56 protein-coding genes, 1 tRNA gene and 1 pseudogene (1 of these 58 cut by a window edge) are annotated in these 56256 nt (G+C 70.8%); 36 read left to right on the top strand and 22 right to left on the bottom strand.

The annotated features are described in order from the left end of the window. The 4 genes from AC07DS_RS27055 to AC07DS_RS27040 form a co-directional block, all read right to left on the bottom strand. A protein-coding gene (locus AC07DS_RS27055) for an ABC transporter permease (RefSeq protein ID WP_479149294.1) crosses the window boundary here: on the bottom strand, window positions 1–276 show its beginning. 606 nt of this gene lie to the left of the window's left edge; only the first 276 of its 882 coding nucleotides appear in the window; the start codon lies at window positions 274–276; its stop codon lies off the left edge, out of view. After that, window positions 273–1163, bottom strand: coding sequence for an ABC transporter permease (locus AC07DS_RS27050; RefSeq protein WP_479149292.1), 891 nt, complete (start codon window positions 1161–1163; stop codon window positions 273–275). Before AC07DS_RS27050 ends, AC07DS_RS27055 begins: the two co-directional genes overlap by 4 nt. 3 nt (window positions 1164–1166) lie before the next feature. Next, window positions 1167–2291 carry a polyamine ABC transporter substrate-binding protein gene (locus AC07DS_RS27045; RefSeq protein ID WP_479149290.1) on the bottom strand — a complete coding sequence of 375 codons (1125 nt, stop codon included), beginning with the start codon at window positions 2289–2291 and terminating at the stop codon, window positions 1167–1169. A gap of 168 nt (window positions 2292–2459) precedes the next feature. After that, a complete protein-coding gene (locus AC07DS_RS27040; RefSeq protein WP_479149288.1) occupies window positions 2460–3638 on the bottom strand; it encodes an aromatic ring-hydroxylating oxygenase subunit alpha in 1179 nt (392 codons plus the stop codon). 405 nt (window positions 3639–4043) lie between these two features. Between AC07DS_RS27040 and AC07DS_RS27035 the strand changes: the two genes are divergently transcribed. The 8 genes from AC07DS_RS27035 to AC07DS_RS27000 all read left to right on the top strand — a co-directional run bounded on the left by AC07DS_RS27035 (window position 4044) and on the right by AC07DS_RS27000 (window position 12214). Then, window positions 4044–4472, top strand: coding sequence for a hypothetical protein (locus tag AC07DS_RS27035; RefSeq protein WP_479149286.1), 429 nt, complete (start codon window positions 4044–4046; stop codon window positions 4470–4472). Continuing rightward, a complete protein-coding gene (locus AC07DS_RS27030; protein ID WP_479149284.1) occupies window positions 4469–5722 on the top strand; it encodes an NADH-ubiquinone oxidoreductase-F iron-sulfur binding region domain-containing protein in 1254 nt (417 codons plus the stop codon). The genes AC07DS_RS27035 and AC07DS_RS27030 overlap by 4 nt, the downstream gene beginning before the upstream one ends. 161 nt (window positions 5723–5883) lie before the next feature. Next, window positions 5884–6075, top strand: a complete 192-nt coding sequence (locus tag AC07DS_RS27025; RefSeq protein ID WP_145884011.1) for a ferredoxin — start codon at window positions 5884–5886, stop codon at window positions 6073–6075. Between the two features lies 1 nt (window position 6076). Next, window positions 6077–8131, top strand: coding sequence for an acetate--CoA ligase family protein (locus AC07DS_RS27020; protein ID WP_479149282.1), 2055 nt, complete (start codon window positions 6077–6079; stop codon window positions 8129–8131). A 103-nt stretch (window positions 8132–8234) separates the two neighbouring features. Continuing rightward, window positions 8235–9407 carry an acyl-CoA dehydrogenase family protein gene (locus AC07DS_RS27015; protein WP_479149281.1) on the top strand — a complete coding sequence of 391 codons (1173 nt, stop codon included), beginning with the start codon at window positions 8235–8237 and terminating at the stop codon, window positions 9405–9407. Between the two features lie 39 nt (window positions 9408–9446). Next, window positions 9447–10619, top strand: coding sequence for an acyl-CoA dehydrogenase family protein (locus tag AC07DS_RS27010; protein WP_479149279.1), 1173 nt, complete (start codon window positions 9447–9449; stop codon window positions 10617–10619). Window positions 10620–10655: 36 nt separating this feature from the next. After that, complete coding sequence (locus tag AC07DS_RS27005; RefSeq protein WP_479149277.1) at window positions 10656–11555, top strand: 3-hydroxybutyryl-CoA dehydrogenase; 900 nt, start codon at window positions 10656–10658, stop codon at window positions 11553–11555. Between the two features lie 47 nt (window positions 11556–11602). After that, the gene (locus tag AC07DS_RS27000; protein ID WP_479149275.1) at window positions 11603–12214 is read left to right on the top strand and encodes a TetR/AcrR family transcriptional regulator; all 612 of its coding nucleotides are present in this window, start codon (window positions 11603–11605) and stop codon (window positions 12212–12214) included. Here the strand turns inward: AC07DS_RS27000 and AC07DS_RS26995 are convergent. Together AC07DS_RS26995 and yczE are read right to left on the bottom strand one after the other, a co-directional pair. Continuing rightward, entirely contained in the window at window positions 12150–13043 is an 894-nt protein-coding gene (locus AC07DS_RS26995; protein ID WP_479149273.1) for an alpha/beta fold hydrolase, read from the bottom strand. The two genes, AC07DS_RS27000 and AC07DS_RS26995, sit on opposite strands and share 65 nt — an antisense overlap. A gap of 290 nt (window positions 13044–13333) precedes the next feature. Further along, on the bottom strand, window positions 13334–14026 hold the full coding sequence (gene yczE / locus AC07DS_RS26990) for a membrane protein YczE (RefSeq protein ID WP_479149271.1): 693 nt from the start codon (window positions 14024–14026) through the stop codon (window positions 13334–13336). 62 nt (window positions 14027–14088) lie between these two features. On the opposite strand from yczE, the gene AC07DS_RS26985 reads away from it, so the two are divergent. From AC07DS_RS26985 to AC07DS_RS26975, 3 genes are all read left to right on the top strand, one after another. Then, a complete protein-coding gene (locus AC07DS_RS26985; RefSeq protein ID WP_479149270.1) occupies window positions 14089–14286 on the top strand; it encodes a GntR family transcriptional regulator in 198 nt (65 codons plus the stop codon). Then, window positions 14283–15113, top strand: a complete 831-nt coding sequence (locus AC07DS_RS26980; protein WP_479149268.1) for a sigma factor — start codon at window positions 14283–14285, stop codon at window positions 15111–15113. The genes AC07DS_RS26985 and AC07DS_RS26980 overlap by 4 nt, the downstream gene beginning before the upstream one ends. A gap of 209 nt (window positions 15114–15322) precedes the next feature. Next, on the top strand, window positions 15323–15886 hold the full coding sequence (locus tag AC07DS_RS26975; protein WP_479149266.1) for a dihydrofolate reductase family protein: 564 nt from the start codon (window positions 15323–15325) through the stop codon (window positions 15884–15886). A gap of 536 nt (window positions 15887–16422) precedes the next feature. On the opposite strand, the gene arsM is transcribed toward AC07DS_RS26975, so the two are convergent. Next, entirely contained in the window at window positions 16423–17316 is an 894-nt protein-coding gene (gene arsM / locus AC07DS_RS26970; protein ID WP_479149264.1) for an arsenite methyltransferase, read from the bottom strand. 104 nt (window positions 17317–17420) lie between these two features. Between arsM and AC07DS_RS26965 the strand changes: the two genes are divergently transcribed. The 10 genes from AC07DS_RS26965 to AC07DS_RS26920 all read left to right on the top strand — a co-directional run bounded on the left by AC07DS_RS26965 (window position 17421) and on the right by AC07DS_RS26920 (window position 24501). Continuing rightward, complete coding sequence (locus AC07DS_RS26965; protein ID WP_479149263.1) at window positions 17421–17795, top strand: ArsR/SmtB family transcription factor; 375 nt, start codon at window positions 17421–17423, stop codon at window positions 17793–17795. After that, a complete protein-coding gene (locus AC07DS_RS26960; protein WP_479149261.1) occupies window positions 17792–18526 on the top strand; it encodes an aquaporin in 735 nt (244 codons plus the stop codon). Before AC07DS_RS26965 ends, AC07DS_RS26960 begins: the two co-directional genes overlap by 4 nt. A gap of 30 nt (window positions 18527–18556) precedes the next feature. Then, on the top strand, window positions 18557–18970 hold the full coding sequence (locus AC07DS_RS26955) for an arsenate reductase ArsC (RefSeq protein WP_479149260.1): 414 nt from the start codon (window positions 18557–18559) through the stop codon (window positions 18968–18970). Between the two features lie 167 nt (window positions 18971–19137). Continuing rightward, complete coding sequence (locus AC07DS_RS26950; protein ID WP_479149258.1) at window positions 19138–19887, top strand: MerR family DNA-binding protein; 750 nt, start codon at window positions 19138–19140, stop codon at window positions 19885–19887. Next, the gene (locus AC07DS_RS26945; protein WP_479149257.1) at window positions 19884–20198 is read left to right on the top strand and encodes a hypothetical protein; all 315 of its coding nucleotides are present in this window, start codon (window positions 19884–19886) and stop codon (window positions 20196–20198) included. The genes AC07DS_RS26950 and AC07DS_RS26945 overlap by 4 nt, the downstream gene beginning before the upstream one ends. A gap of 145 nt (window positions 20199–20343) precedes the next feature. Beyond that, a complete protein-coding gene (locus AC07DS_RS26940) occupies window positions 20344–20574 on the top strand; it encodes a hypothetical protein (protein WP_479149255.1) in 231 nt (76 codons plus the stop codon). Continuing rightward, a complete protein-coding gene (locus AC07DS_RS26935; protein ID WP_479149253.1) occupies window positions 20571–20873 on the top strand; it encodes a hypothetical protein in 303 nt (100 codons plus the stop codon). Before AC07DS_RS26940 ends, AC07DS_RS26935 begins: the two co-directional genes overlap by 4 nt. A gap of 67 nt (window positions 20874–20940) precedes the next feature. Further along, entirely contained in the window at window positions 20941–21699 is a 759-nt protein-coding gene (locus tag AC07DS_RS26930) for a PIG-L family deacetylase (protein ID WP_479149252.1), read from the top strand. A gap of 92 nt (window positions 21700–21791) precedes the next feature. Then, window positions 21792–22748, top strand: coding sequence for a hypothetical protein (locus AC07DS_RS26925; RefSeq protein WP_479149250.1), 957 nt, complete (start codon window positions 21792–21794; stop codon window positions 22746–22748). A 106-nt stretch (window positions 22749–22854) separates the two neighbouring features. Beyond that, window positions 22855–24501, top strand: coding sequence for an APC family permease (locus AC07DS_RS26920; RefSeq protein ID WP_479149248.1), 1647 nt, complete (start codon window positions 22855–22857; stop codon window positions 24499–24501). Window positions 24502–24565: 64 nt separating this feature from the next. Here AC07DS_RS26920 and AC07DS_RS26915 read toward each other — a convergent pair whose 3' ends face one another. The 3 genes from AC07DS_RS26915 to AC07DS_RS26905 are packed head-to-tail and all read right to left on the bottom strand — an operon-like array spanning window position 24566 to window position 27754. After that, window positions 24566–25837 carry a sugar ABC transporter permease gene (locus AC07DS_RS26915; RefSeq protein WP_479149247.1) on the bottom strand — a complete coding sequence of 424 codons (1272 nt, stop codon included), beginning with the start codon at window positions 25835–25837 and terminating at the stop codon, window positions 24566–24568. Between the two features lie 5 nt (window positions 25838–25842). Then, window positions 25843–26625, bottom strand: a complete 783-nt coding sequence (locus AC07DS_RS26910) for an ATP-binding cassette domain-containing protein (RefSeq protein WP_479149245.1) — start codon at window positions 26623–26625, stop codon at window positions 25843–25845. Window positions 26626–26665: 40 nt separating this feature from the next. After that, on the bottom strand, window positions 26666–27754 hold the full coding sequence (locus tag AC07DS_RS26905; protein ID WP_479149244.1) for a substrate-binding domain-containing protein: 1089 nt from the start codon (window positions 27752–27754) through the stop codon (window positions 26666–26668). Between the two features lie 189 nt (window positions 27755–27943). On the opposite strand from AC07DS_RS26905, the gene AC07DS_RS26900 reads away from it, so the two are divergent. The 3 genes from AC07DS_RS26900 to AC07DS_RS26890 all read left to right on the top strand — a co-directional run bounded on the left by AC07DS_RS26900 (window position 27944) and on the right by AC07DS_RS26890 (window position 32864). Next, window positions 27944–30472: a SpoIIE family protein phosphatase gene (locus AC07DS_RS26900; protein WP_479149242.1), complete on the top strand. Its 2529-nt coding sequence runs from the start codon at window positions 27944–27946 to the stop codon at window positions 30470–30472. Further along, window positions 30469–31557 carry a sugar ABC transporter substrate-binding protein gene (locus AC07DS_RS26895; protein WP_479149240.1) on the top strand — a complete coding sequence of 363 codons (1089 nt, stop codon included), beginning with the start codon at window positions 30469–30471 and terminating at the stop codon, window positions 31555–31557. The genes AC07DS_RS26900 and AC07DS_RS26895 overlap by 4 nt, the downstream gene beginning before the upstream one ends. 269 nt (window positions 31558–31826) lie before the next feature. After that, the gene (locus AC07DS_RS26890) at window positions 31827–32864 is read left to right on the top strand and encodes a chitinase (protein ID WP_479149238.1); all 1038 of its coding nucleotides are present in this window, start codon (window positions 31827–31829) and stop codon (window positions 32862–32864) included. Between the two features lie 86 nt (window positions 32865–32950). Here the strand turns inward: AC07DS_RS26890 and AC07DS_RS26885 are convergent, their stop codons facing one another. Then, complete coding sequence (locus AC07DS_RS26885) at window positions 32951–34024, bottom strand: fatty acid desaturase family protein (RefSeq protein ID WP_479149236.1); 1074 nt, start codon at window positions 34022–34024, stop codon at window positions 32951–32953. A 205-nt stretch (window positions 34025–34229) separates the two neighbouring features. Here AC07DS_RS26885 and AC07DS_RS26880 point away from each other — a divergent pair, with 205 nt between their 5' ends. The 8 genes from AC07DS_RS26880 to AC07DS_RS26845 all read left to right on the top strand — a co-directional run bounded on the left by AC07DS_RS26880 (window position 34230) and on the right by AC07DS_RS26845 (window position 45557). Next, a complete protein-coding gene (locus AC07DS_RS26880) occupies window positions 34230–35360 on the top strand; it encodes a PP2C family protein-serine/threonine phosphatase (RefSeq protein ID WP_479149235.1) in 1131 nt (376 codons plus the stop codon). Between the two features lie 32 nt (window positions 35361–35392). Beyond that, complete coding sequence (locus AC07DS_RS26875; protein ID WP_479149233.1) at window positions 35393–38194, top strand: SpoIIE family protein phosphatase; 2802 nt, start codon at window positions 35393–35395, stop codon at window positions 38192–38194. Between the two features lie 171 nt (window positions 38195–38365). Then, a complete protein-coding gene (locus AC07DS_RS26870; protein ID WP_479149231.1) occupies window positions 38366–39946 on the top strand; it encodes a hypothetical protein in 1581 nt (526 codons plus the stop codon). Window positions 39947–40134: 188 nt separating this feature from the next. After that, window positions 40135–40821, top strand: a complete 687-nt coding sequence (locus AC07DS_RS26865; protein ID WP_479149230.1) for a FadR/GntR family transcriptional regulator — start codon at window positions 40135–40137, stop codon at window positions 40819–40821. Beyond that, window positions 40818–42257, top strand: coding sequence for a hypothetical protein (locus AC07DS_RS26860; RefSeq protein WP_479149229.1), 1440 nt, complete (start codon window positions 40818–40820; stop codon window positions 42255–42257). Before AC07DS_RS26865 ends, AC07DS_RS26860 begins: the two co-directional genes overlap by 4 nt. Further along, window positions 42254–44089, top strand: coding sequence for a GMC family oxidoreductase (locus AC07DS_RS26855; protein ID WP_479149227.1), 1836 nt, complete (start codon window positions 42254–42256; stop codon window positions 44087–44089). The genes AC07DS_RS26860 and AC07DS_RS26855 overlap by 4 nt, the downstream gene beginning before the upstream one ends. A gap of 50 nt (window positions 44090–44139) precedes the next feature. Next, a complete protein-coding gene (locus AC07DS_RS26850) occupies window positions 44140–44577 on the top strand; it encodes a GNAT family N-acetyltransferase (protein WP_479149225.1) in 438 nt (145 codons plus the stop codon). A gap of 20 nt (window positions 44578–44597) precedes the next feature. After that, window positions 44598–45557 (top strand): MerR family DNA-binding transcriptional regulator, encoded by a 960-nt coding sequence (locus AC07DS_RS26845; protein ID WP_479149386.1) that lies wholly within the window; start codon window positions 44598–44600, stop codon window positions 45555–45557. On the opposite strand, the gene AC07DS_RS26840 is transcribed toward AC07DS_RS26845, so the two are convergent. Together AC07DS_RS26840 and AC07DS_RS26835 are read right to left on the bottom strand one after the other, a co-directional pair. Continuing rightward, on the bottom strand, window positions 45454–45975 hold the full coding sequence (locus AC07DS_RS26840) for an SDR family oxidoreductase (protein WP_479149223.1): 522 nt from the start codon (window positions 45973–45975) through the stop codon (window positions 45454–45456). The genes AC07DS_RS26845 and AC07DS_RS26840 overlap by 104 nt on opposite strands. Further along, window positions 45959–46084, bottom strand: coding sequence for a hypothetical protein (locus AC07DS_RS26835; RefSeq protein WP_479149222.1), 126 nt, complete (start codon window positions 46082–46084; stop codon window positions 45959–45961). Before AC07DS_RS26835 ends, AC07DS_RS26840 begins: the two co-directional genes overlap by 17 nt. 151 nt (window positions 46085–46235) lie before the next feature. Between AC07DS_RS26835 and AC07DS_RS26830 the strand changes: the two genes are divergently transcribed. Next, on the top strand, window positions 46236–47357 hold the full coding sequence (locus AC07DS_RS26830) for an IS630 family transposase (protein WP_479149220.1): 1122 nt from the start codon (window positions 46236–46238) through the stop codon (window positions 47355–47357). A 36-nt stretch (window positions 47358–47393) separates the two neighbouring features. Here AC07DS_RS26830 and AC07DS_RS26825 read toward each other — a convergent pair whose 3' ends face one another. The 3 genes and pseudogenes from AC07DS_RS26825 to AC07DS_RS26815 all read right to left on the bottom strand — a co-directional run bounded on the left by AC07DS_RS26825 (window position 47394) and on the right by AC07DS_RS26815 (window position 49237). Continuing rightward, window positions 47394–47891, bottom strand: a complete 498-nt coding sequence (locus AC07DS_RS26825) for an N-acetyltransferase family protein (RefSeq protein WP_479149219.1) — start codon at window positions 47889–47891, stop codon at window positions 47394–47396. A 187-nt stretch (window positions 47892–48078) separates the two neighbouring features. Then, window positions 48079–49101 (bottom strand): annotated as a pseudogene (gene selA, locus AC07DS_RS26820) (L-seryl-tRNA(Sec) selenium transferase); the annotation flags it as partial. Window positions 49102–49146: 45 nt separating this feature from the next. Beyond that, window positions 49147–49237: transfer RNA gene (locus tag AC07DS_RS26815), tRNA-Sec, on the bottom strand. A gap of 81 nt (window positions 49238–49318) precedes the next feature. Between AC07DS_RS26815 and selD the strand changes: the two genes are divergently transcribed. After that, window positions 49319–50338 carry a selenide, water dikinase SelD gene (gene selD, locus AC07DS_RS26810; RefSeq protein WP_479149384.1) on the top strand — a complete coding sequence of 340 codons (1020 nt, stop codon included), beginning with the start codon at window positions 49319–49321 and terminating at the stop codon, window positions 50336–50338. Window positions 50339–50448: 110 nt separating this feature from the next. Here selD and AC07DS_RS26805 read toward each other — a convergent pair whose 3' ends face one another. Further along, a complete protein-coding gene (locus tag AC07DS_RS26805) occupies window positions 50449–51588 on the bottom strand; it encodes a glutathione-independent formaldehyde dehydrogenase (protein ID WP_479149217.1) in 1140 nt (379 codons plus the stop codon). Window positions 51589–51802: 214 nt separating this feature from the next. Between AC07DS_RS26805 and AC07DS_RS26800 the strand changes: the two genes are divergently transcribed. Then, window positions 51803–51991 (top strand): hypothetical protein, encoded by a 189-nt coding sequence (locus AC07DS_RS26800; RefSeq protein ID WP_479149215.1) that lies wholly within the window; start codon window positions 51803–51805, stop codon window positions 51989–51991. Window positions 51992–52048: 57 nt separating this feature from the next. On the opposite strand, the gene AC07DS_RS26795 is transcribed toward AC07DS_RS26800, so the two are convergent. The 5 genes from AC07DS_RS26795 to AC07DS_RS26775 form a co-directional block, all read right to left on the bottom strand. Beyond that, window positions 52049–52540 (bottom strand): cupin domain-containing protein, encoded by a 492-nt coding sequence (locus AC07DS_RS26795; protein ID WP_479149213.1) that lies wholly within the window; start codon window positions 52538–52540, stop codon window positions 52049–52051. A 117-nt stretch (window positions 52541–52657) separates the two neighbouring features. After that, window positions 52658–53182, bottom strand: a complete 525-nt coding sequence (locus AC07DS_RS26790; RefSeq protein WP_145883979.1) for a hypothetical protein — start codon at window positions 53180–53182, stop codon at window positions 52658–52660. A gap of 292 nt (window positions 53183–53474) precedes the next feature. Continuing rightward, window positions 53475–54218: a class I SAM-dependent methyltransferase gene (locus tag AC07DS_RS26785; RefSeq protein ID WP_479149211.1), complete on the bottom strand. Its 744-nt coding sequence runs from the start codon at window positions 54216–54218 to the stop codon at window positions 53475–53477. Between the two features lie 268 nt (window positions 54219–54486). Next, window positions 54487–54945 (bottom strand): hypothetical protein, encoded by a 459-nt coding sequence (locus AC07DS_RS26780; RefSeq protein WP_479149210.1) that lies wholly within the window; start codon window positions 54943–54945, stop codon window positions 54487–54489. A 74-nt stretch (window positions 54946–55019) separates the two neighbouring features. Then, complete coding sequence (locus AC07DS_RS26775; protein WP_479149208.1) at window positions 55020–55568, bottom strand: DUF2231 domain-containing protein; 549 nt, start codon at window positions 55566–55568, stop codon at window positions 55020–55022. 121 nt (window positions 55569–55689) lie between these two features. Between AC07DS_RS26775 and AC07DS_RS26770 the strand changes: the two genes are divergently transcribed. After that, window positions 55690–56256 (top strand): helix-turn-helix domain-containing protein (locus tag AC07DS_RS26770; RefSeq protein WP_479149206.1); only part of this gene is annotated, 567 nt, incomplete at its 3' end.

Below are 56256 nucleotides of genomic sequence, written 5' to 3'. Positions count from 1 at the left end.
GATCCGCAGGCTGGTGCCCAACGACGAGATGAGGACGTCGTCGTGGACGAAGGCCCGGTACCAGCGCAGGCTGAACCCGCCGAACACGGTCAGGGACTTCTTGGAGTTGAACGAGAACAGGGCCACGACGGCGATGGGCAGGTAGAGCAGCGCGAAGAAGAGCCCGGTGACGGCGATGAGGATGCGGGGCCTGCGGTCGGCGCGGCCGCGCCGCTTGCGGGCCCGGCCGGCCGGGCGGGCCGGGGCGGTGGTGGAGGGCACCTTGAGCAGCGTCATCGGCGCGCCTCCGCCTCGTCCTTGCGGGTGCGCCGCAGGTAGCCGAACATCCCGATCAGCAGGACCAGCATCAGCAGCATGGTGAGCGCGGAGCCCAGCGGCCAGTTCTGGCCCTGGAAGAACTTGTCCTGGATGAGGTTGCCGATCATGATCTGGTCCGGTCCTCCCATGAGCTGTGCGCTGACGAAGTCACCCATGGCGGGCAGGAAGACCAGGACGAGTCCGGCCGCCGCCCCCTGCCTCGTGGCGGGCAGGGTGACGTAGAGGAAGGTGCGGACCGGGCCGCCGTACAGGTCGCGGCCGGCCTCGATGAGGGCGACATCGAGCCGCTCCAGGGCCGCGTACAACGGGATGATCATGAAGACGACGAAGCCGTAGACGAGTCCCGCGACCACGCCGACCCCGGTGTTGAGGATCTTCGTGCTGCCGTCGGCGAGCCCCACCGCGCGCAGGGCGCGCAGCACGGGCCCGTCGTCGGAGAGGACCACCGACCAGCCGTACATCCGCACCAGGTAGTTGGCGAAGAACGGCACCACGATCGCCGCGATCAGCGCGTGTTTGTACCGTCCGCCGTGCAGGGCGATGGTGTACGCCACCGGGTAGGCGATCAGCAGGCAGATCGCGCAGGTCAGCAGGGCGTAGCCGAGCGAGCGGGCCAGGACCTCGGTGTAGGCGGGGTCGGCGAGGGCGCGTACGCCGGCCAGGTCGAAGCCGAAGCGCGGGTTGCCGAGATCGTCGGTGGTGCCGACCGCGAGGACCGCGACCAGGACCAGCGAGGCGATCAGGAATCCGGTCATCCAGAGGGTGCCGGGCAGCATGAACCAGATCCACATCCGGTTTCCGGTGGTGTCCCGGCGGCGGGTGCGCGAGTGGCGGAGCAGTGCCATGGCTCAGCCCGCCTTCACATGGGTCCAGGCGGTGTCGCGGGCGTCCTCCGCCGCACGGCCGCCGTTGCGGAAGAACAGGTCCGCCTTGAGGTCGTCCTGGGTGACGAGGCACTCGGGGAACGGTTTGACCAGCTCGGCGTAGGTCTTCTCGGAGCCGGCCACCGGCATCGGGTAGCCGATGTACTCGATGTTCTTCTTCACGTTCTCCGGCCGGAGCATGTAGTCGATGAACAGCATCGCGGTGCCGGGATGCGGGGCGTTCCAGGGGATGGCATAGCAGTCGGAGTTGATCGGCGTGCCCTCCCTCGGGGCCTCGAAGCCGAACACGGAGGGGTCCTTGGCCTGGTTGAGCATGGCGGCCATGTCACCGCTCCAGGCCTGGGTCATGACCGCGTTGCCGTTGAGGAGGTTGTTGTAGCTGTCGCTGGAGAAGCCGCGCAGCCGCGGGCGAAGCGTGTTCAGCAGGGAGGTGATGCGGTCGAGGTCGCCGGGGTCTCCGGTGCTGACGCCGAGGCCGAGTTCGAGGGCGCCCATGCCGAGGACCTCGTCGCGGTCGTCGAGCAGGAAGACCTTGCCCCTGGCCCGGTCGCTCCACAGGTCCTTCCAGGACCCGGTCAGATCGCCGATCTTGTCGCGGCGCCAGCCGATGCCGGTCTTGTACGCGGTGAAGGGGACCGTGTGCGCGGAGCCGGGGTCGTACCAGGGGTCCGCGAAGTACGCGTAAGCACCGAATATGGCGTGCGCGTTGGTGAGCTGGGAGTGGTCGATCCGGCGCAGCCGGCCGCCGCGGACCAGGCGCTGGGCCCATTTGGCCGTGGGGAAGACGATGTCGTAGCGGTTGCCGGCGTTGAGCTTGGCGACCATGCCTTCCATCGAGTCGAAGTTCGACTGGATGACCTTGACGCCGTACTCCTTCTCGAACCCCTTGAACACGGACGGGTCGACGAAGTCGGCCCAGTTGAAGTAGACGAGATCGCCGTCGACGCGCGCCCGGACCGGGGCGAGCTGTCTGGCGTCGGGCTTTCTGGCGGGCATGAACCCGCAGCCGCCGGCCGCAGCGCCCAGCAGGCCGCAGGCTCCCGCCCGCAGCACGGCGCGACGGGTCGGCGGTGGTACCTCGGGGGACATGGAACGTCCTCTCCGTCGAGGAACGGCACAACTCCAGGGCGGGACCGGCTGGTCGGCTCACGGAGGCCCTGACTCCGTAGGGAGGACCGGTCTGGGGAGGGTGCGTGCGTCAGCGGACGCGGGGTAACCCCGAGGGGAGGCGTACGGCGTACAGCGCGCGGGAGGACGTCACGGGGTGTGCCCCTCCAGGTCGTCCCGGACCCGGCGGGCGAACCAGCCGACGGCGGCCTCGCGCTGCGACAGCGGCCCCGGCTCGAAGCCGGGCGTGCGCAGGCCGGCCTGCACGCGTTCCACCAGCTCGGCGTCCTCGTCGTTGGTGACCCAGCCGATGTGGATGTTCAGCCGCCGGGCCAGCCGGGTGCGGACGCTCTCCCCGTGCCGGGTGTAGAAGCCGCCGGGAATCGCCGCCCGGTCCTGGGCGGTGGGCAGGGCGGTCCACGCGAGCACGTGGTCAGGGTAGAAGTCGATGAGCGTGTTCGGATAGATCACGGCGTACCGCCACACGCGCCGGTCGGCCTCTTTCAGCCCCGGCATCGGCGTAGCGAGCCGCTGGTAGAGCCGCTCGGTCCAGTTCGAGGAGGGCTTGTCGCGCAGCGGGGACTCGAACAGGACGTAGTTCTCCTGCACGTCCACCGTGTACGCCTGGTAGTCCAGCAGCCGCATGAGCGCGGGGTGGGCCACGGGTACGTGGTAGCCCTCCAGGTAGTTGTCGACGATCACCTTCCAGTTGGCGTGCTGCTCCTCGCCGCCCGCCAGGTCGTGGATGCGGTGCCTGCCGACGGGGATCAGGCCGGGGCCGGCGTAGCGGCCGACGGCCTCGACGAGCCCGGCGCAGCTCTCCGCGAGCGGGGTCGCCTCCATGTCGAGGTTGACGAAGACGAACCCGAGGAAGGACTCCACGTTGACCGGGTGCAGTCCGAGCCGGGGCTTGTCCAGGCAGGGGATCCGGCGCGCCTCGGGGGCACCCACGAGCCGCCCGTCCAGTTTGTAGGTCCACCCGTGGTACGGGCAGCGGATGGCCTTGCCGGACGGCTCAGGGGCGGTGACCAGGCGGGTGCCGCGGTGCCGGCAGACGTTGAGGTGGGCGGCGAAACCGCCGTCCTCCGTGCGGACGACCAGCACCTCCCGGCCGGCGGCGGTGGCGGTGAGGCGCGCGCCCGGTCCGGGGAGGTCGGACTCGTGGCAGACGAGCTGCCAGGACCTGGCAAAGATGCGTTCGGTCTCGGCCTCGGCGATGGCCGGATCCGTGTAGTAGCGGGCCGGCAGGGCTTCCCCGGGGTGCTCGGGGGGCGGCTCCGGCGGGGCAGCGGAGACGGCGTCGGCTGCCCGGGTGGTCGAGGGGTGCATGGGGTCCTCCTCCGCGCCGCGACGGCGGCGATGGGCGGTGAGGCTGTGCCCGGAACGGGCGGCAGGCAGGGCGTCACGTACGGCGTCACGTACGACGTCACGTGAAGCGGCCGGACCTGCCGGGATCCGGCTGACTAATTGGTTAGTCAGAGTGCGGCGACGGCGGGGTCAAGTCAAGACTTGTGGGCTGACTAATTAGTTAGTTAGTGTCGTGGTAGACGGACGACCGGGCACCTCGAACCGGTCCGGACACCCCTGTCACCGTCCACGCCGTGCCCGGTCCCGGCCGGGCACCCGCACAGCTCCCCACCCCTCTCCCCGCGGTGCCGGAGCTCCCCGTCCACGCCATCGCCGCGCCACCCCGGCTCCGGACCACCCGGAGACGGTGCGCCCCCGGAGGCACACATGAGCGCTCGCCGAAGTCTCGTCTGGCTCGGTCTCACGCCGGAGCCCGAACAGGAACTGCCCGCCGCGGTGGCCGCCCTGCGAGCCCCTGCGGACGACCGCCCGTCGGCGGCCCAGGTCGCCGCCGAGCGGCACCGGGTCGAGCGGCTGGTGCTGCGCGGCACGCAGGCCGGCTGGCTCCGCTATCTGCGAGAGGTGACCGACCTGGTCGTCGAGGCCGCGGCGGGAACCGCCCCCGCCGACCCGGGGCCGGCACTGGTGGCCGGCGAGGTCGTCCTCGACCACCACCGCATGCTGATCGGCCTGCCCGGGGCCGGATACGTACGTACGGCCACGCAGCGACGGGACCTGGAAAGGGCGCTGGTGCGGCTGAGAGCCCGCTACGACATCGGCCCCGCCGGCCACCCCGACCCCAGGAGCACCGCATGACCGGCGTCTTCTCCCTCCTTCCCGACGGCCGGCCCGGCCTCCTCGCCCCGCTGCTGTCCGGCGCCTGGCTGTCCGGCGGCGGCGAGGACGGCGCCCGGTACCTGGCCGCGGGCGGCTACGCGCCGCTCACCTCGCCCGGCCGGTTGCTCGACCGGATCGCCGCCGTCGGGCTGCGCGGCCGGGGCGGGGCCGGCTTCCCCGCCGCGGTCAAGATCCAGGCCGTCCGGGACGCACCGGGCCCGCCCGTCGTCGTCGCCAACGGCGAGGAGGGCGAGCCGGGCTCGGTGAAGGACCGCTGGCTGCTGCGGCACCGGCCCCACCTGGTCCTGGACGGCATCCGCCTGGTCGCGGCCATGACCGGTGCCGAGCGCGGCTGCGTGTACCTCTCCGACGCCCCCGCCGAGCAGGCCGTGCGACAGGCACTCGCCGAGTGTCCCCCCACGCTGCGCATCGACGTCGTCCGCACGGAGCACACCTACGTCGCGGGGGAGGAGACCGCGGTCGTACGTCGCATCGACGGTGGTCCGGCGCTGCCCACGGCGAAACCCCCGCGCCCCTTCGAGAGCGGTGTCGGCGGCGCGCCCACCCTCGTCGCCAACGTGGAGACACTGGCCCGCATCGCGCTGATCCACTCGCGCCCCGAGGCCGCGGACGCCGTCGCCGGAGCCCATCTGGTGACCCTCTCGGGCGGCAGCGGTGCGTCCGCGCTGGCCGAGGTGCCCGCCGGGACGCACCTGAAGGTGCTCGCCGACCTGTGCCGGCACGGCAGAGCAGAGGCGGTCCTGCTGGGCGGCCTCTTCGGTGGCCTGCACGGCACCGGCTGGACGGACCTGCCTCTCGACCACGACCGCCTGCGCGCGGCCGGCGGGGCCCTCGGCTGCGGGGCGCTGCACTTCCTGCACCCCGAGGACTGTCCCGTCGCCGTCGCCAACGAGGCAACCGCCTACCTCGCGGCGCAGAGCGCCCGGCAGTGCGGGGTCTGCGTCTCCGGCACGGGGGCGATGGCCCGCACCCTCACGGACGTCGCTCGCGGCCGGGCGGACGACGACGCGGCCGGCAAGCTGCACCGCTGGTCGCGTCAGCTGCCCGGCCGCGGTGCCTGCGGGCTGCTTGACGCCGCCGCCCGCGTCGTCGCCACCCTGCTCGCCCACTTCCCCGAGCACGTCGAAGCCCACCGCCGCTCCCGCTGCCCCGCCTGTGAGGCCGCCGTACCCGAGGACGGGCGCCGGTTCACGGTGCCCGTTCCCTGAGCCGCATCCGGCCTCCTGACCCCCGCCGACCGGGTCACCTGAGCCCGGGCCGGCCCCCGGTGCCGCATCCGGACCCGAGCCCGAATCCGGGTTCCTGACCCGCAAGCGCCCCCCCGCCCCCACAACGCACCCTCACCCCGCCGCACCGAAAGGACCGCACCATGAAGCTCCTGCTGGACTCCACCCGCTGCCAGGGCTACGGCCTCTGCCAGGAACCCGCGCCCGAGCAGATCGACCTCGACGAGTGGGGCTACGCGCAGGTGCGCGCGCAGGAGGTCCCGCAGGGCGGCGAGGATGCCGCTCTGGCAGCCGTCTCCGCCTGCCCCAACTCCGCCCTGCGGCTGGTGAAGTGACATGGGACGTGACCTGTCGGCCCTCTTCGACCCCGTCTCCGTCGCCGTTGTCGGAGCCAGCGACGACCCCGCCAAGTACGGCCATGCCATCGCCGCCCAGGCCGTCCGCGCGAACGGTCGTCGCCCCGTCCACCTGGTCAACCGCCGCGGCGGAACGGTGCTCGGCCGTACCGCCGCCCCCAGCCTGAGCGCGATCGGCGAGCCCGTCGACCTGGCGGTGGTCTCCGTGCCCGTCGCCGGCTTCGAGGACGCCGTCGACGAGGCGCTGCGCTGCGGAGCCCGGGCGATCGTCGCGATCACTGCCGGGTTCGCCGAGACCGGCGAGGCGGGACGCAGCCGCCAGCGTGCCGTCGCCGAACGCGTACGCGCCGCCGGAGCAGTGATGATCGGCCCCAACTGCCTGGGCCTGGCAGACAACACCACCGACCTCTTCCTGGCCTCCGACACCTTCACCCCCGGCGGCATCGCACTGCTCAGCCAGAGCGGCAACCTCGCCCTCGAACTCCAGCTCCGCTTCGGCCCGCACGGCCTCGGCTTCTCCCGCTTCGTCTCGCTCGGCAACCAGGCCGACGTCACCCTCGTCGACCTGCTCGCCGACTGTGCCCGGCACGAGGGTACGAACGCCGTCGCGGTCTACGCGGAGGACTTCGCCGACGGACGCGCCTTCGCCGAGGCGGCCGCCGACGCCGGGAAGCCCGTGGTGCTGCTCACCGCCGGTCGCGGCGACGCCTCCGCGCGCAGCGCCCAGTCGCACACCGGCGCGCTGACCACATCCGCCGACGTCGTGACCGCGGCCTGCCGCGACGCCGGTGTGGAACTGGTCGCCACGCCCCGTGAACTCACCGTCGTCCTCGCCGCGTTGCAGAGCGCCCGCCGGTCGGCCGGCCGCCGGGTCGCCGTGCTCACGGACGGCGGCGGACACGGGGTGGTGGCCGCCGACGCCGTCGAGACGGCCGGGCTGACCGTGCCCGAACTCCAGGAGCCGACGCGGCAACAGCTCCGGGAGGCCCTCTGGGCGCAGTCGGCCGTCGCCAACCCGGTGGACCTCGCCGGAATGGGGGAGCAGGACCCCGGCTCGTACGCGGAGACCGTCTCCGCGCTGCTGGCGGCCGAGGAGGTCGACGCCGTCCTGATGACCGGCTACTTCGGCGGCTACGCGGCCTCCGACGGCGGGCTCGGCGGCGGAGGCACCGTGCTCGCGGACGGCGAACGGGAGGCCGCGCGTCTCATCGCCGCCCGGCACCGCGCCACCGCGAAACCCCTCGTGGTGCAGTCGATGTACCCCGGCTCGCCCAGCTGCCGCACCCTCAGCAGGGCCGGCATCCCGGTCTTCGCCGCCACCGAGGACGCCGCCCGCGCCCTCGCCGCGACGGCACCCCGCGCGCTCCGCACCGGCATCACGCCCCTTCCTCCTCCGGCGTCACCACTGCGCGAGAGCGGCTATCTGCAGACCCGGCAAGCTCTCGAAGCGGCCGGACTCGCCTTCCCCGCCGCCCGGGAGGTCCACGACGAGGCCGAACTGCTGGCCGCGACGGAGGAGTTCACCGGCCCGTACGTCCTCAAGGCCCTGCACCTGCTGCACAAGTCCGACGCGGGGGGCGTGGCACTGGGGCTGGCCGGACCCGGTGAACTGCTCGCCGCCTTCCGCGAGATGCACGCCCGGCTCGGCGCCTCCTCCTACTCCGTGGAGGCCATGGCGGACCTGACCGACGGCATCGAGCTGATCGTCGGCGTCAACCGGGACCCGCGCTTCGGCCCGGTCGCCATGGTCGGCCTGGGCGGAGTGCTTGCCGAGGCTCTGCACGACGTCGCCTTCACCCTGGCCCCCGTACCGGCGGACCGCGCCCTGAGCCTGCTGCGCGGACTGCGCACCGCCGCCCTGCTCGACGGGGTGCGCGGCCGCCCGCCCGTCGACGTCGAGGCGGCCGCGGCCGCCGTCGAGACGATCACGACGTTCGCCGCCGCGCACCCGGAGATCGCCGAGATCGAGGTCAACCCCCTGCTCGTCGGCCCGCACGGAGTCCTCGCCCTGGACTCCCGAGCCGTACTCGCCTGACCGGGCACCACCTCACCGCCACCGCCACCGCCCCACCGCCACCGTCCGACCCGCCACAGCCCCACCCGCCCCGCACGCCGTCCCGCCGACCGAAGAGGCACCCATGGACATGCGCTACACCCCCGAACAGGCAGACCTGAAGCGCCGCGCCGCCGAGTACGCGCGCCTGCTCATGCGCTACGAGGACCAGTCCGAGCAGGCCGGCGGACCCCTGCCGCAGGAGCTCGTCACCGAACTGACCCGCGCCGCCATGGACGCCGGCGTCTACGCCATCAACATGCCCGCCGAGTGGGGCGGCGCCGGTCTCAGCCTGCTCGACCAGGTCATCGTCGAGGAGGAGTTCGGCAAGGTCACCAACTGCCTCTGGGACATCCCCTGGCGGCCCGCCAACGTCCTGGCGTACGGCGACGAGCGGCAGCGCGAGAAGTACCTGCTGCCGGTGATCCGCGCGGAGAAGTTCGACGCGTTCGCCGTCACCGAGCCGGGCGCGGGCTCGGACCCGTCCTCCGGCACCTCCACGGCCACCCGCACCGACGGCGGCTGGCTGCTCAACGGGGAGAAGTGGTTCGTCACCTGCGGCGACATCGCCGACTTCCTGCTGGTGCAGGCGGACGCCGGCCCCGAGCGGCAGCCCACGCTGTTCTTCGTGGACAAGGCCGCGCCCGGAGTCGAGATGACCAGGGTCCCGCACTTCATGCACTCCGCGGTCAACGGGCACCCCGAATTCACCTTCACCGACGTCTTCGTGGCCGACGAGGACGTCCTCGGCGGCGTCGGCAACGGCTACGAGCTGACCAAGGAGTGGTTCACCGACGAACGCCTGATGATCGCGGCACGCACCGTCGGCGCCGCCGAGCGGGCCCTGCGGCTCGCCCGTGACTGGGCGGTGGAGCGTGAGCAGTTCGGGGCGCCGATCGCGTCGTACCAGCTGATCCAGGGCATGCTCGCCGACTGCGCCGTGGACATCGCCGTCAACCGCGCCTACACCCACCAGGTCGCCTGGGAAGCCGACCAGCCGCACACCGACCGCAAGACGCTGCACGCCAAGGCCTCCACCGCCAAGCTCGCCGCCAGCGAGGCCGCCGGCCGGGTCGCCGACCGCTGTCTGCAGATCTTCGGCGGCCGCGGCTACGACCGCTCGTACGCCGTCGAGCGCATGTACCGCGAGCTGCGCGTCGACCGGATCTGGGAGGGCACCTCCGAGATCCAGCGGCTGATCATCGCCAACGAGCTGATCAAGCGCGGCACCCGCGCCCTTGCCCTGCCCACGCACTGAAACCCGCCCACCCCCGATCACCCCACAGCGAGGACTTCCATGGACTTCCGCCTCACCCCGCGCCAGGCACAGCTGAAGGCCGACGCACGTGCCCTCACCGATGTCATCGCCGCCTACGAGCTCCAGTGCGAGGAGGACAACGGCCTCCCCGCGAGCGCCCACGCCAAGATCCGCGACGCGGTCCTCGACGCCGGACTCCAGGCAGTGAACATGCCGGCCGAGTGGGGCGGCGCCGGACTCACCATCGCCGAGCAGGTCACCGTGCAGGAGGAACTGGGCCGGCTCACCGGCGCCCTGTGGGACATGGTGTGGCGCCCCGCCAACGCCCTGAGGTTCTGCACCCCGGAGCAGCGCGAGCGCTTCCTCGTCCCCGTGATCAAGGGCGAGCGGCGCGACTGCTACGCCGTCACCGAGCCCGGCGCGGGCTCGGACCCGCAGAACCTGGCCACCACGGCCACGAAGAACGACCACGGCTGGGTGCTGAACGGCGAGAAGTGGTTCGTGACCGTCGGCGACCACGCCGACTTCATGATCGTGCTCGCCGCGGCGGGCCCGGACCGCGCGCCCACCCTGTTCCTCGTCGACAAGGACACCCCCGGCATCGAGATGACGAGGGTGCCGCGCTTCATGCACACCTTCGTCTACGAGCACCCCGAGTTCACCTTCACCGACGTCCAGGTGGGCGAGGACGCCGTGCTCGGCGGCATCGGCGAGGGGTACGACATCACCCGCTCCTGGTTCACCGAGGAGCGGCTGATGATCGCGGCCCGCACGACGGGCGCGGCCGAGCGGGCGCTGGAGCTGTCCCGTGACTGGGCGGTGGAGCGTGAGCAGTTCGGGGCGCCGATCGCGTCGTACCAGCTGATCCAGGGCATGCTCGCCGACTGCGCCGTGGACATCGCCGTCAACCGCGCCTACACCCACCAGGTCGCCTGGGAGATCGACCAGGCCTCGGCCGAGGACCGCAAGACGCTGCACGCCAAGGCGGCCATCGCCAAGCTCGCGGCGAGCGAGGCGTCGGGCCGGGTGATCGACCGCTGCCTGCAGATCCACGGCGGCCGCGGGTACGACCGCTCGTACGCCGTCGAGCGGCTCTACCGCGAGCTGCGCGTGGACCGCATCTGGGAGGGCACCTCCGAGATCCAGCGGCTGATCATCGCCAACGAACTCATCAGGCGCGGCACGGGGGTTCTTGACCTGCCCCTCGCCTGACACCCGTACGTCACAACAGATCGGAGAGGAAGACGGATGACCGGGATCGAGCGAGTGGGTGTCGTCGGCTGCGGCCTGATGGGCGCCGGCATAGCGGAGGTCTGCGCCCGTGCCTACGTGCCGGTGACGATCGTGGAACGCGACACGCAGGCGGCCCGTGCGGGCCTGCTGCGCATCACCCGCTCGCTCGACCGGGCCGTCGCACACGGCAGGCTCGACGCCGGACGACGCGAGGCCGCCATGGGCCTGATCACCGTGGTCGACCAGATCGAAGCCCTGCACGACCATGACCTGGTGATCGAGGCGGTGCCGGAGGACGAGAGCCTCAAACTCGACGTCTTCACCCGCCTCGACTCCGTGATCACCAGTGATCACACCGTCCTCGCGACCAACACCTCGTCCATCCCGGTCATCCGGCTCGCCACCGCGACCACCCGCCCCGACCGCGTCGTCGGCGTGCACTTCTTCAACCCCGTACCGGTCCTGCGGCTCGTCGAACTCGTCCCGTCTCTGCTGACCTCGCCCACCACCACGGCACGGGCCGAGGACTTCGTGACCGACAGGCTCGGCAAGGAAGTCGTCCGGACCAGGGACAAGGCTGGATTCATCGTCAACGCGCTGCTCGTCCCGTACCTCCTCGCAGCCGTCCGCATGCTGGAGTCGGGCAGCGCGACGGCCGAGGACATCGACCGCGGGATGGTCCTGGGCTGCGCGCACCCGCTCGGCCCGCTGGCCCTGACGGACCTGATCGGCCTGGACACCACCCGCGCCATCGCCGAATCCCTGTACGCCGAGTTCCGCGAGCCGCAGTACTCACCCCCACCGCTGCTCTCCCGGATGGTGGAGGCCGGCCTGCTGGGACGGAAGTCCGGCCGGGGCTTTCACGTGTACGAGGAACAACAGGGTGAGGCCGCGGCACCGGCGAGGCCGCGGTGAGGGAAAATGGTCACGGCGTACGATCACCGAACGAGGGGAGCCGCAGGGTGTCCACGAAGGTGCGCACGGCAGACACACGCGAGCGCATCCTGACCGCGGCGTGCGAGGTCATCGCGGAGATCGGCTTCGAGAAGATCCGCATGCGCATGGTCGCCGAGCGCGCCGGTGTGTCCACGGCGCTGCTGCACTACCACTTCGACACGCGCGAGAAGCTGTTCACCGAGGCGATGACCCACTCCTTCGCCAACACCGCCCTCGACGTCGACCGCGACGCGGACACGGCTCCGGCGGCCGTCATCCTGGCCCGCACCCTGCGCAGCCTGCTGCCGACCGATCCCGAACTGCGCCAGGACTGGCGGCTGTGGCAGGAACTGTGGGCCCGGGCCCTGCGCGACGAGACCACCCGGACCTTCGCCGTCGACCTGTACGCGCAGCTGCACACCTGGGTGGCCGGCGCGGTACGACGCGGTATCGAGTCCGGCGAGTTCACACCGACCGACGTGGACGACCTCAGCACACTCGTCCTGTCCCTGAGCGACGGCTACGGCATCCGCCTCATGCTCCGCGACCCGACGGTCACCCTGGACAGCGCCCTCACGGCCATCTGGCGTCAGGTGTCCGCGGCGCTGGGCCTGCCGGACTCGGTGCCGGTGGACTGACCTCCCACAGCTCGGGCACCCGGCCCCCGCCGGTGTGCATCTGGGTCGCCAGCGTCCGCAGCGCGGCGGCGAACGCCACCGGGCCGCGGAGGAACTCCATGTGGATGCCGGGAAACTCGGTCCAGGGCGCCCCGATCCGACGGGCGATCTCGACGGAGGGCCGCGCGTAGTACAGCCCGCGGTCCTCGGCACCGGCGCCGAGCACGATCGGGAAGGGCGCCGCCCTCAGCGCGGCCTCGTCGGGCTGGAAGGCGGCGAAGCCCGGCCACTCGGATCCGAAGAGATGGTCCTGGTTGCCGAGGAACCGCTGCCACAGGTCGTCCGGCCAGCGATACGTCCCCTCGCCGCGCACCGTCTGCGCGAACCGGCGGCCCGCCGCCGGGCCACCGCCCTCGGCGTGGAGCGCGGCCAGCTCCGCGAAGAAGCCGCGCGCCGGATCACCGGTGGGCAGGACGTTCACCGCCGGCGGCTCGTGCGCGATCAGACCCGACACCACCTCGGGACACGACGCGGCCAGCGTGAGCCCGATGATCGCGCCGCCGCTGTTGCCGAACACCAGCGCCCGGCCGCCGGCCAGGCCCTCGACCAGCTCCCGGGCGTCGGCCGCCTGCTGCGCCAGCCGCATGGGCGCGCCGCTGCGTCCGGTGCTGCGGGAGTTGCCCCGCCGGTCGTATGTGATCACCGTGAAGGCGTCCGCCAGCTCGTCGGCGACGGCACTGTAGTACCCGGCGTCCCCGCCCGCCCCGCTGACGAGCAGCAGCGCCGGCCCGCCGCCCCGGATCTCGTAGTACAGCTCGGCGTGGTCCACCGCGAACATGCCGCTGCGCATCCATGCACTCCGTTCCGGACAAGGCGATGTCGCCGGCACCGGTCGGGTGCCGCTGGTACCGGTCGGATCCCAGTGTGTCCGAGACGACTGTCCCCCAGTTGCACCGACGCCCCCTCCTCCACCGACCGCAAGGCCGCCCCGGGCGAGTGCCAGGAGAAGGTTCTGCCGTCGTTTCGGCGGTGCCGCCTGACGTACCGCAGGGGTGATCAGCGACCAGGGGCGCGGGAGGGCGTCACCCGTTCGGCCCAGGCAGAAGCGATCCGCCTTCCGGCCACTCCACCGACACCGGCTCATGCCGTGGCGGCGGGAAGGCGAACGGTCAGACGTGGCAGGAACCAGCCGACGAGAGGCCCCATGCACAGCGCGACGAAAACTGTCCCGACCCCGAAGGTTCCACCGAGGATCCAGCCGAGGCCGGCGACGGCGACGTCGATGCCGGTACGCACCACCGCGACGGGCAGGCGGGTGAGTCGTACGAGTCCCGTCATGATGCCGTCGCGCGGACCCGAGCCGAACTGCGCGCCGAGGTAGAGCGCATCGAAGAAGGCCAGCCCGACGAGGCCGACGACGAGACAGCCGATCTCGGCAAGTGTCCCGTGGGGGCGGGGGAGCACGGCCGCGGTGGCGTCCGCGGCGAAGCCGACGATCGCGACGTTGAGGAGTGTGCCGAGGCCCGGCAGTTCGCGCAGCGGTATCCAGGTGAGGAGCACCAGGAGCGAGGTGAGGTCGGTGGCCCATCCGAACGAGATGCCGAGCGTCTTCGCCGTGCCGTCCGTGAGCACGCTCCAGCTGGCCGTGCCGAGACCGGACCGGACGAGCGTCATGACGGCGGCGCCGTACCCCACCAGACCGAGCAGGAGTTGGGGGATACGACGTGCAGTCCGGCCTGCCCGAAGCTGGTCGAAGGCGTTCATGCGTGTCACCGCAGGGCGGTCGTGACGGGCCGGGACGGACAGGTGGGCGGTGGAAGCAGAAGGAGCCATGGCGGTAAGCCTCGGCGTCGTCTGGACACTGATTCCATAGCCAGATTCATTAACCTGGTTCGGTGAAGATCAGTTCGCACGCGGTGGCGCGCATGGTGGGGACATGGCGGGAGGGGCCCGGGCCGGCGCACCAACGCCTGTCCGACAGGCTGCGGTTGCTGGTTCTGGACGGACGGCTCTCCCTGGGGGCGGCCCTGCCGAGCGAACGCGACCTGGCGACCGCGCTCGGCGTCAGCAGAGCGCCTGGCTGCCATACGTGAAGTCGGCGGCGCTGTCCCGGCTTCGCATCACCCAGATCGGATCACATGCCGATGCGGAAGACGTGGTCCAAGAGGCGTGGCTGCGTCTCTCCCGCCAGGACACCGACACCATCGACAACCTCGGCGGCTGGCTGACCACCGTGGTCGGCCGCATCAGCCTCGACGTCCTGCGTTCGGGCCGGACGCGCCCAGAAGTCTCCTTCGGCGACCAGCTACCCGAATTCACCGTGACGCTCGACGACGCTCCTGCTCCGGAAGACCTTGTGGCACTCGGGGACTCCGTCGGCCTCGCTCTTCTCACGGTTCTTGACTCGCTGCGTCCTGACGAACGCCTGGCGTTGGTGCTGCACGACGTGTTCGCCGTGCCCTTCGGCGAGATCGGCACCATTCTCGGTAAATCCGCCGACGCGACCAAAATGCTCGCCGGCCGCGCCCGCAGGAAAGCACAAGCCGCCCAGCAGCCGGCAAGCGCCCGACGACAACAACACGATGTGGTCCAAGCCTTCCTGACTGCCGCCCGCGATGGTCGGTTCGAGCAGTTGCTGCAGGTTCTCCACCCCGAAGTGAGGTTCACCGTCCACACCCCGAAAGGCACGTTCGTCACGCTCGGGGCCACCGAAGTCGCCACCCGCGCGCGAGTGGCCGGCAGCGTGGCACTAGGGCATGCGGCGACCGTCAACGGCCGCCCCGGCGTCATCTCCTGGAGCGAGGACGGCACCCCGCCCTCCCTCCTGGCCTTCACTGTCGCCGAGGGCCACATCACCGAGATCACCGCCGTGGTCGGCCCGGCCGAACTCGCGCTCACGGACCTGCCGGACCCGGTGTGACTCCCTACCGGCGAAGGCCGCGCACACTCGAAGTGGTCCACGTCGGATCCCACAGAGACATTGAACTGAGCCTCGGAGAAAATCTCACCGAGGTTTGCTCATCGAATGATCTCGTGATGTGGCTCGGCCCAGGGGATCCCGCCGGCCACGATGAGTTTTGCGGGATTCGGCGGTCGTACTGTCGAACCCGTCACCGAGGAGGACTTCTGATGCGCAGGGTGACCTATTCGATGGGCGTCTCGCTTGACGGCTACATCGTCGGGCCGGACGGCGACTTCAACTGGACGGCGCCCGACGAGGACGTCTTTCGCTTCTGGATCGACGAGATCCGAGAGGTCGGCGTCCACCTGTTGGGACGACGCCTGTACGAGACGATGCTGTACTGGGAGACCGCCGACCAGGATTCATCGCTCGACGACTCGATGCTCGAGTGGGCCGCGCTCTGGAATCCGCTCCCGAAGGTGGTGTTCTCCACCACGCTGTCGGCGGTGCAGGGTAATGCCCGTCTGGCTTCCGGCGGCCTGGCGGAGGAGATCGAGCGGTTGCGAGCCGAGGCGGGGGAGGGCGACATCGCGATCGGCGGTGCGACTCTCGCCGCCGAGGTGGCCGCATTGGGTCTGATCGACGAGTACCGGGCCATGGTCCACCCGGTGCTGGTTGGCGGTGGCATTCCGTTCTTCCCCCAGCGCGAGCGCCGGGTGGATCTCGAACTCGTCGAGACCCGCACCTTCAGCTCGGGAGTCGTCTACCTCCGCCACCGCGTGGCGCGCTAGCCGGCTCGGGCCGAGGGTGACGTGAGGGTGGTAAGGCAGTTGGCGGCCACTTTGTACAAGGCGGGCAGGGCATGGAGTCGGGCTGCGGTGATGTCCGGGACGGACCCGGTTCGGCCTCGGAGACCCACAGCGGGGTGCCATCCTCAGCGGACAGGAACCGCAAGGACCAGGACGAAAGCCCCGGCACACCGCAGCGAAGCAGGAAGCCCCCGGAAGGGTCAGCCGGCCCAGGCCGGAGTCCCTGGACTTTTGGCCAGGCAGCACGGCGACGCAGTGCCGGATGCGACGTCTCGCGGCGGGTCCAAGGTTCCTGATCCACAGCGACTCCATTCATCGTCTTCCCGGAGCCCCCGAGGCCCCCGAGATCACACCCGACAGCGGGCCGGCCCAGTGCGGGGCGACGCCCATCGGGAACGGGACGGCGAGGAGAGCGCCGGACCGCCGCGACGCGCAGGCGCGAGGCGCCTTGTTCGTTCCGACGATGTCCCGCCACCGGGCCGGCCGGCACAGCCGGCTGCTGCGCCCCCAAGCGGGAGTCAGTCCTGGCAAGCACATCCGGCGGCGCTCTTGGCCTCACCGACTGTGGCGGATGGGGCGGTTGCCTGCTCGGCCGGGGTGCAGCAAGCGATGACGCCGCAGCAGGAGTGCTCCGTGGCGGACGCTGTGGCGGTGTCCGGGCTGATGGTGGGCTTGGTGGCGCGGACAATGGCGGAGTGCATGCCGTCGGCGACCGGGTGGGTCGGAGTGATCTCGATGTTCGTGAAGCCGGCCGCCTCCAGGCCCGCCCGGTATTCGGCGAAGGACAGGGCTCCGGCGATGCAGCCGACGTAGTCGCCGCGCTCGGCCCGCTGTTCGGCGGTGAGGGTGTCGTCGGCGACGACGTCGGAGACGCCGATCCGGCCCCCGGGCCTGAGCACGCGGAACGTCTCGGTGAACACGGCGGGCTTGTCGACCGACAGGTTGATCACGCAGTTCGAGATCACCACGTCGATGGTGTTCGCAGGCAGTGGGATCGCCTCGATCGTGCCCTTGAGGAACTCGACGTTCGTCGCGCCCGCCTTCGCGGCGTTGGCGAGGGCCAGGGCGAGCATCTCCTCGGTCATGTCCAGCCCGAAAGCCTTGCCGCTCGGGCCGACGCGGCGGGCGGAGAGCAGGACATCGATGCCGCCGCCGGAGCCGAGGTCCAGGACACGTTCTCCTTCGCGCAGCTCGGCCACGCCGGTGGGGTTGCCGCAGCCGAGGGACGCGGCGACGGCCTCCGCCGGCAGGGCGTCGCGCTCGTGCGCGGCGTACAGGGCGGAGCCGAAGTTCCCGTCGACCTCGACCGGCTCGGACCCGCAACAGGCGGTGCCTCCCTCGATGACCTTCACGGCCGCCGAGGCGTACCGCCGTCGGACGGTTTCGCGCAGGTCGGTGGACTGCTCGCTCATGACTCACTCCCCTGGAAGGGCCACAGCACGGGCCCGGAACGGCCTTTATCGACGTTCATGAATGCAACCTTGCGCCTTGATTCGAAAAACGTCAACATAGAGGCATGTCGAAACAAGAGCTTCAGCTGATCGGCCAGGACGCCGCCTGCTGCCGGGGGCTGTCCACCGCACCGCTGGACGAGGACCAGGCGGTCGAGCACGCGAAGGTCTTCAAGGCCCTGGGTGATCCGATCCGGCTGCGCCTGATGTCGATGATCGCCTCGCGCGGCACGGGGGGCGAGGTGTGCGTGTGTGAGCTGACCCCCGCCTTCGACCTGTCGCAGCCGACTATCTCCCACCACCTCAAGCTCCTGCGGCAGGCCGGGCTCATCGACTGCGAGCGGCGCGGCACCTGGGTCTACTACTGGGTGCTGCCCGGTGTCCTGGACCGGCTCGCCGCTTTCCTGGCCACCTCGCAGACCGCTGGAGCCGACACGTGAACGTCTCCCTCGCCCGCCGTGTCGCGGCCGAGGCGATCGGGACCGCCCTGCTGGTCGCGGTGGTGGTCGGCTCCGGCATCCAGGCGACCGTGCTGTCGCGCGACGTCGGCGTTCAGCTGCTCGCCAACTCCCTGGCCACCGTGTTCGGCCTGGGCGTGCTCATCCTGCTGCTCGGTCCGGTCTCAGGCGCCCACTTCAACCCGGCCGTCACGCTTGCCGCCTGGTACGCCGGCCGCCGCACCCCGGACGGCCTCAGCCTGCGGGACGTTGTCGCGTATGTGCCCGCCCAGATCGCAGGTGCGATCGGAGGGGCGATCCTGGCCGACGCGATGTTCGCCGCGCCGCTGGTGAAGTTCTCGACGCACGACCGGTCCGCCGGACACTTGTGGCTGGGCGAGGTGGTCGCCACGGCCGGGCTGATCCTGCTGATCTTCGGCCTCGACCGGATCGGCCGCGCCGCGCTCGCCCCGGCCGCGGTGGCCTTCTACATCGGGGCCGCCTACTGGTTCACCTCCTCCACGTCGTTCGCGAACCCGGCGGTGACCATCGGCCGGGCCTTCACCGACACCTTCGCCGGCATCGCGCCCGCCTCCGTCGCCCCCTTCATCGCTGCTCAAGCGCTCGGAGCCGTGCTGGGGCTGGGCGCCGTGGTGGCGGTCTACGGCCGCCCCGCCCCCGCAGTGGATGGGGCCGGCGTCCCGCACGGCGAGCCGGAACCCGTCGCCTACTGACCGATCCGTTCTCAGAGAGAGATCCTGCACATGAGCACTCCCGCCCCGCGCCCGTCCGTGCTGTTCGTCTGCGTCCACAACGCAGGCCGCTCCCAGATGGCCGCTGCCTTCCTCGCCCACCTCGCCGGCGACCGCATCGACGTCCGCTCGGCCGGCTCCGCTCCCGCCGAGACGGTCAACCCTGCCGTCCTGCAGGCGATGGACGAGGCCGGCATCGACATCTCCGCCGAGACCCCGAAGATTCTCACCACGGAGGCGGTCCGGGCGTCGGACGTCGTCATCACCATGGGCTGCGGCGACGCGTGCCCCGTCTTCCCCGGCAAGCGATACCTCGACTGGAAGCTCGACGACCCGGCGGGCCAGGGCGTCGAGGCCGTCCGGCCGATCCGGGACGAGATCAGGTCGATGGTCGAGGGGCTGATCGCCGAAATCGCGCCCGCCTGAACGACGCGGTGGGCAGCGACGACGCGGGCGAACCCGTCCGCGGGCGATGCACGGGCCGGGCCCTGGAGGTGGGTTGCTCATGGGGAGTCACGGCTTGACCATCGAGTCGGGTTGAAGGTTCACCGTCGGCGCTGTGACGACCTACCGCATCTCTCAGCTCGCCGAACGTGCCGGCGACTACGCTGCGCTTCTACGAGAGTGCCGTGCTGCTACCGGCAGAGCGGACCGCGTCCGGGTACCGGGTCTACGGTGAGGACACGGTCGACCGGCTGGCGTTCATCTCCTCGGCGAAGCTGCTGGGCTTGGCGCTGGAGGAGATCCGTGAACTCCTGGACGTCCGGGAGGAAGGCGCCTGCGGCTCCGTGCGCGCCCGGATGCTGCCGCTGGTCGCCGACCGGATCGCCGACACCGACGGCCGGATCACGGAGCTGCGCGCCTTCTCCGCTCACCTGGCGGGTGTCCTCACGACGCTGTCGGGTCCGGCGCCCGAGGGTGCCTGCGGGCCCGACTGCGGCTGCACCACCACGGGCACGCGCCCGGTCGGGCCCGTGCCGGTGACGCTCTCCCCGCCCCGCGCCACGACGGGCCCGGCGTCCGAGCCGGGGCAAGAGGCGTGGCGGGATGTACCGGTCGCCTGCACCCTGGGCGACGCCGAGGTGGGAGAGCGCACCGAGGGGTGGCGCACGCTCATCGGGAAGGCCGTCCGGCACAAGGAGATCGACGACGGGCCGCGATTGTCCTTCCCGCCGAACGCCGAACTCGCCGGCCGGATCGCGGCGCTCGCCACCGCCGAGCAGCGCTGCTGCGCCTTCTTCGACTTCACCCTGCACCTGACCCCGGACGCCCTCCAGCTGACCGTCCGCGCGCCGGAGGGCGCCACCGGGATGCCGGCCGACCTTTTCGGGGCACTCGCATGACCACCACCCCGTCCTCCCGTCCCGCCCGGCCCTGGGGCATGTTCGGCGCCGGAGCGGTTGCGCCGGCCGTGTGCGCGGTGTGCTGCGCGGGCCCGCTCCTGGCCGTGCTCGGCGGGGTGGGGGCCGCCTCCGCGATCGGCGCCGTGTGGGTGCCCACCCTCGCCGTGCCGGCCGTCGCCGCCGTCGTCGGGGTCTTCGTCCTGTGCCGCCGTCGTCGTCGGGCAGCCGCCTGCCGTACCGCTCCCGCCCGTAGCGATCTCGGCATGCCCACCCTCGGCCCGCCGCACAAGGACACGGCGCCGACGGTCTGAGGCGTCGTACCGCCACTGCCCTGAGTCGTCCTCATCGTCAACCCGCTCACCCTGGCCCGGGCCACGGCTGAAGCACTCCGTCACAGCAGCAGGGACCCTTGTGTCGGCTTGGCTCGGAAATCGAACATGTGGCCTAATTGAAGGTATGGAGCACGTCCCCTTCCCGCCCGACCTCCTGCAGCTCCAGGTGGACTGGCACCGCACGTACGTGGCACTCGCCGCGCCCCACCCGGTACACCCCACCGCCCTGCGCCGCCGCCTGCTGGCCTTGTCCGGGCGGCTGCTGTGGCACCCGTACTGGTCCGGTCCGGCCGGAACACCGGCGGCGCGGGTGGAGCTGCGCCGCCGGGCTCGCGCCCTGGAGCCGCTGCCGTGACGACGCACCTGGTCCACCTCCAGTTCGTGGCCGGCGGCCCGACGGTCACGGGGGAGTGGGCCGACGGCGCGACCGCCCGCCGTACCTGGCGAGACTGGGTCGGGCTGTACGGCAGCGACGAGAAGGTCGTCATCCGGCTCGCCGAGGGCGCGGACGCCGGAGAGCGGCTGCTGATGGCGTGGGAGCGGGGGCACGCGGTCGCGGAGAGCTCGGACGGGCCCGCCGCGACGGAGGGATCGGCGTTATCGGGCTGGTGGCGGCCCGTGCAAATGGCTTACGGCGCCACTGAGTTGCAGTAAGTCGCCGGTCCGCCGCAGGTAGGCCCCCTGGTCTATGATCCAGGCCCCTCCCCGGAAGGCGGCCCCCGTGCCCGTGCCGAGCCTGCTCGCGGTCTTCGCTCATCCGGATGACGAGTCGCTGTTCGCCGGGGGCGTGCTCGCCCGGCACGCCGCTGCGGGTGCCCGCGTCGGAGTTGTCACGGCGACCTGGGCGGCCGACACCCCGCGCGCCGCGGAGCTGGCCGAAGCGCTGCGCATCCTCGGGGCCGGCGCGCCGCGGATGCTCGGCTACGCCGATGCGCGGGTGCCTCGATCGGCCCCGGGCAGTGCGCGGTTCTGCGACGCTCCGCTGGACGAGGCGGTGGGGCGGTTGGTGGCCCACATCCGGGAGTTCCGCCCGGAGATCATGGTCACCCACGACGCCTACGGCGGGCTGACCGGCCATCCGGACCACGTGCACACTCACCGGGTGGCCCTGCTCGCAGCCCAGGCGGCCGGACTTGAGCAGTTCCGCCCCGACGCGGGTGCCCCCTGGCAGCCGCGTGCCCTCTACCTGGCCACGCACCCGCACTCCGCCGTGTCCGCGCTGAGGGACGTGGTCGGCGTGCACAAAGCCGTGTACAGCGTTCCGGACGAACAGGTCACCGCGACCGTCGACGTCGGCCCCTGGACGGAGCAGAAGGTCGCCGCCGTACTGGCTCATCGCACCGAGGTGGAACGCGGAGCCGTACCCGGCCTCGTCGCCGGTCTTCCCCGCGAGGCTCGGGCACGGCTCTTCTCCACCGAGTGGTACATCCGCCACCCCCTCGTCTCCGTGCCGCCCGCCCAGACGGAACTGACCGCCTGAGCCGGGTACGGGATGACCCTGGTGATTCGTGTAATCCATAACGATCTTGGCTGAAACCTTGCGTTATTCCTGGCCGCCTCTAGCCTCCCGACATGGCCTTTCTTTCAAGTCGCCGCAAGCGGGTACGCCTCGCCCCGGAACTCGACGACCAGGACCTGGGCAGGCTGCTGAAGTCCCTGCTGGCCACCACGAGGACCGGAACGATCGCGACGACGGACCTGTGCGCGGCGCAGATCACCCGGCTCCTCGACCAGGAACCGGGTGACTGGGACCGCCGGACGCACCGCCTGAGCACCCTGGCGGACTTCCTGGCCGACTCGCATCTGCCGCGGTCCTGGGCCACGCGCGAGCCACGCAACGCGAGCGCGCTCGTGCTGCACGCATGGACCCAGCTGGCACGCGCACGCTCGCAGGGGCGCCCGGACGACACCGGTGACGCCACGGACGCCTGTCTCCGGGCCGCCGACATCGTCCCGGAGGACCCCACTCCCTGGGTGGTGCTGCTGGGGCTGGCCCGCCTGCAACGCTGGGAGCAGTCCCAGGTGTTCGGCGTGTGGAACGAGGTGCTCGCGCGTGACCGCTGGAACCGCGAGGCCTACCTGAGCATGCTCGGTTATCTCACCCCCGAGGAAGCGGGCTCCCGCATCCAGGTCCTGGACTTCGTGGACGCCCTGTGCGCCCGCATGCCGGCCAATGCGCCCTGCGCGGTCACGGAACTCACCGCCCAGGTCCTGCAGTACCAGTCCGTCCTGGGCCGGGGCGGATTCGAAGCACTGGTGGCCCGGAACCACTGGTCCCAGGCGATGGCCGCCCAGGCACTCGACCGCGTTGCCGCGACCTGGGTGCAGCCGGGGTTCCTGCGCCATGCCAAGACGCTGGCCGACCTCAACGTCCTCGCCTACGCGCTGATGGCCGCCGACCGGCGCCACGAGGCCCGTCCGGTGTTCGAGGCCATCGGCGGCGCCGTCACCGGGTGGCCCTGGCACGCCGGCGGCGACCCTGTGTCCGAGTTCGACCAGGCACAGCGGAGGGCCACCGCAGGGCAGTGAACCGACGCCCGCCGCACCGCCAAGTCCTCGGCGTCGCAACCCAACCGGGTCGGGCCACACCGTGGCACGATGGTGGTGAGCATCACCTACTGAGGGGGTGTGGGGCATGGCCACATCGGAAACGGCACCTTCCTCAGGAACCCACCACCCCGGGCTGCGGCGCGAGATCGGCTTCATCGGGCTCATCTGGGCCTCGGAGGGGTCGATCATCGGATCCGGGTGGCTGTTCGGTGCTCAGACGGCACTGGCCGCGGCCGGCCCCGCGGCGATCATCTCCTGGGCCATCGGTGGCCTCGCCATCCTGATCCTGGCGCTGGTGCACGCCGAACTCGGCGGCATGTATCCGGTCTCCGGCGGCACCGCCCGCTTCCCGCACTACGCCTTCGGCGGCGCCGCCGGGGCCTCATTCGGCTGGTTCTCCTGGCTGCAGGCGGCCACCGTTGCGCCCATCGAGGTGCTGGCGATGATCACCTACGCCCAGCACTACTCCTGGGCGAGCGGCTGGGAGAAGATCCAGGGCGGCGAGCACGTCCTGACCCCGGCCGGCATCGCCGTCGCCGTCGGTCTGATGGCGGTCATCACGGCCATCAACTTCCTGAGCATCCGTCTGCTGGCCCGCACCAACAGCGCGGCCACATGGTGGAAGGTCGGCGTCCCGCTGCTGACGATCTTCGTGCTGGCCGTCGCCCAGTTCCACACCGGCAACTTCACCGCGGCCGACGGATTCAACCCCTACGGGGCCAAGGGCATCCTGTCCGCCGTCTCCACCAGCGGCATCATCTTCGCCCTGCTCGGCTTCGAACAGGCGGACCAACTCGCCGGCGAGAGCTCCAACCCCAAGCGCGACATCCCGCGCGCCGTGATCGGATCCATCGTCCTCGGCATCATCATCTACATCCTGCTGCAGGTGAGCTTCCTCGCCGCCCTGCCCGCGTCCCAGATAGGCAGCCACTGGGCCACCTCCGCGTTCACCGCCCTGAGCGGACCGTTCGCCCAGGTCGCCACGCTCATCGGCCTCGGCTGGCTGGCGACGATCCTCTACCTGGACGCCGTGATCTCGCCGGCCGGTACCGGTCTGATCTACATCACCGGCTCCTCCCGGGTCTCGTACGGTCTCAGCCGCAACGGCTACGTGCCCACCGCGTTCGAGGCCACCAACCGGCGCGGCGTCCCATGGGTCGGCCTGATCACCGCGTTCGTCATCGGCTGCATCTGCTTCCTGCCCTTCCCGAGTTGGCGCTCCCTGGTCGGGCTGATCACCAGCGCCAGCGTGCTCATGTACGCCGGTGCCCCGCTGTCCTTCGGCGTGTTCCGCAACCGGCTGCCCGACGCCCACCGCCCCTACCGGCTGCCCGGCGGCAGCTGGATGTCGCCGCTGGCCTTCGTCGTGGCCAACCTGCTGATCCTGTGGTCCGGGTGGGACACCGACTGGAAGCTCGGCGTCGCCATCCTCATCGGCTACGTCATCCTGATCGCCAACCGCGTGTTCAAGATGAACCCGATCACGCCCCAGCTCGACCTGCGCGCCGCGCAGTGGCTGCCCGTCTACCTCGTCGGCATGGGCCTCATCGTCTACCTCAGCGACTTCGGGCCCCTCAAGCACCCCTGGTTCCCGCTCTGGTGGGACATCGGCGTGGTCGCCGTGTTCAGCCTCCTCGTCTACTACTGGGCCCTGGCGGTCGCCCTGCCGACCGAGAAGATCCAGCACATGGTCGACCAGGTCGTCGTCCCGGAGGAGGAGACCATCCTCTGACCGTCCGGCACCGAAGGCGCTGACGGTTCACACCCCATGGCTCGGCCGTGCGCCGCAGCTCGCTTCATGCCCGGCCGTGTGCCTCCTGCGAGCGGCGCGAGAGCGAGTCGATGACCACCGCGGCGAACAGCACCCCGCCCGTGATCACGAGCTGCGCGGCGGTGGGCGTGTCCGTGAGCGCCATGCCCGACGCGATCGACTGGATGACCAGGATGCCGAGCACCGCGGACCACGTCGTGCCGCGCCCCCCGAACAGGCTGGTGCCGCCGATCACGGCGGCCGCGATGGCGTTGAGCAGCAGCACCCCCGAGCCTGAACCCTGGCTCACCGAGGTGATGCGCGAGGCCAGGAACAGGCCGCCCAGCGCGGCCATGGTGCCCGATATCGCGAGCACCGCGGTCTGTACCCGCAGCACGCTGAGACTGGCCCGCCGGGCCGCTTCGACCCCGCCACCCAGGGCGTAGACCTGCCGTCCGTAGTGCGTGCGCCGGAGCAGGATGTCGAGGCCGGCCACCACCACGAGGAAGATCAGCAGGGCGAGCGGCAGACCCTGGAACTGATTGAGCACATACGCGGCGGCGAAGGTGATCACCGCCAGTACCGCCGTACGTGCCGCGACGCTCCGGACCGAGCGGTACGGCATGCCGACGGCCCTGCGGCGCCGTCGGTCCAGGTGGAACCCGAGGAAGACCATGGCCGTGCCGAGGGCCGCCAGGCCGTAGGCGGCGGCGTCGTTGGTGAAGTAGTAGCTGGTCAGCTTGGCGACGAGCCCGTTCTCGTCGAGGTTGACGGTGCCGCTCGTCCCGAGGACGGCGAGCATGACGCCGTTCCAGGTCAGCAGCCCGGCGAGGGTGACGACGAACGCCGGGACCCGGACCTTGGCGAAGGAGAAGCCCTGGATGGTCCCCGCCACGGTCCCGGAGAGCAGCGCGAGGATGAGCGCCAGCCATTCCGGCATGCCCCGGTTCACGTTCAGGACGGCGAACACCGCCGCCGCGAGGCCGCTGATCGAGCCCACCGACAGGTCGAGTTCACCGAGGAGCAGCACGAAGACGATGCCGACCGCGATCAGACCCGTACCCACGATGTCCACGCTGAGATTGGACAGGTTCCGGGGGGAGAGGAAGTTCTGGTTGAGGGACTGGAAGATGATCCAGACCAGGACCAGGACCAGGATGACGGGGAGCGAACCCAGTTCGCCGGCACGCAGCTTGTGGCGGACGACGGCGGCACCGCGCTCCATGGCCCGGGTGACCGCCCGCATGGGGTGCGGCCGGGTGGCCTCGGCGGTGGGTGCGGAGGATTCGGTTCGCGTGTGGTCCGCCATGTCGTGCATCCCTTTCACCACCCCGACTCCTGGTGAGCCATCCGGCGGGGCACGTTCTCCGTGGCACCGGTGATGGAGGAGATGATCTGTTCCTGAGACGCGGTGTTCACGTCGTAGAACCCGTTGTTGCGCCCCAGCCGCAGCACGGCGGCCCGGTCCGCGAGGGCTTTGACGTCTCCCAGGTTGTGGCTGATGAGCAGCACGCCCAGACCGCGGTCGCGCAGCCGGTCCACGAGGTCCAGGACCTCGGCGGTCTGCTCGATCCCCAGCGCGGCGGTCGGTTCGTCCAGCAGCAGGACCCGCGGTTCACCGAGGAGGGAGCGCGCGATGGCGACGGTCTGCCGCTGGCCGCTGGACAGGGAGACGACGGGGCCGCGCAGATCGGGGATGCCCCGGGTCAGCCGTTCCAGCAGGCGTCTGCTGCGGCGTTCCATCTCCACCTCGTCGAGGAATCCGAACCTGCGGATCTCCCGGCCGAGGAAGAGATTGCCGACGACGTCGAGGTTCCCGCACAGCGCCAGGTCCTGGTAGACGGTGGCGATACCCAGGGCTCGGGCGTCATGGGGACGTCTGATGTTGACAGGGCGGCCCTCCCACTCGATGGTGCCCCTGTCCGCGGGGGCGACGCCGGACATCACTTTGACCAGGGTGGACTTGCCGGCCCCGTTGTCGCCCATGAGAGCGAGGACCTGGCCGGCGTGGATCTCCAGCTCGATGTCGGTCAGGACATCCACGACACCGAAGCGCTTGCACACGCCGTGGAGCGCCAGCAAGGGGGGAGCCGGCACGAGAACCATCTCCTTCCCGGGGCACGGCTACGGTCGGGGAACCGCGCTGTCAGGTGAGCCCGGCCTTCTTGCAGGCGGCCGCGAGCCGGGGGGTGCAGATCTGCCGGACCGAGTACACGCCGTCCTTCACCAGGGTGTTCTTGATGTTGGAGGCGATCACGGACACGGGGGTGAGCATGACGGCCGGCACCTCCGTCCCGCTGCGGGTCCTCACCTTGCTCGTGGCGATCCGGTCGAGGCTGTCACCGCGGGCCGCGGCCACGGCCATGGCGGCGGCGGAGGAGGCCTCGGGTGTGAACGGCTTGTAGACCGTCTCGTACTGATCACCCTTGACGATACGGCGCACGGCGGCAAGTTCGGCGTCCTGGCCGGTGACGGGGGGCAGCGGGTGGACCTTGTTCGCCTTGAGCGCGGAGATGCTCCCGCCGGCGAGGCCGTCGTTGGCGGCGTAGACCCCCTGGATGTCGTCGGCGCCGAGTGCGGCGATGGCGCCGCTCATGTTCATGTTGGCCACCTCGGGCCGCCACTGGAGCGTGTCGTACGACTTGCCGATCTTCACCTTCCCTCTGAGCACCGACAGAGCGCCCTCCTTGAACGCCACGGCGTTGGGGTCGGCGAGATCGCCGTTCATCATGACGATCTGGCCGCCGTGCGCCTTGTCGCCCATGGCCTGCAACAGCGATCGGCCCTGGAGCCTGCCGACCTCCTTTCCGTCGAAGGAGACGTACCCCGAGATCGGGCCTTCGGCGAGCCGGTCGTAGGCGATGACCGGGATGCCCGCCTCATGCGCCTTCTGGACCGAGGGGCGCATCGACCTGGCGTCCACGGGCACGAGCAGGATGGCGTCGACCCCCTCGGTGATCATCGAGTCCATCTGCTCCTGCTGGATGGCCACGTCGTTCTTGGCGTTGGCGTGCTCGATCACGCAGTCGTGGCACAGGTCCTTGATCGTCTTCTCGAGCAGGGGCCGGTCCTGGGTCTCCCAGCGCGCGGTGGTGGCGTCCGGCAGCAGGACACCGATCTTCGGCGAGTTTCCGCTGGCCGAGGCTTTCCCGGCGTCCGTTCCGCAGGCCGCTACGGCAAACATCGCCGAGACGACGGCCATCGCCATGGCCGCGTTCCCCATGAAGGTCTTCATCGGAGAGACCTCTCTGAACGGGCTGGCCGCGAGGACGACCACGTCGTCAGTGTGACACCGGCCGCAGTGATCTGCGAACCCGGCCGGCACGCCGTCGACCTGTCCGGTTCGTCCGCATATGCGATTCTTGTCTAAGGCCCTCATCACACCCTGTCGGCACCTCGGCCTGGACGGGAGGTGGGTGCGGACATGCCTCATGACGGCAGTGCCCGGGCCGGTGTCGCACAGCTGCGGGCAACCGACGCCGACCCCGCCGGTACCGGCCCGCCGCCGGTGCCCGAGGCCACCGCGAGTGTGCGCGTACTGACGTACGCCGGAGCGGCGCTTGCAGCGGTCTACGTGCTCGGTGCCGGGTCGGAAGAGCTTCTGCTGGTGGAGACCGCCGGCCGGCCCGCTTCCGAGTACGGGCTGCCCGAGCGCCTGGTCCTCTCCGGTGGCTCACCCGCGGCCCAGGCCCTGCGCACCGGCCGTCCCCTGTGGCTGAATCCCACGGCACTCGCCTCCTTCTCCGACGGCGGCCCGACCGCGCCGCGCGCCGAGACGTCGCTGGGCGCACTGCCGCTGCGCGCGGAGGGCCGGCGGCTGGGCTGCCTCGTCGCCGTGGGCATGTGCCCGGACGGCTTCGAGCCCGAGCAGCAGCGCTTCCTGGAGGGGTACGCCGACGCGGTCGCAGGCCGGCTCAAGACGTCGGTCGGGGGCACCACGCCCGCTCCGCTGGGTCCCGCGCTGCGGCAGCTGCGTGTGGGCTCCTTCGCCCTGGTGCCGGACACCGGCCTGATCGATGCGGACGAGGCCCTCCTCGATCTGGTCGGCATCACGCCGGACGAGTTCGACGGCAAGGCGGACACCCTGCTCGCACACACCCTCCCGGAGGACATGCACGCACTGATGTCGGTCCTGGAGCCGTCCGCCCATGCGCTCGGTGGCCGGGTGCTGGAGTTCCGGGTCCGCCGCCCCACCGGTGAGATGCGCTGGCTGAGCCTGAGCTGCCGGGTGCTCCCCGGCGGCGACGACCGGCCCGACCAGGTGCTGGGTGTGGTGACGGCGACCTCGGTCCTGCCCCGGAGCACCGACGACGTCTCCAGGATCCAGTGGCTGACCGCCGCACTCGACGACGCCACCACGGTCGCCGACGTCAGCCAGGTGGTGGTCACCGCCCTACGGGAGCCGCTCGGCGCCGACCGCGTCGCGCTCGCCGAGCTGCAGGACGACCGGCTCATGGTCACCGTGCTCGACCCGCCGGAGCCCGGCGCCTGGCCCGAGGCGTGGCGCACCGAGTGGCGCTCGCAGTGGCCCGACGCACCCGTCAGCGCGCTGCCCACCCTGCGGCTGGCGCTGCGGGACGGGCGCATGGACCTGTGGCCCGCCGGCACAGCCCTCGAACCCGGACTCAACGGCATCGGTCCCGGAGGTCTCGCCGTCCTGCCGCTGCCCGCCAAGGGCCGGCCGGCGGGCCTGTGCCTGATCGGCTGGGACCGGCCGCACGAGTTCGCCCCCGAGGAACGCTCCCTGCTGACCGCCACCGCGGCGCTGGTCGGGCAGGCCCTCAAGCGTGCCCACGCACACGACGCCGAGCAGGAACTCGCCACGATGCTGCAGCGCAGCCTGCTGCCCCGGCGCCTGCCCGAACTGTCCGGCGGGACGGCCGTCGCCCGTTATCTGCCGGCCCGGCGCGGGCTGCAGGTGGGCGGCGACTGGTACGACGTCATCGCCCTCTCCGAGGACCGGGTGGCACTGGTCATCGGAGACGTGCAGGGGCACAGCGCAGGCGCGGCGACGATCATGGGGCAGATGCGCACCGCGGTCAGGGCGTACGCGGTGGAGGGCCACCCGCCCGACGTGGTCGTCTCCCACGCCAACCGGCTGCTCGTCGGCATGGAGACCGACCTGTTCGCCACCTGCTGCTACGCCGAACTGGACATGGAGCAGGGCAACACCCTGTTCGTCCGCGCCGGACATCTCGCACCGCTGGTACGGCATCCCGACGGCAGCACCGAGGAGGTGCAGGTCGAGGGCTCGCTCCCGCTGGGCATCTCCGCGGAGGCGGAGTTCCCCATGACGTCGGTCGCACTGGCCCCCGGCACGCTGCTCGCCCTGGTCACCGACGGTCTGGTCGAGGCCGCCGACCTGCCCCTGGACGAGGGCATGCTGCGCACCCGCGCCGCGCTCGCCGCCGCCGACCCCTCGGACCCGGGCCGGGTGGCCGACGAGCTGCTCGGTGACGTCGGCCGCCGTGAGGACGACGTGGCGCTGTTGCTGCTGCGCTACGACGGCATGAAGACCCGGCCGATACGGGCCGGTTGGGCGGTGTGGCGGCTGCCGGACGCCGTCATGCACGCCCGCCGTTTCACCTCGCGCACGCTGCGCCGCTGGCACATCGAGCAGGTCGCCGACTCGGTGCTGCTGGTCGTCTCCGAACTCGTCACCAACGCCCTGGTGCACACCCAGGGGACGGTCCACGTCGACCTGACGCTCCGCGGGGACCGGGTGCGGGTCTGTGTGAGCGACTCCTCCCCACGCTCGCCCGCCAAGCCGGTGATCGTGGACTGGGAGTCGACCGGCGGCCGCGGTCTGATGCTGGTGGAGGCGATGTCGGAGTCGTTCGGCTCGATGCCGGTCGCCAGCGGCAAGCAGGTGTGGAGCGAGATCGTCGTACCGCCGCCCGATCCGGATCGCCCGCGCCCCGGGCTCTGGACGGACCAGGAGGATCTGCCGTGAGAGCCCGAATCCGGCACGTCGTCGCGGTGCTCGTCGCACCGCTCCTGGCGCTGCCCGTGGCCGCCTGCACGGGCAAGGACAAGACGGGCGCGGACGGTTTCACCGTCGGCGTGCTGCTCCCGAGCCGCACACTGCCTCGCTGGGAGACCTTCGACAAGCCGCTGATCGAGAAGCGGCTGAAGAGTCTGTGTCCCCGGTGCGACCTGGAGTACGCCAACGCGGACAACGACGTGACGAGACAGCAACAACAGATGAACTCCATGGTCCTGAAGGGGGTCAGGGTCCTGATCATCGATGCCACGGACACCAAGGCGCTCCGCTCCTCGATCCAGCAGGCGCACGCGTCGGGCGTCCCGGTCGTCGCCTACGACCGGCTGGCCGAGGGGCCGATCTCGGGCTACGTCACTTTCGACGGCGCGAAGGTCGGCAAGCTGCAGGCCGAGGCACTCCTCAAGGCCATGGGCGACAAGGCGAACGGCGGCAACGTCGTCATGATGAACGGTGATCCGACCAACCCGAACGCGGCATGGTTCAGGGCGGGGGCGCTGTCCGTCCTTACCGGCAAGGTGAACATCCGCCGGTCGTACGACACACCGGGCTGGAGCACGGACACCGCCCACAACAACATGTCCGCCGCCATCGCCGCCCTGGGCCCGGGGCGGATCGACGGCGTCCTCGCGGCCAACGACTCGCTGGCGGCCGGTGTCATCTCCGCCCTCAAGAGCGCTCAGGTGCGCAAACTCCCTCCCGTCACCGGCCAGGACGCCGACCTCGAAGCCGTACAGCGCATCATCAAGGGCGAACAGCTCATGACGGTCTACAAGCCCTTCCCGTCGGAAGCCGGGGAGGCCGCCGCCATGGCCGTGGCCCTCGGGCGCGGCAAGAGTGTGCGCGACATCGCCACGACGACGGTCGACAGCCCCACCACCAAGAACATCCCGACCGTCCTGCTCACTCCCAAGGCAGTGACCGTCGCCGACATCCGGCGCACCCTCATCAAGGACCGCCTCTACACCATCGAGCAGCTCTGCACCCCGGCGCTCCGCCGCGCATGCGACAAGGCCGGCCTGGGAACAGAGGGCTGACCGCTCCCTCGGCCTCGTCCCGCATCCGACGGTGTTCGCGGCGCCGCGCGCAGCGGCGAACTGCCCGGCGCACATGTGATGTTCACCCGCGCAGACTTGGTCAGTTGATTGTAAAGAACCTTGACAGTCAATTGGTCTAGTCCAACTATGGACCCGGTTCGACCTCACGCACATCCGTCCTCGCGGTCTTCCCGCTGTCCCCGCCTGCTCACTTCGCCATGGGAGCGTCAATGCGACGAACCGGTCCTGTTCATGCGCTGCTGTCCGGCATGACCGCAACTTCCCTGTCGGCCATGCTGGTTGTCCTCGGGGGAGGCGGCGCACACGCCTCGTCGCAGCTGTCCCCGCACCACGCCCGGCCCATGCCCGCACACGTGGCGGCCCCGTACCTGGAGACGTGGACCGGCGAGAGTCCGTCGGCGCTCGCCACGGAGTCGGGCAACAAGTACCTCACGATGGCCTTCCTCCAGACGCCCGCCGCGGGCTCCTGCGCGACGTACTGGAACGGCGACACGACCCAGCCGATCTCCCCGTCGGTCTTCGGCGCCGACATCGCCGCGATCCAGGCCCGCGGCGGCAATGTCATCCCCTCCTTCGGCGGCTACGGTGCCGACACCACCGGCACCGAACTCGCCGACAGCTGCACGAGCGTCGACGCGATCGCCGCGGTGTACGAGAGCCTCGTCAGGACCTACGGCATCACCCGCATCGACCTCGATGTGGAGGCCGACTCCATCACCGACACCGCCGGTGTCGACCGCCGCAACAAGGCCGTCGCCAGAGCCGAACGCTGGGCCGAACGCACCGGCCACAGCCTGCAGTTCTCCTACACCCTGCCGACGACGACCACCGGCCTCGCGCCCAGCGGCGTGGCCCTGCTGCAGAACGCCGTCGACAACCACGCCCGGGTGGACGTCGTGAACATCATGACGTTCGACTACTACGACGGCGCCACCCATGACATGGCGGCCGACACCGAGACCGCCGCCGCCGGCCTGTACGGCCAACTGGCCGCCCTCCACCCGAAGAAGAGCCCGGCCAAGCTGTGGGGCATGGTCGGCGTCACCGAGATGCCCGGGGTCGACGACTACGGCGCCGAGGAGACCTTCACCACGCAGAACGCGGCCACGGTCGAGAGGTGGGCCGAGGCCAAGGGGATCGACACCCTCTCCTTCTGGGCCCTGCAACGCGACAACGGCGGCTGCGTGGGCACCGCCGGCGCCAACTCCTGCTCCGGAATCGCCCAGGACACCTGGCAGTTCAGCCACACCTTCGAACCGTTCACCCGGGGCCACCACGTCCACTGACGACCGGTCCGCAGGGCGTCGGCCGAGCCGCCCCGACCGGCTCGGTGCCTCCGGGTACATGACCTGGGGGCACCGGACCGGCGCGATCACGCCCTGCGCTGCTGTCGGATCGGCTCTCCCACCCGGTGCATGTGTGCCAGGGCCTCGCGGTAGGACCGGATCAGCCCCGTCTCGTGGTACGGCACCCCGATCTCGGCGCAGTACTCCCGCACGATCACCTGAGCCCGCCGCAGGTGGACCGTGGGCATGCTCGGGAACAGATGGTGCTCGATCTGGTAGTTGAGCCCACCCAGCATCACGTCCGTGAACCGGCCGCCGCGCACGTTGCGGGACGTCAGCACCTGGCGGCGCAGGAAGTCGAGCCGCTGCGGACCGGTGATCGTGGGCATGCCCTTGTGATTGGGGGCGAAGGTACAGCCCAGGTAGACGCCGAACAGACACTGGTTCACGGCGAGGAACGCCACCGCCTTCCCCGGTGAGAGCACCAGGAACAGGGCGGTGAGCAGACCCGCGATGTGCAGCAGGAGCAGAGCCGCCTCGAGCCGCCGGTTCCTCATGGACGGCGAGCGCAGCGCCCGCAGGCTCGCGACGTGCAGATTGAAGCCCTCCAGAGTCAGCAGCGGGAAGAACAGCAGCGCCTGGTGACCACCGAGGAGACGGGCCACGCCGCTGCTCGCGCGGGCCTGCTCGGTGGACCACACCAGGATGTCCGGGGCGACATCGGGGTCCAGCTCCTCATGATTGGGATTGGCGTGGTGGCGGGTGTGCTTGTTCATCCACCAGCCGTAACTCATGCCTATGCCGAGGTTGCCGAACAGCCGTCCCCAGATCTCGCTGTGCCGGCGCCGCCGGAAGACCTGCCGGTGTGCCAGGTCGTGCGCCACCAGGGCGACCTGCCCGAACATCACGGCCAGGAACGCGGCCACGGCCAGTTGCCACCAGGTGTCGCCGAGCGCGAAGAAGGCTCCCCAGCCCGCGACGAACAGCCCGACCACGAGACCGAGCCGTACCGTGTAGTAACCGGGGCGCCGCTTCAGCAGACCGGCTTCGCCTATGCGCTGGGACAGTCTCGCGAAGTCGCTGCCGGCGCCGGGGTCGGGCGTGCCGGCACACGCGTCGGCGGCCCGGGTCGCCACGGAGGCATCAGGGGAAATCGTCATGCCGAAAATTCTGGGGACGGCCCACGGCCCGAAGAAGCCTGCCAGCCACCCGGTGGATACGAGGGCTGCCCCACCCGGCCTCCGGGGGTTTTCCCCCGTACGCGCCGCCACCCCGGCTCCTGCAGCGGCGAGCGGCTGATCACCGACCGCGCGTGTGCACCTCTACATGGCGTGCTGTCTGCTTCATCCCGTTAAGATGCATTTTGTGATCAGGTCGGGACGGCTCCAGCGTCGCCCTCCACTGGGCGGCCGACGGGACCCCGTGATGCTGTCACCGGTGATCCTGACGCTCCTCATCGCCGGCCTGGCCTTCGCCACACCGAGGGAGATCGCCTTCAGCCGCCTCCTGCCCGCAGCACCCGCCCTCGCGGCCGCGTTGTGGACCGTCGTGCCGACGATCCTGCTGGGGGCGTTCTGCCTGCTGATCATGATCGGGCTCAGCCTCGTCTACTCCGACCTGGGGACGCCGTACACGGGTGCCGCGATCGTCGCGGTCACCTTGGCGGCCGCCTACGCCAGCCATCTGCGACTCGAACGCGAGGAGATGCTCTTCCAGGTCCGGCTCGTCGCGGACGCGGCCCAGAAAGTGCTGCTCCGCCCGCTGCCGCGCCGTATCCAGGACGTCGAGATCGAGTCGCTGTACCTGGCGGCCCAGGAGCAGGCCCGGATCGGCGGCGACTTCTACGAGGCGGCCGACACCCCGTACGGGGTCCGGCTCCTCATCGGTGACGTGCGCGGCAAGGGACTGCAGGCGGTGGGAGCGGCCTCGGCGGTGATCAACTGCTTCAGGGAGAACGCGTACGACCAGCCCGACCTGAGGAGCATCATCCGCCGCCTGGAAGCCAGCATCGCCCGGCACAGCCTCGCCTCCCCCGCCCCGGACCAGCCCGAGCACTTCGCCACCGCGCTGATCGCCGAGATCCCGTACGGCGGCGGGCAGGTCAGAATTCTCAACTGCGGGCACCCGCCACCCCTGCTCGTGCAGCGCGGGGAGGTCCACGTCCTCGAGTCGAGCATGCCCTCGCCGCCCCTCAACCTCGCGACGCTCCTCGACGAGCACTACATCGGCGACCACTACATCGTTGACACCGTCAACTTCTCCGACGGCGACCAGCTGCTTCTCTACACGGACGGCGTAACGGAGACCAGGGACCGCGACGGCACGTTCTTCCCCCTGCCGGACTGGATGCGGAAGCTCGGCCCGGCGCCGCCCCGTGAGCTGCTGGACCGGCTTCACCGGGATCTGCTCCACTACAGCGGCGGACGGCTCGACGACGACATCGCGGCCCTCGCCGTACGCTGCCGGACCCCACCGGGCGAGGAGCGGCCCGCGTAGAACGGACGCTGCCGCGGTGTTAGAAAAGGGGCATGAGCGGACGCTCCCGCCGGCCACGGGGGAGAACGGCGCCGCCGCACGGCCCGGGGCGGTCGTCCGATCCGCCCCGCCGTACCCGTCGTGGCCGCACCGGCCCCTGGCCGTCGCACGGACGACGCCTTTGGCCGTCCCTGAGTGTGCGCACGCTCGCCGCGCAGGTCTTCCTGCTGCAGGCCCTCATCATGCTGCTGCTGGTCGCGGTGGCCGCGGCCGCACTGGTGGTGCAGGGGCGGTACGACGCCGAGCGCAACGCCAAGGACCGTTCACTGGCCGCGGCGGAGGCGTTCGCGCACGCACCCGGCACGGTACTCGCGCTGCAGTCACCGGATCCGTCGGCACGGCTGCAGGCTCCGGCGGAGCGGGCGATGCTGGGATCCGGCGTCGACTTCGTCACCGTCCTGGATGAACGCGGGGTCCGGCTCACCGACCCCGACCCCGCCCTGATCGGCACGAAGGCACAGGGCGTCGGCCGAGCCGCCGCGGGGGAGACGTTCACGGAGACCTTCCACGGCCGGCCGACCGACGCCGTGCGCGCGGTCGTCCCCGTGACGGATGCGAGCAGACGCGTGATCGGCATGGTCAGCGCCGGCATCCAGTACGAGACCCTGGGCCACGTGCTGAGCCAGCAGCTTCCACTGCTGCTCGGCGCGGCGGCGGGGGCACTCGTTCTCGCGACCGGCGGTGCGGCTCTCGTCAGCAGGCGGCTGCTGCGGCAGACCCACGGACTCGGCCCCGCCGAGATGACCCAGATGTACGAGCACCACGACGCCGTGCTGCACGCCGTGCGCGAGGGAGTCGTCATCGTCGGCGGTGACGGGCGACTGCTGCTCGCCAACGACGAGGCGCACCGGCTGCTGGACCTGCCCGAGGACGCCGACCAGCGGCACGTGACGGACCTGGGGCTGGGGTCCGGCCTGAGGCGCCTGCTGGCGTCGGGCGAGGCCGTCTCCGACGAGGTGATGCCGGCCGGGGACCGGCTGCTGGCGGTGAACACGCGGCACATCGCACCGTACGACGGCGCGCAGGGCCTGGTGGCCACCTTCCGGGACACCACGGAGCTGAGAGCCCTGTCCGGGCAGGCCGAGGTGGCGCGGGGCCGGCTGTCGTTCCTGTACGAGGCCGGCACGCGGATCGGCACCACACTCGACGTACGGCGCACGGCCGAGGAGCTCTCGGAGGTGGCGGTCCCGCGCATGGCCGACGTCGTCACCGTGGAGCTCCTCGAGTCCGTGCTGCGCGGCGAGGAACCCACCGGTGCCGTACTGCGCATGCGGCGCACCGCGCTCAGCGAATCACGGGCCGGACATCCGTTGCAGCCGGTGGGAGACCTGATCCGGTTCGTGGTGGCGGACACACCGATGGTGGCCGCGCTGCAGCGCGGCAAGGCCGTCCTGGTGCGCGACCTGCACACCGCCCAGGACTGGCGGGCCCAGGATCCGGAAGGAGCACGACGGGCCCTCGAGTACGGCATCCACTCACTGGTCACGGTCCCTCTGCGGGCCCGGGGGACCGTCCTCGGCATGGCCAACTTCTGGCGCGGCGCCGGCTCCGCCCGGTTCGAGGAGGAGGACGTCGCCGTGGCCGAGGAACTGGTCGCCCGGGCGGCCGTCGCGATCGACAACGCGCGCCGGTACGCCCGCGAGCACGCCATGGCCGTGACACTCCAGCGCAGCCTGCTGCCCCTGGACCTGCCGCACCAGGACGCACTGGAGATCGCCTCCCGCTACCTGCCGGCGCAGTCCGGTGTGGGCGGCGACTGGTTCGACGTCATCCCCCTGCCCGGCTTCCGGGTGGCGCTGACCGTCGGCGACGTCGTCGGGCACGGGCTGCACGCCGCCGTGACCATGGCACGCCTGCGGACCGCCGTGCTGAACTTCTCCTCCCTGGATCTGGCCCCGGACGAACTGCTGAGCCGTCTCGACGAGATGGTGACCCGGCTGGACACCCAGACGGCGAACGCCGACGACGACCGTGCACCGCTCACCGGCGCCACCTGCCTCTACGCCATCTACGACCCGGTCGGCGGGCGCTGCACCGTCGCCCGGGCCGGCCACCTCGCACCGGCCGTGGTCGACGAACACGGCACGGTCACCATGCCCGCCCTCCCCCTGTCGCCGCCCCTGGGGGTGGGTGGACACCCCTTCGAGGCAGGCGAGCTGGCCCTGTCGGAGGGCAGCCGGCTGGTCCTGTTCACGGACGGCCTGATCGAGAACCGGTCCCGGGACGTCGACGAGGGCCTGGGCCTGCTCCGCTCGACCATCGCCCACGCGGACCGGACACCTGAGGAGACCTGCCGCGCCCTCATGGAGGCACTGCTGCCCGAGAAACCGGGTGATGACGTGGCGCTGCTCGTCGCCCGGACCCGGCTGCTCGACCCGTCCCAGGTCGCGACCTGGGACGTGCCCTCCGACACGCAGGCCGTGTCCCGGGTGCGTACGGACGTCAGCCGCCGCCTGGACGACTGGGGACTGCAGGAGTCGGCGTTCGGCACGGAACTGATCCTCAGCGAGCTCCTCACCAACGCGATCCGGTACGGCGCTCCGCCCGTGCGGGTCAGGATCCTGCTGGGCAGCACCCTGGTCTGCGAGGTGTCGGACGGCAGCAACACCTCACCCCGGCTGCGGCGTGCGGCCACCACCGACGAAGGCGGCCGCGGCCTGTTCCTGGTCTCCCAGTTCGCGGACCGCTGGGGCACCCGCTACGCGGCGCAGGGCAAGGTCATCTGGGCCGAGCAGACCCTGAACCACAGCCGGGAACCGGACCCGGCGGCCCTGTTCGACGCCGTGGCGTGGTGATCGCGACCTTCGCCGCCTGCCCCCGTCCCGCGTTCCGTACGGCCGACAACACACCCCCGCCCAGGTCATTGCAGGATCATGAACAATCCTCATCTTTCTGTGGACTCCTCGGCACGGCGCTCCTATGGTCGCCGTCGGCGCGACCACTGTCGTACGCACCCGAGGAGCCGCATGTCCCGCAGGAGACTCAGCCGTGCCCTGGCCGTCGCCCTCACCCTGGCGGCGGCCGCGGCCGTCACCGGTCCCCGGCCCGCGCAGGCCGAGCCGATACCCAGGGCCCCCGGCCACCGGCTGGTCGATGCCTACGAAGGCGCCCCCGCCGCCGCCCGGCCCCTTCCCGGCAAGCAGCCTCCACAGCACCCGTTTCTCGCGGCCAACGGCCGCAGCGGCATGCACGCCGATGCCTGGGGCAGCGCCACCTACCCGTGGAACGGTCCGCTCGGCAGGCAACCCCAGGTCAGCAGCGAACGGATGGCGCTGCTCGGTGGCGAGTGCGCCAACGTCACGTTCGACCGGGAGAGCCGCATCGTCACCGTCTGCGGGACCTTCACGGGCTTTCTGGTCAAGCTGCTCGACCCGCGCACTCTCGCGACGCTGGCCGAGTACAAGCTGCCGCAACGGCCGTCCACCGTCGAGGCGATCACCCGTCTCGACTTCTCCCGGATCTTCAAGGACACGTCCGGCGGCGCCTACTCCTACCTCGACGACCAGGACCGGCTGGTGCTCGCGGACTCCCGCCAGCACCTCCTGCGCCTGACGTACCGACAGGCCCCGGACGGAACCTGGAGCTTCAGCGTCACCGACGACTGGGACCTCGGCGGTCACGTACCCCACGACTGCGTCACCTGGGCCAATCTGCACCCCAGCGGCGAATGCGACCCGGTCACGTCCGTCGTGCCGGACTGGACCGGCCGCATCTGGTGGGTCACCCGGCAGGGCCGTGTCGGCACCGTCGACCCCGCCACCGGCACCATCCGGTCCGTCCAGCTCGCCGGCGAGGAGATCCAGAACTCCTTCTCGGCCGCCGAGGACGGCGTCGCCATCGTCTCCGACCACGCTCTGTACGACTTCCGCGCCTCGGCCGACGGCACACCCGAGGTGGTCTGGCGGCAGACCTACGACCGCGGAACCGGGACCAAACCCGGCTCCGTCAACCAGGGCTCCGGTACCACACCGGACATCTTCGGCGAGGACGGAAAGTACGTCGCCATCACCGACAACGCCGACGACCGCATGCACGTCCTCGTCTACCGGCGGGGCGCCGACGTCCCCGTCGGCCGCCGCCTGGTCTGCGAGATCCCCGTCTTCGGGTCCGGTGCCTCCACCACGGACAACTCGCTGATCAGCTGGGGCGACAGCCTCGTGGTCGAGAACAACTACGGCTACGAGAACATCAGCTCGCTCACCTTCGGACGCAGCGTCGTCGGCGGAGTCACCCGCATCGACGTCCGCAAGGACGGCAGCGGCTGCGACACCGTGTGGGAGAGCGCCGAACGCTCACCCTCCACGGTGCCCAAGCTGTCCAGCGCCAACGGCCTGCTGTATCTGTACACCAAGGACCCGAACCCGCTGGGCGTCGACGCCTGGTACCTGACCGCCGTCGACTTCCGCACCGGCGAGACCCGCTTCAAGCAGCTGGTGGGTACCGGCATCGACTACGACAACAACTGGGCCCCGATCACCCTCGGCCCCGACGGCACCGCCTACGTCGGAGTGTTCAACGGCCTCACCGCCGTCCACGACACCAACTGAGGTACAGCTGAAATGTCTTGACGGAGACTCGGCTCCAGGAAGCCGGGCGGAGACCACACAGGCTCCATCCACCCGCTTCCTGAGCCGAGTTGAGCGATGGGAATTCCGATCCGTCGCCGCCGGACCATTGACTCCACGAACACATATTGGTTGAGTGGCTCATCCACTGAGCCACTCGGGAGGACGGCGTGGAGGCACTGCCCCGCGAGACCATCGTCGATGTTCTGGAGAGCCGACTGCGTGAGGACATCCTCACCGGGCGCCACCCGGCAGGCAGCTACCTGCCCCCCGAGCGCACGCTCGCCGACGGTTACGGCGTCACCCGCACCACCCTCAAGCACGCCTTCGGCCGCCTGATGCAGGCCGGACTGCTGGAGACCCGGCACGGCGTCGGCACCCGAGTGCGGGACTACCTGCGCCTGGGTGGAGCGGACCTGCTGCCCATGCTCGTACGGCACAGCCCCGACTGGATCGGCGAGGTCTTCGAAGTGCGGCGCAGCATCGGCGCGTTGATCGCCGAGCGGGCCGCGGCACGGGCGACCGACCGGCAGCGAGCCGAACTGCGCGCGTTGCTGGCGGTCGTGGGGGACGCGGCGGACACCGATGCCGTACAGCTCGCGGACATCGAGGTCCACCGCGCCCTGGCCCGCGCCACCGGCAACCGCGTCTACGTCCTGCTGACCAACACCCTCTTCAACGCCTATCTGCCGGTGCGCGCCGCACTCAGGGGCCCGTTCACGGACGCCGGGGCGGCCCGCGGACGCCTGGAGCCGGTGGTCGAGGCGGTGGCGTGCGGCGACGGGACCGCCGCCCGGCGGGCGGCCGAGCAGTACCTGACGGCAACCGAGCGGATCATGCTGGAGGGCCTCGCATGACCGGGCGGACGACCTCACGCGCCACAACGAACACCGCCTCGCCCGCTCGTGGCACCGCCTTCCGCGAGACGATGCTCGGCACGCTGCGACTCGACGACGAGGACCGGGAACGCCGGGTCCGCCTCGATCTGACCGTCTCGGCCGAGCGCCTTCTCCGCCTCCTCAGTACGACCGAGGCCCGCGCCACCGGCCGGATACGGATCGCGGGCTGGGCCGACGACCCCTGTGCCGAGGGAGAGTTGGAGATCTCCCCGCTGGCGCGACGCCGTATCCGCTACCGCATCACCTTCACCGCCGAAGGCCGCCGGCTCATCCTCGACGGCTGGAAGTCCGTCACCCCGCGCAGGCCCGTGGCCTCGATGACCGTCCTGCCGTACACCCTCCATGAGGACGGCGTAAGAATCGGCACCGGCACCCTCCGCTTCCCCCTCGGCACACAACTCCTCCCTTTCCTGGCCAGTTTCCGCTTCCCACGGCACCAGGATCCCGACGCGTTCCTCGCGCCCCGCTGGCGCGGTGAGCGGGGCCGTACGGAGGTCTGGTACTCGACCGTCACCGATCCGGCCACCGGCAGCGGACTGTGGCTCCACCACGAACTGACCGCGCCGGCCGACGGATCCGAGCCGTACGCGCACGGGTGGGCCGCGGTCTTCCCCAAGGACGGACCCGTGCGGCACGCCCGCTTCGGCCCCGCCAAGTGGACTCCCGACGACGCCGGCTTCAGCGCCGACGGGGTCGAAGTCCGGCCCGGACACCTGTCCGGAGCGGCCGAGGGCGGCGCCCTGCGCTGGGACCTGACCGAACACCCCACGGACGAACCGCTGTTCACCTTCCCCCACTGGTCCTGGCGCCGGCCCCTGCTTCCCGCCGCCCAGATGCTCCCCGCGGCCAGGGCCACCTACGACGGCACCTTCACGTACGACGACACCACGCTGACCCTCACCGCCGCCCCGGGCGCCTCCGCCCGCATCTACGGCCATGGCAATGCCCGCCGCTGGGCCTGGCTGCACGCCGACCTCGGCGGGGGAGACGTCCTGGAGATCGTCGCCGCCGTCTCCATGCGCCCGGGCCTGCGCAGGCTTCCCCCCATGGTCTTCCTCCGGCTGCGCCGGCAGGGCAGCACCTGGCCGCGCCGCCCCGAGCGGCCGGCCGCCGGCTGGGCCGGAGCGGGGCGTTTCCGCGCCGGCATCGCCCTGCCCACCTGGACGGTCACCGGCCGCGCCGGCCTGCGCAGGATCCGCGTCGAGGTCACCCAGCGAGCGGACCGTACCCTCGCCCTCGACTACACCGACCCCGACGGCCAGCACGCGACGTGCCACAACAGCGAACGCGCCGACGCGCACGTCCTGCTGGAACGGTGGTGGTTCGGCGGCTGGCGGACCGAGGCCGAGTGGACGCTGGAGGGCACGGCCCACGCGGAGGTGGGCACACGATGACGCTCACCGGCCTCGTGTCCGCCCTGATCGCCGACGACGGCACAGCCGACTGGCCCCGTCGTGTCCCCGCCAGGCTGGAGACGGTCCTCACCACGATGCCGCTCGCCGCGCGGGCCGGCCTACGGGCGGCAGCGCGCGGCGTGGACGCCTACGCCGTGACACGCACAGGACGCACGCTCGGCGCACTCACCCCGCCCGATCGGGAATCCGTGCTCGCCGAACTGGCCGCACGGCCCGCACTTCTCCCACTCCTCGACGTACTGAAGGTGCCCGTCCTCCTGGCCGCCGGGACCGAGCGGATGCTCCAGGACGGTCCCGCGCCGCGCGGCCTCACCCGCCAGGATCCACCGCTCGACCTGACACCCGCGCCCGCCTGGCCCGCGCGCTCCACCGCCGACGCAGTCGTCATCGGTTCGGGCGCGGGCGGGGCGATGGCAGCACGGACGCTGGCCCTGGCCGGGCTGGACGTCGTCGTCCTGGAGGAGGGGCAGCACCACTCCACCGAGTCGTTCGGCCGACGCACGCCACTGGACCGATTCACCGACCTCTACCGTGACGGCGGGGCCACCGTCGCCGTCGGCAGCCCACCGCTGCTGCTGCCCACGGGCCGCGCCGTCGGCGGCACCACGGTCGTCAACTCCGGTACCTGCTACCGCACTCCGGGCCACGTCCTGGCCCGCTGGAGCAAGGACTTCGGATTCACGCCCGCCGACGGATTCGACCGCTGTCTGGACGAGGCCGAGCACACCCTGCGGGTGGCCACCCAACCCGTCGACGTCCTCGGCAACAACGGCCGCATCGCGCTCGACGGAGCGCGCGAGCTCGGCTGGCAGGCCGCACCGCTGCGCCGCAACGCGTCCGGCTGCCAGGGCTCCTGCCAGTGTGTGGTGGGGTGTCCCACCGGCGCCAAACAGAGCGTCCAGCTGTCCGTGCTGCCCGCGGCCTGCGCCGCGGGAGCGCGTATCGTCACCGGAGCCCGAGCCGAGCGCATCCTCGTCGACACGGACCGGCCCGGAGGCCCGCGCACGGCAGGGGTACGCGCACGCTTCGGTGAGAGCGGCGCCTTCGAGATCCTCGCGCCCCTGGTCGTCGTTGCCGCGGGCGCGCTGCAGTCCCCACCACTCCTGCGCCGCTCCGGCCTGGGCCGGCACCCCCGCCTCGGCCGCAACCTCAGCGTCCACCCGGCCACGAGCGTCGCCGGACGCTTCGCCGAACCGGTCACCGCCTGGGAAGGCGTGCTGCAGAGCGTCGGAGTCGAGGAGCACCACGCGCAAGGCATCCTCATCGAGGCCACCGCCACGCCGCCCGGCATGGGCTCCTTCGTCCTCCCCGGGCTGGGTACCGAGCTGCGCCGCGAACTGGAGACCGCGGACCGGCTCGCCACACTCGGCGCGATGATCGCCGACCGCCCCTCCGGTCGCGTCCTCGGCCGCGACCGCACACTGATCCGCTACGACCTGGACCGCCGCGACGCGGGCCGCTTGCTGGGGGCCGTGCGCGCCATGGGAGAGCTGCTGTTCGCCGCAGGAGCCGAGGAAGTCCTCACCGGCATCCCCCGCACACCCCGAGCACACAGCCTCACGGAACTGGACACCGTGCTGGCGGGCACGAGCGCACGCCACCTCCACCTCTCGGCCTACCACCCCACCGGCACGGTGGCCGCAGGCGCGGACCCGCACCGCTTCCCGGCCGACCCGTGGGGCAGACTCCGAGGCGTACACGGAGTACTGCTCGCGGACGCCTCCGTGCTCCCCAGCTGCCCTCAGGTGAATCCCCAACTGAGCATCATGGCAGCGGCGTTGGCGATCTCGGAGGCGGCGGTCCATGCATGAGAAACAGGACCGCGAGGTGACTGTCGGCCGGTGAAGCATACGATCGGTACGTGACGATCAAGTACGAGTGGCGGGCCGACGTCGACAACGCCTCCCTGAACGAGCTGCACGCCGAAGGCTTCGGTCACCCGGTCGGTCGCATCGATTGGCGAGCGCGACTTGAACGCCACAGCCTCGGCTGGGTCTGTGCGTGGGAAGACGGCTCCCTGGTCGGCTTCGTCAACGTGGTCTGGGACGGCGGAACTCACGTCTTCATCCTGGACACGGTGGTCGCCCGGCGTTGCCGGGCACAAGGAGTTGGCGCCGGGCTCGTCGCGATCGCAGCCGAAGAAGCCCGTGCCGCAAAGTGCGCGTGGCTTCACGTCGACTTCGAGGACCACCTGCGTCCGTTCCACTTCGATGCCTGCGGCTTCCGAGAGACGACGGCCGGGCTGATCGCCCTCCAGCCCGGAGAGCGACTTGACCTTGCCCTCGAGGTCAAGGTCTAGCGTTCGTGGAGATGAGCGGCATGAAGATCGGCGAGCTGGCCAGACGCGCCGGCGTGACAATCAAAGCGGTGCGTTACTACGAATCGCTCGGGTTGATCACGCCGCGCCGGCTCGCCAACGGGTACCGGGACTACGACGAGGGCGACGTGCGGATGGTGCGCGAGATCCGGGCTCTCGGCAGCCTCGGCATCCCGGTCGAGCGCACGCGCCCGTTCCTGGAGTGTCTGGCGTCCGGACAGCAGCACGCCGACGACTGTCCGGCGTCGCTGGCCGGCTATCGCGAGGCCATCGACGAGCTGACCGAGCGGATCGAGGCCCTGGCCGGCCGCCGGGCCACCCTGATACGGCATCTGAGACGGGCCGCCCATCGCAACAGCAGCAGCCCGGCGCCCGACGACGGAGAGCACACCATGACCGACTTCCACCGCCTGCCCGCGAACCTGCCCGTCCCGGAGGACGACGGCGCGGCCGACCACCTTCGCGGCATGAAGGCGCCCCAGCTGGAACTGGTCGACACCACAGGCGAGACAGTTCGCCTCGACGCCCTTGGCCCAGGCCTCACGATCGTCTACGTGTACCCGCTCACGGGCCGCCCGGACACCGACCTCCCCGACGGCTGGGACTCCATCCCCGGAGCCCGTGGCTGCACCACCGAAGCCTGTGATTTCAGGGACCACCACCAAGAGCTTCTCGCGGCCGGTGCACGGCGGGTCTTCGGCCTGTCCAGCCAGGACACCGCCTATCAGCGCGAGGTCGTCGAACGGCTCCGCCTGCCGTTCGCCATGCTCTCCGATCCTCGGCTGAACCTGGCCGCGGCCCTCGGCCTGCCCACGTTCGACGTCGACGGGACGACGCTGTTCAAGCGGCTGACCCTCGTCATCCGGGACGGGGTGATCGAGCATGTCTTCTACCCGGTCTTCCCGCCCAACGTGCATGCCCAGCAGGTCCTGGCGTGGCTGCGCGACAACGCCGTGGCATGAACTTCCCTGTGTTCAGCGGGTGGTGAAGCTCGACCGGTGCCTTGCTGCCGGCGTAGAGCGAGTACAGGCCGGTGTAGCCGGCCAGCAGCGAGGTGACGACGGTGAGGATCTTGCCGCCGTCCTCGATCCGCTTGGCCGCTTCCTTCATCACGAAGAACGCGGCCTTGGAGTTGACCGCGAACATGCGGTCGTACTCCTCGGGCGTGACGTCGACGAGGGGCTTCTTGACGACCATCCCCGCCGTGTTGACGCTCGCGTGCGGCGAGCCGAAGCGGTTCACCACCTCGTCGAAGACCCGCTCGACCTGATCGGGCTGCGTCAGGTCGCCCTGCAGCGAGAACGCCTCGCCGCCCTGGGCCGTGATCTCGTCCACGACGGCCTGCGCCTTGGCAGCGGACGATTCACTGTTGTAGTGCACGGGCACCGGCGTCGGACAGGGTACGGCTGATCAGCGCACCGAGATTGCGGGATGCGCCGCCGACGAAGACGGGCTTGCCCTCCAGGGTGTTGGGCACAGCGGTAACCATGAGTCGTGACTCCTTGCGTGACGGGGGTATCGGGGCAGCTGTCAAGGAGGGGCCCGAACACGGCCTAGTGCTCTGAGCGGGAAGGTTCGCCGGGTTGGCGGTTGGAGCGGTTGGATGGGCGGTGACGTCCGGTCCGACCGCTGGAGGTGTGGTGGCTGAGCCTGTGCGGGTGCGCAGACTGACCGACCAGGAGGGGCAGAAGCTGCAGCAGATGGTGCGCCGATGCAGTACCAGTTCGGTGCGCTATCGCCGGGCGATGATGCTGCTCGCGTCCGCCGGCGGGAACCGTGTCCCGGTGAGTGCTCAGCTGGTCCAGGCCGACGAGGACACGGTGCGGGAGGTGTTCCACCGGTTCAACGAGATCGGCCTGGCCTGTCTGGACCCTCGATGGGCGGGAGGCCGTCCCGGCCTGCTCACCCCTGACGACGAGGACTTCGTCGTCCAGACGGCCACCACCCGCCCCATCAAGCTCGGCCAGCCCTTCACCCGTTGGTCGATCCGCAAACTCGCCGCCTACCTGCGCCGCGTGCACGGACGCGTCATCCGCATCGGCCGTGAAGCGTTACGGTGCCTGCTGTTGCGCCGCGGCATCACCTTCCAGCACACCAAGACATGGAAGGAGTCGCCCGACTCCGAGCGCGACGCCAAGCTCGACCGCATCGAGCACATCCTGGAGCACTTCCCGGACCGGGTCTTCGCCTTCGACGAGTTCGGGCCCCTGGGGATCCGGCCCACCGCAGGCTCCTGCTGGGCGAAGCAGGGAAAGCCCAACCGCCTGCCGGCGGCCTACCGCCGCACCCACGGCGTCACCTACTTCCACGGCTGCTACTCCGTCGGCGACGACCGGCTGTGGGGCGTCAACCGCCGCCGCAAAGGCACCGCCAACAGTCTGGCCGCGCTGAAGTCGATCCGTGCCGCCCGGCCCGACGGCGCCCCGATCTACATCATCCTGGACAACCTCTCCGCCCACACCGGCACGGACATCCGCCGCTGGGCGAAGAAGAACAAGGTCGAGCTGTGTTTCACCCCGACCTATACGTCCTGGGCCAACCCGATCGAGGCGCACTTCGGCCCGCTGCGGCAGTTCACCCTGGCGAATTCGAACCACCGCAGCCATCCCGCGCAGACCCAGGCCCTGCACCGCTACCTGCGCTGGCGCAACGCCAACGCCCGTCACCCCGACGTCCTCGCCGCGCAACGCAAGGAGCGCGCCCGCATCCGCAGCGAGAAGGGCATCCGCTGGGGTGGACGCCCCCTCGCCGCCGCAGCCTGAGCACGTGGGGGATCCCGTCTTGCCCGGATGTGGAGATCAGACAGCGGTCAGGCTCTTCGCCATGACCCGCTCCCTGGCCACGCCATCGGGCAGAAGATCGCCGGGCTCACCCGTGTCTGTGAAACCGTGCCGTTCATAGAGCGCGGTCGCCTTGCGGTTGTCCGGCATGACGGACAACCGCAGCGTCGTGGCACCGCGCTCCGCCGCCCACCGCTCGACCGCCTGGATCAGGTAGTCACCCACGCCCTTGCCCCGAGCCGTGGGGTTGACCCACATCGAGATCAACTCCACGTTCTCTGCTCCCTCGCCCGGCACTCCGCTGGCCATACCCACCGGGAGGCCGTCCAGGAGCGCGACGTAATCATGCGCGCCAGGAATCGACAGACGGGCACGCCAGCGTTCCTCTCGGTCGCCGGAACCCTGCCACTGGGCCAGCGTCGATCCGAATGCGTAGGGCGCCTCAGCAAGCGCGGCCAGTCGCAACTCCCGCCAAAGGGGCCAGTCGTCTGATTCCAAGGTGCGTAGTTCAAGCATGATCGAGACCCTGCCCGCCCGCCAAGGTGGTCAGCAAGTTGATTACAGCCATACAAACGAGGTCGTTCCGCCCTGCGGCCAGCCGAGACTGGGGAGCAGCGGGACTCGCGCATCCGCAGGCCACGAGACCTCGGTGAACCTATCCGGTCACGGCACTAGGTGCCATCAGGGCCCCCCGTCCCGAGGCGCTGCGCACGGCACTCTCGTCGGCGGCCAGCGCGGCGCGTACGGGCGGCTCCGGACCGCGCAGGGTCGCTTCCAACGCGGCCAGGGTCAGCTTGTCCACCCGCAGGGCGCGGGCCGCGGGATGCCGGCGCAGTCGCTCGACCAGCCCCGCTTCACCCAGCAGCAGCCCGGCCTGCGGACCGCCGAGCAGCTTGTCCCCGCTGGCCGTCACCAGCGCCGCCCCGGCGCGCAGCGCGGTGGCGGCGTCCGGCTCCCGGGGGGGGGGCAGCGGGTGCGGGCCGAGCAGACCGGAACCGATGTCCACCGCCACCGGGGGGCCCAGCGCCGCCAGCTCGGTCACGTCCGCCGCCGCTGTGAAACCGCTGATGCGGAAGTTGGACGCGTGGACCTTGAGCAGGAAGCCGGTGTCGGGGCCGATGGCCTCGGCGTAGTCCCGCGCGTGGGTGCGATTGGTGGTGCCGACCTCGCGCAGCCGTGCACCGGCGGAGGCCAGCAGCTCCGGAATGCGGAAGCCGTCGCCGATCTCGACCAGCTCGCCCCGGCTGATCACGATCTCCCGTCCTTGGGCCATCACCAGGGCGCACAGGAGCAGCGCGGCCGCGTTGTTGTTCACCACGTGCACCGCTCCGGCATCGGGCACGGCCTCGGCCAGCGCGGCGAGCACCCCGCGTCCGCGGCGGGCCCGGCGGCCTTCGCCAAGGTCGAACTCGACGTCCGTGCATCCGGCCGCGGCCGTCACGGCGTCCCGGGCGGCGACCGACAGCGGCGCGCGACCGAGATTGGTGTGCACCAGCACACCGGTGGCGTTGATCACCGGCCGCAGGCCGCAGACCCCTTCGGACAGCCGGCCGACCGCCGCCTCCACAACGTCCTCGGGAGCGATCTCTCCGGCCCGCGCGCGGCGCTGGGCCTCCTCGACGGCCGCCTTCACCAGAGGGCGCCCCAGCGTCCGGACGGCGGTGGCGATGCGCGGCTCGGCCAGGACGGCGTCGGTGCCGGGGATGCGGCGGCGCGGATCGCTCATGGCACCCCTTCCGCTCACCGAGCCTCTCCAGCGGGGCGTGGACGGCGGAGCGGACGGGAATCGAACCCGCCAACGGCAGCTCCTGCCGTTCAACGGTTTTGAAGACCGGGCCGGTCACCAGGCCGGACACGCCTCCACGCGCCACGCGGCCATCCTCGCAAAAGCCGTATACACGCGCTAACGGAACGCATCCGGAATCATGACCTGCATGACCTGCATGACCTCACCGACGGCGCCCGGCGCATCCGTCCGCCTCACCCAGTACGCGCACGGCGGCGGATGTGCCTGCAAGATCCCGCCGGGTGAGCTGGAGGAAGTACTGCGGGGCCTGGCGGCGGCCGTACCGGTCCGTGACCCCGAGGGCGAACTGCTGGTCGGCCTGGACGACGGCGACGACGCCTCCGTCGTACGGCTGCCGGACGGCACGGCGGTGCTGGCGACCACCGACTTCTTCACACCCGTGGTCGACGACCCCTACGACTGGGGCCGCATCGCCGCCGCGAACGCGCTGTCGGACGTGTACGCCACGGGCGGCCGGCCCCTTCTCGCGGTGAACCTGCTGGCCCGGCCACGGGATGTCCTCCCGCTCGACCTGGCCCGCGAGGTGCTGCGCGGTGGCCTGGACGTGGCCGCGGCCGCCGGCTGCCATGTCGCCGGCGGCCACAGCGTGGACGACCCCCAGCCCAAGTACGGCATGGCGGTCACCGGCCTGGTCGACCCGGCCCGCCTGCTGCGCAGCGACGCCGGAAAACCGGGTGTGCCGCTGTCCCTGACCAAGCCGCTCGGCATCGGCGTGCTGAACAGCAGGCACAAGGCAACCGGCGAGGTGTTCCCGGACGCGGTCGAGACCATGACACGACTCAACCGCGAGGCGGCCGAGGCGGCACTGGCCGCCGGGGTCACCTGCGCGACGGACGTCACCGGGTTCGGGCTGCTCGGCCACGCCTACAAGCTCGCCCGGGCGAGCGGGGTCACGGCACTGATCGACGCGAACGCCGTGCCCTACCTCGACGGCGCCCGGCAGGCGCTCAGGGAGGGGCACGTCAGCGGCGGCACCCGACGCAATCTCGCCTGGGTACGTCCCCACGCCGACCTGTCTGCGGTGAGCGGGGACGAGGCGCTGCTCCTGGCCGACGCACAGACCTCCGGCGGCCTGCTGGTGGCCGGCGAAATCCCCGGCGCTCCCGTCGTGGGCGAGCTGCTGCCGCGCGGCGAGCACGTCCTGGTGGTCCGCTGAACCCGGCCGCAAGGATGACGGCGCCGTGTCGATGTGTGCTCCCAGGGGCGGCAAGGCGGCGCCCGCCGACCCGGGCCCGGCCCCGGCCGGCGGACGCCGCCGCGGAAGAGCTACTGCCCCGGGTGCAGAACCACCTTGGTGTAGCCCTCGATGCGCTTGTCGAACTTGTCGTACGCCGTGGGCGCGTCTGCCAGGGGCAGCTCATGGGAGACGACGAAGCTCGGCCGGGCACGCCCCGAGATGATGAGGTCGCGCAGTTGCCGGTTGTAGCGCTTCACGTTGCACTGTCCGGTGCCCAGACGCAGCCCCTTCTCGAAGAGCTTGCCGATCGAGACCATGAGCTGGCCCTTCTTGGCCTGCTCGTCCGGTCCTCCCGGGTCGGCCGGCACGTAGAGGCCGGGTATGCCCAGCGCTCCGGTCGGCCGGACGGTCTGGATGATCGAGTTCAGCACGGCCGCGGGCTCCTCACGGTTCTCGCCCCTGGCCATGGCCTGGTAGCCGACCGCGTCTATGCCCTTGTCCGTGCCTTCGCCGTTCGTCTGCTCCTTGATCTGCTCGACCGGGTCGCCTTCGGCGAAGTTGATCGGTATGGCGCCGATCTCCTCGGCCTTCTGCAGCCGCTCGAGCACCCGGTCGACGACGAACACCCTCGACGCGCCGCGGATCATCGCCGAGTAGGCGGCCATGAGTCCGACGGGCCCGCCGCCGTACACCACGACGCTCTCACCCGGGGAGACCTGGGCGAGTTCGTTGCCGTGATAGCCGGTCGGGAAGATGTCGGCGAGCAGAATGAAATCGGTCTCGTTCGCGGTGCCTTCCGGCAACTTCAGGCAGTTGAAGTCGGCGTACGGTACGCGCAGGTATTCGGCCTGGCCCCCGGTCCATGGCCCCATCGCCACATAGCCGTAGGCGCCACCGGCGAACCCCGGATTCACGGTGAGGCAGAATCCGGTGTAGTCAGCCACACAGTTCTTGCAGAAACCGCAGGCGACATTGAAGGGCATGACCACACGGTCGCCCTTCTTCAGAGAGGTGATCCCCTCGCCGATCTCCTCGACGATCCCCATGTTCTCGTGACCGAAGACGATGCCGGGCTCGGCGGCGGTGCGACCCTCGTACATGTGCAGGTCAGAGCCGCAGATGGCGGTGGACGTCACCCGTACGATCGCCTCGTTCGGGTGCTGGAGTCGAGGCTTCTGGACCTCTTCCACCGCTACCTCGAACGGTCCCTTGTAGACGACAGCCTTCATATGACACCTCCGATGAGCCGTGCGTACTCGCTGTCGGAGGTCAAACAGCCGTCAACCGAACGTAGCCTGGTGCGAACGGGCAGTAGAAAGGTCGCGGCCGTTCGCCTCACGTGACCCAACTCTCATGCTCCCCCTGTAGAGGAACATGAAACGGGCCAGCTATTGTCAATTAAATTCCGATTTCAACCTTGCACCGAATGGGAGGACGAGGAAAGTGAATCAGCGTTGCGGGACCTTGCTCGTCCCGGTGCCCGGCATCTCGGGCACCATGTACCCGCCGGGAACGCCGGTCGCCATCACTGGTCGCGGCTCGTCCGTCGACGCCTTCGTGGACGGCGACTGGCTCCCCCTCGCCTGGTGGGAGTTCGCCGAGGGACTCTCCGAGGGCGTCCCGGACAGCTGACCCTGCCCCGGCTTGTGGACGTCCTCAAGCCGGGATGATCAGCCACAAAGACACGCCTCATGGCGTGTCGGCGGAAGCCCGGTAGGAGCTGGTCCGGTAACGGCTGCGGAACTCGGCAAGAAGCTCATCGGTCGCTTCGGCCCCGGCGCTCACGGCGGCGTGGACGTCACGGAAGTAGTTTTCGTAGCCGGCTGGGGTGTAGAGGCACAGAGCGCGAGCGAGGACCGGTCCCGCATTGCGGAAGCCGTGCGGGGTGCCGCGGGTCGCGGCCAGCAGATGCCCGGGACCGGCGGTCACCTCGCCGTCCCCGGTGTGAAGCGTCAACTCGCCTTCGAGGACGTAGAAGTACTCGTCGTGGCCTTCGTGTACGTGCGGCCTGGCACCGATGGTGCCAGGGGCGAGGCTGAACTCCTCGAAGGCGAAGTGCCCGCCCGTGTGCTCGCCGGTGAGCCGGAAGAAATGTGCGACCCCGGCGACGTCCACGAGTTCCCCGTCCTCGGGGCCGCGCAGCAGCGGACGGGCAGGAATCCGGGACTGATCATCGGTCATGGGGCCATTGTGGCCCAGGGGGTACTGCTTCCGGATCGCGCCCTGCCTCCGTGTGAGAGGCAGCAGGGAGCCGGCTGCTCCCGGGGGAGGCGCCGGCCCCCTGCAGGGCGCGACGGCTCAGCCCAGGCCGAGGCTGGAGAGCGCGGTCGTCCAGTCGGTGACGATGGCGTTCTGCGCGTCGTCGAGGCTGACCTGACCGGCGCAGACGGCCTTCTTCAGCTTGTTCTCGACGGTGTCCTTCTGGGCGGAGGTGCCGTCGCCGGAGTGCGGCTCGGGCCAGAGGTTCTCCTCACTCTTGGGCGCGCCGCCGAGTTCGAGCGGAACGAAGTGATCCTCCTCGTAGTCCGAGAGGCTGGTGTCGGAGTAGCCGTACTCGGCGATCTGCTTCTTCTTCAGCGCGTTGGTGTACGAGGTGGAGGGCCGTACGGTCGCGGTCCAGCCGGAGACGCAGATGGTCGAGTCGATGGTGTCCTGGGTGACGTCGGGGTTGAGGTCGCCGGGCGTACAGACCGGGTCGGGCAGGGGGAGGTAGGCCTGGCTGCAGCTCGCGGCGTGCGCGGAACCGGTGGTGACGGTGAGGCCCGCCCCGGCGAGGGCGAGGGTGGAGAGGCTGGTCACCAGGGCGCGCGGTATTCGGGACATGTGGGGTCTCCCGGTGTGGTGCCCGGCAGGATTCCGGGCGATCGTGAGCATGACAGCACCGGGATCGTCTATGCGAGTAGACCTCTTTGCCCGACCGAGGGCTCCCTTGGATGAACGTTTATCCGGCTGAGGTCGGCAAGGGGTGAAGTCTTGACGCTGCCTTGATGGCGGGCACGGGATGAGGGCTTCGGCGTACGTCCACGATGCGTGACAGCCCGTCAACTACCAGCTGCGACCTGCGTGAACGCCTGCTGAACGCACAGGGTTCCGAGGTGAGGTCTCACTCGGCCGGTCAGGCGCGGCAGCGCAGCATCTCCAGCGGCGGGTGTGCGAGGAGGTCCGCCCAGAAGTCCTCGCCGTACTCACGGATGCCGGCTTCGGACACCTGCAGCGGAATCCACTTCACGTCACTGAACCCCGCCGCCCGCAGACACCCCTCGTAGACCTCGCGGCGCGGGACCGCGGAGACGATGCTGATCGGCTGGGGGTCGAGGAGAGCCGTGACCCGCACCCGCGGCCCCGTCTCGGTCTCCTCACCGGTCGGCTCGCAGAGAAATCCGTACTTGTCCAGCGACGGGCAGTCGAAGCGGTAGTCGGGCTTCTGGGCGAACACGAAGAACTCTCCACCCGGCACCAGGCTCCGGTGGATGTTGCGGCACATCCGCTCCATCTCCGCCATGTCCGCAGCGTAGTTGAGGCACTGCACTGCCAGCGCCACGTCGAATCGCCGCTCAGGAGGCCGCAGTTCGGCCACGTCGCCGACCTCGTAACGGACGCCCAGCGGGTCACGCTGCTCGAACTCCCGCGCGACGGCGATCATCTCTGCGGAGATGTCGACACCGAAGACATCCGTGGCGCCGCGCCGTCGGAACTCCCTGCTGTAGAAGCCGGTGCCGCACGCCAGGTCGAGAACCGACTTGCCGCTCACGTCCCCGACCATGCCCAGGAAGCTCGGCACCTCCCCGTAACGTATCAGCGGCAGGGACTTGAACCCCTCGAACGCCTCGCCGATCTCGTCGTACTGCTGCACGCTCACGTGCTGCCCCCTCCTGTGCTGCACCCTGTACGTCGTCGCGCCGGCCCTCCGGATGCGGAGGCGCGCCGGGCCGCGGTCATGGCACAGAGTCTGCTCCGCCCTTGTCCGGCGGTCGTACTGGCAGATGGCACAAAGAAGTTGGCCGGGTGACCCTCCGATCACCCAACATCACGTCACACCGACCGGCAGGGGACGCTGTTGCTGTGCGTGCTGCTGGAGCAGGCCCGACCGCATCGCCGGACGCACTCGCACGAGTGCCCGGCTTGCCTCAGCTGCCGCCGATGCCCAGGGCGGTGAGCAGGACCAGGACGAGGGTCGCCACGGCGAACAGGCCGTGGGCCAACACGACCGGCAGCGGGAAGTGGCCTTCGGCAGGAGCGGCCCCATCCGCTCCCTGAGCCGCTGCGGCAGCTGGTGTCGGTCCGGCGGCGGCGCGGTCTCGGTAGACGGGGATCCAGCGGGCCAGCATCACGAATCCCAGCAGTGCGACGGGCAGCAGCAGAGCGAAAGAGGTCCAGGCCAGCGCAGTCCTGTCGGCCACGACATAGATGATCCACACCACCAGCCCGATCGCGGCCAGGGCGAAGTGCCCGAAGACGGCCGGTGCGGGCAGGTGACTGGTACCGGATTGCTGCTGCTGGATTCCACCCCGTCGGATCCAGGTGCCGAGCATGTAGAACCCGCCGAGGGCGGTGACCAGCCAGGCGATCAGTGCGGCGATGTCCATGGGGAACTCCTTGGAGATGGCCGTGTGGAAGGCGGCCGGGCGACACCGGCGGCCGTGGACGGTGCGCGGGCCGGTCACACGCCGGAGCCCGCGTTTCGCGCGCTGTGGCCAGGCGTGAATCCCTCGGCCTGGGTGCCCTCGTCGGCGACCCGCACGCCGTAGCGGTAGGCGAGCTTGCCGCCCAGGAAACCCGAGACGCCGAGGGCGGCCATGCTGAGCGCGGACAGGACGAGCTTGCCGACGCCGACACTCCCGCCGTCGCTGTAGGTGCCGTAGCGCCACAGGAAGTTGACGGCGTAGGCGGCGGTCACCGCCAGGTTCAGCGTCATGTGGACCAAGGCGGTGCGATGGGCCGGAGTGCCGGTCGGAATCGCGAACAGGTCGAGGAATCCGACCATGCCCGCCAACAGGGCTCCGATCACGCCTACGGCGATCAACCACTCCGAGCCCTGGGTCAGGAATCCGGGACGGCGCACGACATGGGAAGCGATGTCGAACACCAGGCTGGTCACCCAGGCGCCGATCGGCACCGTCACCAGGATCGGGTGGAACGGGTGGCCGTACGGGCCGGCGAGCGCGGCGCTGACCGGACGCTTCGCCTGAAACCGCGACTCGGTGGTCATCGCAACCTCCCACTAGTTTCACCAACAATTGTTGGTCTTATTCGGGTGGGGCGTCAAGGTGCGCAGCACAGGGCGTCAAAACTGCTCCTGTGCCCACCCATGTGGGAGTTACCGTGGTCTCGTGGCTTCTGACCCGACTCCGCAGTCCGACGCGGCCGAGACCGCCGACGGCAATGCGGCCGACACCGCTGCAGGCACCGCGATCGACTCCGTCAGCGTCCTGAGCGAGGACTCACGCCGGCGCATGTTCACCTTCATCCGGCGTGCCGGCCGCGCCGTCACCCGCGACGAGGCCGCCGCCAGCGTCGGTATCTCCCGCAAACTTGCCGCCTTCCACCTCGACAAACTCGTCGACGCCGGCCTGCTGCGCGCCCGCTACGAAACGCCCGGAGGGATCCGCAAGGTCGGCCGCCGGCCGAAGGTGTACGAGCCCACCGATGCCCAGATCACCGTGAGCATCCCGGACCGGCGCCACGAGTTCCTGGCGGAGCTGCTCCTCGATGCCGTCCTGACCGAGGAAGCGGGTGAAAACGCCGCGCAGGCGGCCGTACGGACCGCCGGGCAGCGCGGTCGGCGGATGGGCGAGGGGGGGGGGGGGGGGGGGCGGGCACAGCCGCTGGGGACCGAGCAAGAGGCGGGGACGGGGGGGGGGGGGGTCGCGCCGGGTGGCCGCGGGAGCATGCGGGGA

Source organism: Streptomyces sp. NPDC044064, from assembly GCF_056434245.1.
The sequence above is the reverse complement of the archived record's forward strand: the minus strand, read 5'-3'. Positions and strand labels throughout refer to the sequence as shown.

Bases quoted from the DNA above. Each gene is read 5' to 3' on its own strand.
- AC07DS_RS27035 (WP_479149286.1), top strand. From the start codon at position 4,044: ATGAGCGCTCGCCGAAGTCTCGTCTGGCTCGGTCTCACGCCGGAGCCC.
- AC07DS_RS26955 (WP_479149260.1), top strand. From the start codon at position 18,557: ATGAGCACTCCCGCCCCGCGCCCGTCCGTGCTGTTCGTCTGCGTCCAC.
- AC07DS_RS26965 (WP_479149263.1), top strand. From the start codon at position 17,421: ATGTCGAAACAAGAGCTTCAGCTGATCGGCCAGGACGCCGCCTGCTGC.
- AC07DS_RS27005 (WP_479149277.1), top strand. From the start codon at position 10,656: ATGACCGGGATCGAGCGAGTGGGTGTCGTCGGCTGCGGCCTGATGGGC.
- arsM (WP_479149264.1), bottom strand. From the start codon at position 17,316: ATGAGCGAGCAGTCCACCGACCTGCGCGAAACCGTCCGACGGCGGTAC.
- AC07DS_RS27030 (WP_479149284.1), top strand. From the start codon at position 4,469: ATGACCGGCGTCTTCTCCCTCCTTCCCGACGGCCGGCCCGGCCTCCTC.
- AC07DS_RS26780 (WP_479149210.1), bottom strand. From the start codon at position 54,945: ATGGACATCGCCGCACTGATCGCCTGGCTGGTCACCGCCCTCGGCGGG.
- AC07DS_RS27025 (WP_145884011.1), top strand. From the start codon at position 5,884: ATGAAGCTCCTGCTGGACTCCACCCGCTGCCAGGGCTACGGCCTCTGC.
- AC07DS_RS26775 (WP_479149208.1), bottom strand. From the start codon at position 55,568: ATGACCACCGAGTCGCGGTTTCAGGCGAAGCGTCCGGTCAGCGCCGCG.
- AC07DS_RS26825 (WP_479149219.1), bottom strand. From the start codon at position 47,891: ATGCTTGAACTACGCACCTTGGAATCAGACGACTGGCCCCTTTGGCGG.
- AC07DS_RS26890 (WP_479149238.1), top strand. From the start codon at position 31,827: ATGACCGCAACTTCCCTGTCGGCCATGCTGGTTGTCCTCGGGGGAGGC.
- AC07DS_RS27015 (WP_479149281.1), top strand. From the start codon at position 8,235: ATGGACATGCGCTACACCCCCGAACAGGCAGACCTGAAGCGCCGCGCC.
- AC07DS_RS26975 (WP_479149266.1), top strand. From the start codon at position 15,323: ATGCGCAGGGTGACCTATTCGATGGGCGTCTCGCTTGACGGCTACATC.
- AC07DS_RS26995 (WP_479149273.1), bottom strand. From the start codon at position 13,043: ATGCGCAGCGGCATGTTCGCGGTGGACCACGCCGAGCTGTACTACGAG.
- yczE (WP_479149271.1), bottom strand. From the start codon at position 14,026: ATGGCTCCTTCTGCTTCCACCGCCCACCTGTCCGTCCCGGCCCGTCAC.
- AC07DS_RS26945 (WP_479149257.1), top strand. From the start codon at position 19,884: ATGACCACCACCCCGTCCTCCCGTCCCGCCCGGCCCTGGGGCATGTTC.
- AC07DS_RS26910 (WP_479149245.1), bottom strand. From the start codon at position 26,625: ATGGTTCTCGTGCCGGCTCCCCCCTTGCTGGCGCTCCACGGCGTGTGC.
- AC07DS_RS26905 (WP_479149244.1), bottom strand. From the start codon at position 27,754: ATGAAGACCTTCATGGGGAACGCGGCCATGGCGATGGCCGTCGTCTCG.
- AC07DS_RS26860 (WP_479149229.1), top strand. From the start codon at position 40,818: ATGACCGGGCGGACGACCTCACGCGCCACAACGAACACCGCCTCGCCC.
- AC07DS_RS26835 (WP_479149222.1), bottom strand. From the start codon at position 46,084: ATGGTTACCGCTGTGCCCAACACCCTGGAGGGCAAGCCCGTCTTCGTC.
- AC07DS_RS26925 (WP_479149250.1), top strand. From the start codon at position 21,792: ATGGCCTTTCTTTCAAGTCGCCGCAAGCGGGTACGCCTCGCCCCGGAA.
- AC07DS_RS27050 (WP_479149292.1), bottom strand. From the start codon at position 1,163: ATGGCACTGCTCCGCCACTCGCGCACCCGCCGCCGGGACACCACCGGA.
- AC07DS_RS26915 (WP_479149247.1), bottom strand. From the start codon at position 25,837: ATGCACGACATGGCGGACCACACGCGAACCGAATCCTCCGCACCCACC.
- AC07DS_RS27010 (WP_479149279.1), top strand. From the start codon at position 9,447: ATGGACTTCCGCCTCACCCCGCGCCAGGCACAGCTGAAGGCCGACGCA.
- AC07DS_RS27045 (WP_479149290.1), bottom strand. From the start codon at position 2,291: ATGTCCCCCGAGGTACCACCGCCGACCCGTCGCGCCGTGCTGCGGGCG.
- AC07DS_RS26920 (WP_479149248.1), top strand. From the start codon at position 22,855: ATGGCCACATCGGAAACGGCACCTTCCTCAGGAACCCACCACCCCGGG.
- AC07DS_RS26900 (WP_479149242.1), top strand. From the start codon at position 27,944: ATGCCTCATGACGGCAGTGCCCGGGCCGGTGTCGCACAGCTGCGGGCA.
- AC07DS_RS26940 (WP_479149255.1), top strand. From the start codon at position 20,344: ATGGAGCACGTCCCCTTCCCGCCCGACCTCCTGCAGCTCCAGGTGGAC.
- AC07DS_RS26790 (WP_145883979.1), bottom strand. From the start codon at position 53,182: ATGTCCCGAATACCGCGCGCCCTGGTGACCAGCCTCTCCACCCTCGCC.
- AC07DS_RS27020 (WP_479149282.1), top strand. From the start codon at position 6,077: ATGGGACGTGACCTGTCGGCCCTCTTCGACCCCGTCTCCGTCGCCGTT.
- AC07DS_RS26805 (WP_479149217.1), bottom strand. From the start codon at position 51,588: ATGAAGGCTGTCGTCTACAAGGGACCGTTCGAGGTAGCGGTGGAAGAG.
- AC07DS_RS26885 (WP_479149236.1), bottom strand. From the start codon at position 34,024: ATGACGATTTCCCCTGATGCCTCCGTGGCGACCCGGGCCGCCGACGCG.
- AC07DS_RS26875 (WP_479149233.1), top strand. From the start codon at position 35,393: ATGAGCGGACGCTCCCGCCGGCCACGGGGGAGAACGGCGCCGCCGCAC.
- AC07DS_RS26870 (WP_479149231.1), top strand. From the start codon at position 38,366: ATGTCCCGCAGGAGACTCAGCCGTGCCCTGGCCGTCGCCCTCACCCTG.
- AC07DS_RS26795 (WP_479149213.1), bottom strand. From the start codon at position 52,540: ATGACCGATGATCAGTCCCGGATTCCTGCCCGTCCGCTGCTGCGCGGC.
- AC07DS_RS27040 (WP_479149288.1), bottom strand. From the start codon at position 3,638: ATGCACCCCTCGACCACCCGGGCAGCCGACGCCGTCTCCGCTGCCCCG.
- selD (WP_479149384.1), top strand. From the start codon at position 49,319: ATGACCTCACCGACGGCGCCCGGCGCATCCGTCCGCCTCACCCAGTAC.
- AC07DS_RS26845 (WP_479149386.1), top strand. From the start codon at position 44,598: ATGAAGATCGGCGAGCTGGCCAGACGCGCCGGCGTGACAATCAAAGCG.
- AC07DS_RS26855 (WP_479149227.1), top strand. From the start codon at position 42,254: ATGACGCTCACCGGCCTCGTGTCCGCCCTGATCGCCGACGACGGCACA.